The following is a 45,830-nucleotide window of genomic DNA, read 5'->3' as shown; positions in this document are numbered from 1 at the left end:
CAGTATTTAGATGATATAGCATTTAAAATCAATTCAATGCCTCGTAAAATGTTTGACTTTAAAACTCCTTATGAGGTAGAATTTCATAAATTACAATTTGGTGCGGTTGAGATTTGAATAAAGAAAAGAGCTAACAGACATAAAAATCTGTTAGCTCTTTATTTATGAATAATTTTCAGATGTTGTTACGAAGATATTTTTCACTTCAAGAAACCCTGTGTTTATGCGGGTTTCAAGCATTTTGACTACTATTCCCACTCAATCGTTGCCGGCGGTTTACTTGTACAATCGTACACCACTCGATTAATCCCCTTGATCTCATTCACAATTCTTCTTGAAATCCTATCCAACACCTCATATGGAATTCTCGCCCAATCCGCTGTCATCCCATCAATCGAAGTAACAGCACGAATGCCTACCGTATAATCATACGTTCGCTGATCCCCCATAACCCCTACGGAACGCATATCCGGCAATGCCGTAAAATACTGCCAAATTTCCTTATCCAATCCAGCATTGGCAATCTCTTCACGAAGGATTGCATCACTGCGACGCACCAAATCCAATTTTTCCTCCGTAACCTCACCCAGCACCCGAATTGCCAAGCCCGGACCCGGAAATGGCTGCCGATGAACAATCTCATCCGGCAATCCCAGCAATGAACCAAGCTCACGAACTTCATCTTTAAATAAAGTATTCAACGGTTCGATCAACTGGAACTGCATATCTTCTGGAAGTCCGCCGACATTATGATGAGATTTGATCTTCTGCGCCGTTTCCGTACCGGATTCAATCACATCTGTATAAAGCGTGCCTTGCGCTAACCATTTAATGGTGGTCAGCTTCTGCGATTCGGCCTCAAACACCCTGATAAATTCTGTACCGATGATCTTACGCTTTTCTTCCGGATCACTGACTCCCTTCAGTTTTCCTAAAAATAACGCTTTGGCATCAATTTTAATGAGCTTCATGCCAAATCTGCCTTTGAATGTATCCACAACCGATTCCGCTTCATTCATCCGCAGCAATCCATGATCGACAAACATACATGTCAACTTATCACCGATCGCCTTATGCAATAAAGCTGCCACGACCGCTGAATCCACACCACCCGATAAAGCACACAGCACCTCATCATCTTTTACCTGATCCTGAATCAGCTTCATCTGCATTTCAATGAAAGACTGCATGCTCCAATTATTCTTCGCATGACAAACCCCAAATACAAAATTCTTCAGCATATCATTGCCATGTACCGTATGACGTACTTCTGGATGAAATTGAATTGCATAAAATTTACGCTTTTGATCACTCATCATAACAATCGGACAAGTGCTGGTAGCCGCATCAACCTGAAACCCTTGCGGTGCTCTTCCAACCTGATCACCATGAGACATCCATACCTGCTGCCGATGCTCCATGCCCTCCAATAGAGCAGTATCCCCCGTAATCTCAATTTCTGCTTTACCGTATTCCGCATGCTCACAGGAAACGACCTCGCCGCCAAGCTCCTGCGCCATCAGCTGCATGCCATAGCAAATACCTAAAATCGGCAAGCCCAATTGAAAGATCTCATTATCTATTTTAAACGCAGATTCATCATATACCGAATTGGGTCCGCCAGAGAAAATAATTCCTTTAATTTCAGAATCCTTACGAATTTCCGCTGCACTCATTTTATGCGATTTCAGTTCACTGTACACACCCATTTCACGCACCCTGCGCGCAATTAGCTGATTATACTGACTGCCGAAATCTAATACCACAATCTTATCTGCCAAAATGTTGCCCTCCTTTAAAAATAATTATCGATATCATATCACATGCCAGCCTAAGCTGTCATTATTTTTTTATTTTGTCCGCTTACTTTACAATTTCAAGTATTTTCTTTAAATCATCGATCTCATACGTACAAGCCAGCCGTTTTTCATTCTCCTTATGATTGGGATTATACCAACATGTATCAAGTCCGACATTCCATCCGCCCTGCATATCGGACGTTAAAGAATCCCCAATTAACAGTGCTTGCGCCTTTTCAAAATCGGGAATGCGATCAAACACATAGCGGAAATATTCTACCTGCGGCTTCTGATAACCGCTTTCTTCCGAAACAAAAATATCTTTAAAATACGGTTTCAGTTCTGATGCTTCAAACCGTGCATGCTGAACCTTGGCAATGCCGTTTGTCACCAGATAAAGTCGGCAGGTTTTGCTCAACTCACGGCAGATATGCAGTGCATCGGGAAGCAAATCATTCCCTTTTGAAAGATTCTCTATATATACGTTACTGCATGCCCTGCCATCCGCAGCCACCCCCATCTGCTGAAACAACTCCGTAAAGCGTTTCACCTTCAATACCGGCTTGCTCACCTTACCCGCTTCAAAATCAATCCACAGCTGTTTATTGATCTTATGATAAAGTGCTGTCGCCGCATTATTTTTTCCCAATCCATATGCATCCAGTGTTTCTTCTAATGCCTTTTCCTCTGCCTTTTGAAAATCAAACAGGGTATCATCTGCATCAAATAATAATATTGTATATTTCATTACTTTCTCCTATTCATTTAGCGTATACGTACCAACTGCAGTAACTGCCGTTTTGCCGTTTGACTTTATGACGCCCTCACACCGCAGCTGAACCAACCGACGTCCGGCGTGATCGGCCTTTGCCGTAATGATCAACTCATCACCCTCATGAATCGCTCGAATAAAATTCACACTCATTTCGATAGTCGGTGTATGTTTCCCATGTGAATGAGAAAATGCCGCGCACCCCATCGCAATATCAACAGCCGTACATATCATACCGCCGTGCATGGATCCCATTGGATTCAGCTGCCACTTCATCACCGGAAAACAAAGCGTAACTTCAGCCGCTTCCCAATCTACCTTCTCCATTTTAAAATTCATCATGCTGTTAATGGTATCTGATAACCGCATTCGTCGGTTTATAAACGCATCCAGCAGCTGTTCTTTTTCATTTCTGTTTTCTTCTTCCATCTGCATGTACCTCACGGTTTTTATTATACTTTTTTTTGATGAATAAGAAAAGCAGATATACCCCCTTTTCTATTATGCAGCTTCACCTTCAGACAATTAAAAAAAACACATCGTATGATGCCGATACAGTCCTAAAAACACAAGCGATCATTCATGCTATACATGTGATAATTCCCTGATCTTGTGCTAAAATAAAGCAAGCCGCACAATACTAACAGAAGAACAGGAGGCAGTTATATGAAAACCTATATAAAAGATCTTCGGACAATTTTTCAAAGTCTCTTTTTTCAATGGCGAACCCTGCTGCTATTTGAATTTCTATATCGTGTTATCGGCAGTCTGCTGATTTATCCGATCATGAGTTCTCTGATCCAAGACAGCCTTGCCTCTGCCAAGCTTGCTTATCTTGATTTATCAAGTATTTCTATCTGGCTGTCATCTCCCTATACATTACCCATACTACTATTCTGTTTCCTACTGCTAGGCAGCTACATACTCTACGAGATGAGCGTTCTCAGCTATTATTTCCATTGGTCCTTGAAACGTGAATCGTTTACCTTGATCACGCTCATCAAGATAGCCTTTCACAAAATATGGAAAGTCATCAAGCCAAGAAATTGGCTGATGCTTGTTATCATCATGGTATTATTTCCATTGACCTCACTTTCCCTAACCCCGGCTTCGCTCATTCGGTTTCGCATACCGGAATATATTATTGATTTTTTCCAGGAGCAGGGATTCCTCATGTATACATTGTATATTCTGATTATACTCATTCTCAATCTATTGGTTTTTCACATGCTATATGTAGTACCATCCTTTTTATTAAATGATATGAATTTAAAACAGTCATGGCAAAACAGCAGAAAGCTCTTAAAGAAAAATTTTGTTAGGACGCTGCTGTTTTATGCCGCTTGCCTGATTGGTATTTTTGCCTTTTTCCTGCTCCTATACGGTATCATTCTATTACTTTTATTTACTGCTTACTACTTTTTGCCGGACACGGAATCCTCCTTGACAAGTTTTATATTAAACTATATGCAGCTGAAACAAATTGCTTCTTTCGTATTCCATATTGTTATATTCATCATCAGTTTTGCGATCATCACCTATACCTATCATCAAAAAGCAAGTCTTACGATTTGTGAAGAAAAGAAAAAGTGGAAATTTTCCTTTAAAATCATTACGATCAGCTGTCTTGAAATAGCTCTTATAACGTTGGCAATCGGCTTTTATGACGATTATCAAGGCAATGCCTTTGTACAGTATAATATCATGCAGAAGCCAATCGATATCGTTGCCCATCGCGCTGGCTCTATCTTCGCTCCAGAAAATACCATACCGGCTCTTAAATATGCAATTGACAGCCCTGCCAGCTTTGCTGAAATAGATGTTCAGCAATCTAAGGACGGACAGTTATACATTATGCATGATACAAATTTCAAACGAACAGCTGGTGTTGATAAACCTATATGGGAGGTTGATGCCGATGAAATAAACACTTATGACGCCGGCAGTTTCTTTTCTCACGAATTTAAAGGAACAAAGATTCCGACACTTGAAGATATGATCAAGGTATCTGAAGGGAAAATCAAGCTCATGATCGAACTGAAAAAGAACGGTCATGAAAAAGAACTGGAAGAAAAAACGATCCAGTTAATCGAGAAGTATCATTTTGAGAAGCAATGTGTCATCGCTTCCATGGATCTGCCGATATTGAAAAAGGTAAAACAGTTGAATTCTGATCTGCAGACAGTTTATATAGCGCCCATTGCATATGGTAACTATTATGATATTGATTATGTGGATATGTTCAGTGTGGAGGCAACCTTTGTCAACAAGGACATGATCAAAGCTGTTCACGATCTGCATAAAAAAGTTTATGTATGGACTGTAAATCGTGACTATGAGCTTAAACAGCTGCTGGCTATGAATATCGACGGCTTGATAACCGATAATCCTGAACTTGCCTTTTACTATAAACAGCAGGGTAAGCGCGATCTTTTTATCGATGAAATAATCTGTTGGCTGTTCCCTAAAAGCTCTGACAGTCTGACGGATAATAAATCCATCAGATAAAGCAAACAATCATCCCAATGAACAAGAAAGAATTTTGATAAATCGATGTAATGCTCGTATCATTAACAATATGGAAAAGGAGAAAGAGAATATGAAGCTGCTGGAAGAAATGATCCGTAAATACGGAGAAATAAAAAATGATGAGGTTTTACTTGTCGACAGCTTTTTAAATCATCAGATCGATCCCCAACTGATGATGGAGCTCGGAAAGGATTTTGTCCGTCATTTCAAAAACAAAAAGATCACCAAGATTCTGACAATCGAAACAAGCGGCATTGCACCAGCCCTGATGTGCGGATATCTGCTGAACGTTCCGGTTGTCTACTTAAAAAAGAGTAAATCAAAAATCTTAAATGAGGAGCTTTATGAAACGACTGTTCACTCCTTCACAAAAGATATTGATTATCTTATCACCTGTCGTAAATCTTTCTTATCTTCTGATGACTCCATCCTTTTTATTGATGATTTCATGGCAAATGGGGAAGCCTGCCTCGGCGCTATTGATATTATAAAACAGGCACATGCGCAATTAGCAGGCATTGGTATCGTCATTGAAAAAGCATTCCAACAAGGGAATGCCAAAGTTTCACAAGCCGGCTATGAAGTATATAGTCAGGCTCGTATCAGTTCTTTGGAAAAGAACGAAATTCAGTTTATTGATGAATCAGCTGTTCCTCGTACATTTTGCGGCATCGATCGCTAATGCAATCATTACTACATAAATTGCGTTTTCCGGATTATGAATATGCATTTCATAAGTGTCCGTCCAAGATATGACTTCCTTATAAAGGGTTGCTATTTCATTTCCGTCCATATCCCATATGGAATAATCCCATTCCAAAAAATCACCGTCGATCTGCCATCCTTTACAATCCAAATGAAATTGGGGCTTCCAAAAAGTGAGCTCCTTTTTTATTTCTCCTACTTCCTGATCATTCAGTGTAAGTACAAAGCGTGGTAAAAAAGTTAAAATTTCTTCTCTTACCATGCCGATCTCATTACCACGTGCATCAAGAATAACCAGCTTATGCCCCCATGATAACTGACCTTTTACCGTATATACAACATTTTGTTCTTCATCGTATATATCGTAGCAGTCCAGCCATGAAAAAAACCGTTGTTTAAATAGCAGCTTCATGATGCTTTTCCTCTTTTTTCTTCCCCTTTATGATACCGATCACCATCCAAAAAGAACATTGTAAATGTCGCTCGGGTTAAAAGTATATCTTGATCATTAAAAATAAACACCTCATACACTCCGGTCGTTCTTCCGGCAGAGATTTCCTGGGCAATTCCAAACAGCTTCCCTCCCGTACCGGGCTTGATATAATTGATACTGCCTGAAAGGGTGACGCTGTCTCTTCCCGTCGCAAAGCTTGCGGCTCCCGCCGCCGTATCAGCTAATGAATAAAGTGCTCCGCCATGCACATATCCATGAACATTTAATATCTGTTCATCAATCAGCATTTCTACTTTCGCATATCCCTGTTTTACCTCAACTACATGCATATCATTACCTTGCAGATATTGCGAAGATGAATTTAATCGGTTTTTTAATTCTTCCATTGTTTCGTTTTGCATATGAATATCCTTTCCAATTCGACACACCAAAGAATCATGAAATTCTTTTTATGCTTTTTATATATTGATGCTATCTCATTATCAAATATTTTATCATGTTTGAAACAAACTCAACACATGAATTTATCTAAAACCTTATTTAAAACAACGATACGCACAGACAACATGTAAAAGATGAAATCAAACAATTTTGTGATATAATTTCATAGTAGGATTTTATTATGAAAAGAGGTACAGCTATGTTGAAAGAAGCAGCGGTCGCGTATTACAAAAAGGGTTACAACTGTGCGGAAAGCATCATACGAGCGGGAAATGATGTATACGAGCTTGGATTACATGAACACGATATGAAAATGACTGCAGCCTTTGGAGGAGGCTTTCAAATTGGTGACGTATGCGGTGCTTTAAGCGGTGCGGCTTGTGTTATTAGTTCCCGCTATGTTGAATCCAAAGCTCATGATTGTCCTGATCTGCGCGCTCTAACCCAGAAGCTGGTCATTGCATTCCAAAAGCAAATGGGTTCCAGATTATGCAGTCAGATAAAGCCCCGCTTTCATAGTGCAGAACAAGGCTGTGAAAATACCGTTGCGCTCGGCGCGGAAGTTTTAGAACACGTTATACAGGAATGGGACGCCGGTATAAAATAATAAACAATGGTTTATAAAGAATAAATAAAAACCCTAGTTCAGACATTGAATTAGGGTTTTATTCCGCAAAAGACTGTTATACTTATAAACTCTGCTTTCTAAAAGATAACAGGATGTCAAGCATTCATCAATGATAATTATCTGATTCATGAAATATGAAATCATCCTTTTCTTTATTAGATTATTACACTCTAACAAGCTTTACGATACATTCTACATGCTGGGTGTTTGGAAACATGTCAATCGGCACGATCCGCTCCACCTTATAATAATTACACAGTACATCTAAGTTCTTACCTAAGGTTGCCGGATTGCAGGAAACATAAATGATTTCCTTCACCTTACTACGAATCAAACATTCCAGCATCACATCATCCAATCCCGTCCGCGGTGGATCGACAATCACCATATCCAGCTTCCGCTTCTTCGCAATATACGTTAATTTTTCTCCCGCATCCGCACAAATAAACCTTACATTATCCGCTTGATTCATATTTGCATTCTGCGCCGCATTCACCACCGCATCCTTAATGCTTTCAATCCCGATGATTTCCTTCGCCTGATCCTTCAAGTACAGCGATATCGCTCCGATTCCCGAATACGCCTCAACGATCAAATCTTTCGGCCCTTTCACCATTTCCAGAATCGTATGATACAGCTTTTTCGCCTGTTCAGTATTCAACTGAAAAAATGAGCGCGGTGATACCTGCAGCTTCAGTCCATCAAATACAAACGGCAGCCGTGATTCCCCACCCAATAAAATCATTTTCTTCCCAAAGATATCGGGGGTTTTTTTAATTGTATGAATACTCTGCCACAGCGAAACCATACCAGGCAGCGCCATCAATTCCTCGATCATAGATTCCGGCAGTTTATCCTCACCGGTCACCAGCGTCACTTGAAACGCTCCCTCAAATCCACGGATAATCAGGGTTCGAATCCCGCGCTTCTGATGATAATCATAGGTTCTTAATTTATAAGTATTCAGTACCTTCATGATCTGTTTACGCATGTTTTCAATACCCGGCTCATGAATGATACAGTGTTCAATCGGCAAAAAATAATTGGAATTCGGAATATACATACCGCTTTCCAGCACTCCGGTTTCCTTATTTTTCACTATCGGCAGTTTGCACTGATTGCGATATCCGAATGACTGTTCACCGCCAACCATCGGTTCGATTAATCTCGGATTGATCTGCGCATATTTGATCAGCGACTGCTTTAACAAATCCCTTTTATACTCCAGCTGTGCATCAGCATCAGCTATCATCAGTGAACATGCCTGACATCGTCCCTGAACATAACATTTCGGTTTCACTCGATGCTTTGAAAATACTGCAACGCGTTTCATCTTTCCGATCGCATACGTCTTAAACTGCTGTACGACTTCAATATCGACCTCTTCCTCTACCAACGCTCCCGGTACAAATACCGGTTTTTTATTAATGTAACCGATTCCCTCGCCATTGATTCCCATTTTTTCTATTCTGACTCTCATATCTGACCTCTTTCACATTTCTGTGTTCTTTCTACATAACACTTGTAACCATCATACCATACAACATTAAAAAATGGGATGAAATTTCAATCCCATTTAACCGGTAATTTTTTATAAATCCGTTCACATAGCGCATAAAACCGCTTATGCTTCATCGGCAGCATATACTCCTTTTCATAGTAATCATCAAATACAATGTTCAAACAGTAACCCGCATAGAAGACGCTGGATATGATATAAATAACCAAAAGCAGCGCAACCAGTGATGCCAGCGGTCCGTAAATATTCGAATAGGATGTAAAGCGGCGGATCAATAGAAATGATAAGAAGCTGATTACCATGATCGCCGCAGTTGAAAATACCGCTCCGATAAGGCCGAAGCCCAAGGATCGTTTGCGGAAAGATAGTGCTCGATACATTACCACAAAAATTGGTACCATCAGCACGGCTGTAATCAGCGGCAGAATATGTGACAGGATTGATGCCACAACTACCGAACCGACTATCATGACTGCCAGTATAATAAACATGATGATCGATTGTACGCGAATCACCGTTTTGGGAATCTTCACTTCTTCGTGATTGGCACTGATCAAGAGAAAGGAATACACGCTGCGCGATGCCAGCCAGAAGGATAAACACAAAATCACAATCGACGGTATGAAGTCATACTCCTTATTCAAAAACCAGTCAAAAATCGATTCAAACAAAACCACCGGTATATGCAGCATATTCATAACATTAATCAATAACGCCGGTTTCAATAATGCAAAGTTAAACATCATCGCAAATACTACCAATGACGGCGCTATCGCCAATAGTAGCGAAAATGCTAATGAATATCGAAACAGACTGCCCTCAAAGGACGTATATTCCTTATAAAGCTGTTTGATTTTATTCATAGACAGCCTCTAATAGCTTTCCATATAATCTGCAATCGCATCCGCATCCTTCGCAATCACTAAAAAATAATAATTTCCGCACTGGAATGTCTTATGTTTTTTCACCAGCTCATACTGTTTTTTATCAAGCTCTTTCCATTTTGTTTTTAATGACTCAATTCGGTAAGCAACTCCATCCTTTACTTCCTGCATTTTATCATTGGTCACATGAAAAATCGCAATTTCTGTCGCATCGGTTTCCAAAAGTGCCGTTCGTACAGTATATTCCTGCACATCTGTGGAATTGATGTGATACAGATTCTGCAGGCTAGCTGCATCTATGCTGTTATCCTGTAAAATTCCGGCTTTCCAGTCGTTATCGTTTGTTTTTGTATTGATACTGTCCATCAGCTTTGCAATTTCCAGCGAATCATCCTTGCAGGCACCTGCTTTATCTTGGCAGGCCGTCAGTCCCAAAAGCATCAAACAGCAAACTATCAGCATATATTTCTTCATGCAAACCACTCCTTGTATATACTATATGGATATTTTAACCTAAACATACATAAAATGCTATAAACTTAAACAATCAATTTCAATTATCAAATAAAAAGATAAGCGATCGTTTCACGCCTATCTCATTAGTCGTTCTGTCCCCATTCCGGCACTTCATTTCCCCTGCGGATCATGACTGCTTTCTGAAATTCTGTCTGATTCAAAAAGACCAAAATTTCTTCTTCCTCCTCATCAGTACAACCGATCAAAAGCTTTACTTCACAATCCTTTTTCAAAATATCCGCACTGACGATCAACGCCTGCACCAAGGTTGATTTTTTAGAACCGCGGAAGACATCAATCGGAGATTGATCACTGCCCATCGTATCACACAGATATCCGTAATCCACCGGATAGATCAAATTCGAATATTTATAATGGCAGGTATTCTTGGGACGATCGATCACCAATTTACTGGATAAAAATAACGTATCCAGCTTCTGCCAGAAAAAAGCATTATTTTCAAATGATTGCATAAAAACCTCCTCAATCTATAAAACGTACTTTATCACGTGTAATATCCGTGATTTTTTTACAGCCGGTCATCGCCATGGCATCCTTCAATTCTTGGGTAATTTTTTGAAAATAGATTTCCACACCTTCAACATGTCCCCCGATAACCGCCAATGATAACGGTCTGCCGATCAAAACACCGTCAGCACCCAGCGCCAGTGCCTTAAACACATCAGTTCCGCTGCGGAAGGCACCATCCACAAAAATTTTCATACGGCCTTTTACCGCTTCCACAATTTCTTCTAAGACATCCATACCGGAAAGACAGTCATCCAATACTCGTCCCCCGTGATTCGATACCAAAATACCATCAGCGCCGGCAGCCAACGCCTTCATCGCCCCGGCAACACTCAAAACACCTTTCACGATCAATGGCTTTGCCACGAGCTGTTTTATTTCCTGTAAACTATCGACATCTTTAAAGCCGACCGGGGTTGTAGAATTTCTCAGATTAGCCAGTCCCGATGCATCCACGTCAGTCGCTACCGCCAGCACACCGGCTTCCTTAGCAGCTTCTGCGCGCCATGTGAACGCGTCTTTTGACCATGGTTTGATTGTTGGAACTCCCAGACCGCCATGTTTTTTAATGACATCTAACGGATCGGTAAACATCGCATCGATCATGCCGTCACCGGTAAATGCCAGGGTACCGGCTTTCAGGCATCCGTCCACAAGGTATTCCGAATACTCGCCGTCATTCATTTCAGCACCATAATTTTGCTTAATTCCGCTGATCGGCGCCGCGTAAACCGGCAGGGAAACCTTATGACCAAAAAAATCAGCGGATGTGTCCACCTCTTCATTAGAAACGATCGTATCCATGACAAGCAGGATATGACGAAGTGATTCAAAGTTTCTCACAAAAGAAGATCCGCTTCCTTTTCCGCCTACTCCGGGAGTTTCTCCGCGGCAGGCCAATCCATTACAGATCGGGCAGCAGCGACATTTAACGGCCGATGTTTTTGCCTGATTCAGCACTTCGTTCCAGTTTTCCATATCTCATACTCCCTTGTCTGTCTTATCTATTATAATTGTTATGAAACAAATTATCAACTTATTTAAAAAATTTTCATAACAGTTTACATTTGTAACAACTTTATCGTAAAAAAACAGAAACTCTTTGACTAGGTTTCTGTTTTTCCGCTTACTTTTTTTTATCCAGCTGATTGTCAGTTACAAATTCATCAAATTTATCCTTGCTCATAAATCCGCTGAAATGATCCTCGATAACGCCCTTTTTAATATAGTTGATATCCGGCGTTCCGGAGAATTGTAGGAATACCTGCTGTGCTTCCTCAGTGGAAATCTCCTTACCTTCATCATCGATCATCGCTGCATTATAAACGATCACATGATGATTCAATAGATATGTTTCCAGCATTTCTTCCATATCCCGGCAATGTGAACAGGTCGGCATCGTCAGCATTAACAGGAAGGTTTTGTTTTCCTTTTTCATTTTCAGCGCATCGCTGTAATTAATATAGCGCACTTCACCGGCTGAATCATCGCGTTCATAGCTTTTGGAACAGCCGCTCACCAGCATCAACAAGGCAAAACCGCAAATGAGTATTTTTTTCATAATTACCTCCTGGGGAATGTCGTACTTATTATAAACACTTTTTAATGGTTATACAATCTTTTATCAAACCCGCAGGGCGCGCATAGAATTGATGACGGCAATCAGGGTTACGCCAACATCCGCAAAGACACCCATCCACATCGTAGCCATTCCAAAGGCGCTGAGCCCAAGGACCGCGGCTTTGATGCCGAGTGAGAAAATGACATTCTGCCAAAGAATTGCCTTGGTCTTACGGGAGATTACGATCGCTTCACTGATTGCCAACGGGTCGTCCTTCATCAAAACGACGTCCGCTGCTTCGATCGCCGCATCACTGCCGATGCCGCCCATCGCAAATCCAATATCGGCACGGGCGATTACCGGCGCATCGTTGATTCCATCACCAACAAAGGCAAGCTTTCCCGTATCCGGCAAAGATGCAAGCAGCTCCTCTACTTTTTCTACTTTATTCTGCGGTAATAATTCCCCATAGACTTCATCCAGCTTCAGCTGATCCTTGACCGCCTCAACCGCGGCCATGCGATCACCGCTCAGCATAACCGTACGCTTTACTCCGACCTGTCTCAAAGCCGCTATCGCTTCGGCACTGCTTTCTTTCACCTCGTCTGCTATAACAATGCATCCTGCTAGTTTACCATCTATTCCAACGTAGACAGCGGTTCCTGCACTCGGTATTTCCTCAGCCGTGATGTCATGAGCGTTCATCAGCAAAGCATTGCCCAGCAGTACCTCATGCTGATCAATCATCGCACGGATCCCATGTCCGCTCAGCTCTTCACATTCAATAATACGGTTTTTATCAATCGGTTTGCCATATGCTTCCAGAATCGAACGGGCAATCGGATGAGAACTGAAGCTTTCACCATAGGCGGCCAGCTCCAATACCTGCTCCTGATTTTCCGCAATGATTTTCTGTACTCGAAATACCCCTTTTGTCAGTGTTCCGGTCTTATCAAAAACAACGGTATCAATATCTTTTAATGCTTCCAGATAGTTGCCTCCCTTAACCAGAATTCCTTTGCGGCTTGCCCCGCCGATACCGGCAAACAGACCCAACGGAATGGAAACCACCAACGCACACGGACAAGAAACAACTAAGAATGTCAATGCGCGATACAGCCATATCTGGAAAGGATCATTGGTTATAAGCGGCGGGATCACCGCCAACAGTACTGCGGCTGCCACGACCGCCGGTGTATAATAGCGGGCAAATTTCGTAATGAATTTTTCCATCGGCGCCTTGCGGCTGCCGGCATTCTGCACCAGCTCCAGAATCCGCGATACGGTGGATTCATCCAGTTCTCTGGTTACTCGAAGCTCTGCCACCTTGCTTAAATTCACACTTCCGGCCAGCACTTCATCTCCGATTAACAGTTCTCTTGGCAAAGCTTCCCCACTGAGCGCACTGGTATCCAATGATGCGGATTGGGACAGGAGCACCCCATCCAGCGGTACCCGTTCACCGGGCTTCAAGCGAATGATATCATCTACATGAACAAGCTCTGGATCTACCCGTTTTTCTTCTCCGTCAATCAGCAAATTCGCATAATCCACACGAATATCCATCAAATCGGAAATATTTTGACGAGAGCGATTGACAGCGATGGATTGGAACAGCTCACCGACTTCATAGAACAGCATCACCGCAACACCCTCTGCATAATCTCCGATCAGAAAAGCACCGATTGTTGCGACGCTCATCAAGAAATTTTCATCAAACATTTCTCCGCGCAGCACATTGCGTACTGCCTGCCATACAACCTTGCCTCCTGATATCACAAAACTGATCAAAAATAAATAGAAGGCATAGTCCTTTTCCTTAAACATCAGCCCTAAAAGAAAGAAGATCACACCGGCGCACAGTCGCAGCCATGCTTTCGTATGAGGATTTTTAGGTAACGCAGATGTATCGGATACTTCCCGAATAACAACCTCTGGTTCCAGCTGTTTTACTATTTTTTTTACTTCTTTCAAGCTTTCAGCCGAAGCTGTCTGATCCACAAAACGAATTGCCAGCTTCGCCGCAGCGAAGTTGACTGATGCATCTTCTACACACGACAGACCGCGAATGGCTTCCTCCACCTTGGCAGCACAGCTGGCACAATCCAAATTTTGAATTTGATACTGACTGGCTTTGCTGATCTTGTGTCCAGTATGCTCCGCGTGCTCATGTCCGCAGCTGCACGCTTGACTGTCGTGCTCATGGTGATGTCCGCATTCACATTCAGAACCGCTGGCATCGTGTTTATGAGTACAGCATTCATGTTCATGATGCTTTCCGCAACCGCATTCAGCCTCGTGATCGTGATGATGCATATGACCTTCGCCTTCACAATGATCATCAGTTTGATTCCATATATTCTTATCTTCCTTAGTTTTGGCGGCAGTATAACTTCGTTTTCCTTTTAGAATTTCCTCCGCTTGTACTTCCGGCTCCAATTTGTGAATCAAATGAATCATTTCCGCTTCGTCAAAAGAATCAGTAACTTCTAACAGCATCTGTTTATTCACAAAGCTGATCGATGCCTCAGTAACACCGCTTAGCTTCTGAACCTGCCGTTCTATTTTATTTGCACAGTTGGCACAGTCAAGACCGCGTAAATCATATTTTTTTATCATATACTATCCCTCCAATATATGTTCTAATCCAGCGTTAAATATATGCTGAATATGTTCATCATCAAGCGCGTAATAGATATTTTTTCCGCTGCGCCGCGATTTCACCAGCCGATTCGCTTTCAGCACACTCAACTGATGCGAAACCGCTGACTGTGTCATATTCAGCAGCTCACTTAGATCACAGACACAAAGTTCTTCCTGAAATAGTGCACTCAGCAGCTTCAGTCTGGTTGGATCGGCGAACATCTTGAACAGAGCCGAAAGGTCTTCGTATTGCTCTTTCTTGAGCTTATGACTTTTCACCCGTGCTACTTTATCTTCATGGACGTATGTCACGTCACACAATAAACTTTTATCTTCCATGTGCTTACCTCACTTTTACATATGAACATGTATTCATATGTTCATTATATGAAATTTCTGATAAATGTCAATATTGTTTATCCATTTTCGCTCAAAAAAAAACACTTCCTTAGAAATGTTTTATTTTGTCAATCGTATTTATGATCGCAAAGGTTGCGGCTTCCAATTTTGCAGGTGCGTTATCCAGCGCTTGCTGAAAGGTCATCGCCCGATCGGAAATACTGAACAAACCGATAAAGCCAAGCTCATACAAATCCTGATACCCCAGTCCCAGCGCTCCGCTGATACAGATGGTCGGCTTATGGTAACGGTTCGCAACCGTTAAAATACCCACTGGTACTTTACCGAATTTTGTCTGCTTATCCGTTTGACCCTCCCCGGTGATGACCAGATCACAATGAGCTACTTTTTCTTCCAAATTACTGTAACCAAGTAACAGCTTTATGCCCGGAACCATCTTCGCATGAAGCATGCCGATCAAAATCGCCCCGATACCACCGGCCGCACCGCCGCCTTCAAACGTATTGATATCAACCTTTAAATAACGCTGTAGCTGAAAACGATAATTTTCCATCCCCCGTTCAATTTTCTTAATCTGATTGGGATACAGCCCTTTTTGCTTGCCAAATACATGAGTCGCTCCCTGCTCTCCCAGCAGATGATTTGCAACATCACATGCGGCTATCAACTCTACATTCATTTTATGCATTCGATTGAAGTCAATGTAGTGGATCTTTTCCAAGGATAAAGCCTGCGCCGGCAGTGGCTTATGATTTTCATCGAAAAACCGAACCCCCAATGCCATCAGCATGCCCATGCCTCCATCATTGGTGGCAGTTCCGCCCAGACCGATGATAACCTTTTTAACCCCGCGCTTCACCGCGTCCAACAGCACAACTCCTAATCCATAGCTGCAGGCAAACAGCGGCGCCCGTTTTTCACGGGGATACATATTCAGACCGATGATATTGGCCGCTTCCATGACCGCGGTTTGCCCCTGATCGATCAGGGTGTACTGTGCTTTGATTTTTTTCATATAGGCATCAACTGTAGAAACCTCGATCAGCTGACCGCCGCAGGTATCGCAAAATGCTGAAACAGTACCTTCACCGCCATCCGCAATCGTATACTTCCACACCTCATGATGTGGATTCTGTTTTAAAATTCCATTCTCAATATGCTGCGCAACTTCTTTTGAATACATGCATCCCTTATAAGAATCACACGCTACAACAATTTTCATTTTATCACCTCATATCTGAATGAGTACGCTTTTTTCTATTATACCATAGATGAAAGTTGCCGAAACGTACAGATTTAAAGCTATTTACGTAAATAATCATCGGTATAGCGAAGTATGATCCGATACAAAAGGATCAAAGACAAAAGATTCGGTAAGCTCATAAGACCGTTCAAAGTATCCGCAACTTCCCATACCAGATCCAGATGTGCACATGCACCGATTATGATTACCGCTAAAAACAGTATTTTATAAATCAACAGCATGAACGGTGAGGTAAACAGATAGCGAATACACTGCACCGCATAATAATACCATCCCAAAATCGAAGATAAGGCAAACGAAGCAATCGCAAATGCGAATAGTACCCCGCCCCAGTGTCCAAAGCCATCAACAAAACACATAACCGTCATTTGTACTCCATCTAACATACTGCCAAAATACGGTGACGTCATAATGACCATTGCAGAAATTGTACAGATAACAATCGTATCAAAAAACACCTCGAAGATACCCCAGAAGCCTTGCTCGACCGCATTGACATTCGCGACCGAAGCATGCGCAATCGGTGCGCTGCCCATGCCCGCTTCATTGGAAAAAACTCCTCTTGAAATGCCGTAATGCATAGCTTTGGAAATCATATAGCCGCTGGTTCCTCCAACCGCTGATGGCAATGTAAACGCATCTTTGATGATCATTTGAAACGCAGGTCCGATAAATTCCAAACGGGCGGCGATCAAATATAAGGAAGCCCCTATATATAATATGGAAAGAACCGGCACAAAAATTTCATTCACCCGCATGATTCGGCCCGCTTTTCCGATGATAACAATTCCGACTAAGACCGCCGCGCCAATACCGCAGATCATCGGGCTTACGCCAAAGTAGGAATGAAACGTTACCGCAATCGTATTGGACGGAGCCGCATTGCCGATGCCAAAGGATGCAAAAATACATAGCAGGGCAAACAATACCCCTAAAAATTTCATATGACAGCCGTTTTCTAAAGTTGTCATCGGACCGCCAATATAGGTGCCGTCCTTTTCACGGTTACGAAAATGTACCGAAAGGATAACCTCCCCATACTTGATCATCATGCCAAAAAGAGCGCTGATCCACATCCAAAACACCGCGCCCGGACCGCCGGTTGTAATAGCGGTTGCCACGCCGACCACACTGCCGACTCCCAGGGTTCCGGCAAGCGCCGTAGATACGGCCTGAAAAGGTGTGATTCCCTTACTTCGATCTTGCTTGTGAAACAGCGATCCAAGCGTTTTTGAAAAGATCAGTCCGCATTTGCGTAGCGGCAGAAAACCGGTACGGACCGTCAGCCACAGTCCGATCCCCAAAAGCAGCACCAGCATGAACGGTCCCCATACAAAATGATTCACCGCTGTATTGATCATCCAAAGTTTATCCAGCATACGATCCTCCCTCTTTCATATATATTCATACAGAGAAAGAAAAAGTCCCGCTGACAGCAGCAGGACTACGCAATTTTTTCAAGCAGATAAACCAAAAAGCCACCGAACAGAAGTGAGCCGCCGCAAGTGACAATCGTACTGAACGAGTAAGTGACATCAAGCGGTATCAGCACAATCGAACTGGCGATGATTAATCCCAGGATCACACTTAACGTACCGCGGTGATACTTTTTAAGAAAATATCCGGTAAGCTTCGCACTGATGACAATCCCCAACAGGATTCCGATTCCCATGAAGAACAAGGAAATCAGCACATCCAACTGAAATGTTGTAACACTGGCCAAATAAGATTTAAACAGATGATACTGTCCGAAGATCAATAGTACCATCGATCCGCTCACACCTGGTAATAACATCGTTCCTCCGGCAACTGCCCCGCACAGGATCATGATAAGACAGTGCATCAGCGTAATATCAGGAAACGCCGGATTCACATTCCCGCTGCCTGCATCAGGAGCTAGAAATTTAATGACAAAGACAATCGCTGCGCCGATCATCAAAGGAAGCCAAGATATTTTTTCACCCTTGCACTCAGCTTTCATGAACACCGGAATACTGAATGCCACCAGACCGATGAACCAGTAATACGTCTGAGTCGGATAATGATTAAACAAGAACTGAATGATTTTCGCAAAGCCGACCAATCCGATCGCTGCGCCGACCAATACTTGAAACAGAAACAGAATATCCTTCATCCGATCAGGATTATGCCGCTTAAAGATACCGGATATCGCATCCATTACACGGTTAAAGATACCCAGAATAACCATCATGGTGCCGCCGCTTACTCCGGGAATAACATTGGCGATGCCGACTGCGATACCGCCGATGATTGTTTTTACCATATATGTAACCTCCACAACTGTACTCAGTATATCGAAAAATCTTCATGGGGGCAATCAAAATAACAGTTTTGGTAGATTCAACACAGAATTTCCCAAATTTATTTGATGATCTTGTGCTATAATAGCGAACGTTGGAGGTGTGATACGTGAAGAAGCATATTACCTGGAAAAAAGTACTGCTCACTATCTTGATCATATGTATAACGTGGATCACCTCGATCGTATCTATCGGCTTCATACGATACCGTACGCTGATAAGTGAACAGCCGCTGCCGGATAAAATCACTGCGATTCAAAAGAAAAAGACCTATGTGAGAATCAGTGATATCAGTCCGGTGTTTCTCGACGCTATCATTGCGATCGAAGACCCTCCCTTCTATTCCCATCATGGGGTACTATTATCCAATATACTGGAAGCAGGCATTACCAATTTAAAAGAAAAAAAATTAGCCATGGGAGGCAGTACGATCACACAGCAGCTGGCTAAAAATATCTATCTGGATCAGGACAAACACTTTACCCGCAAGACCGCGGAGTTATTCTTTGTCCATGACCTAGAAGGGACACTTACTAAAAATCAGATTCTGGAGCTTTATCTGAACGTAATCTACTTCGGCGACGGGTATTACGGCATTCAGGAAGCCGCACAGGGTTACTTTCATAAATCACCGAGCGAGCTGAATGCGGCTGAAGCGTCGCTGCTAGCCGGACTTCCGCAGGCACCGGCTGTTTATCAGCTGAGCAGCGGCTATAAGGAAGCCAGGATACGACAGAAAGAAGTGCTGAAAGCAATGGTTGAAAATCATATGATCAATGAAGAAGAAAGCGCTGAGATATATAAGAAGAATTTGAATCAGGAGTATTCTTAATAACCCCGTATATTATATAGGAAAGACCATTATGTATAATTCTCGTTAATTATCATAATACTAGGAAAAGAGAATTTTAATGAATAACCATGCAATTTAAAGGAGATGATGCTTGATGGACTTGGAACAGGCCCTGTTGATTTATGCATCCAGTGATGCGCAAACGTATGAACCTGCGCAAATTGATGAGATGTATGCAGAGGCAGATCAAATAGCGATTGTCGACGCGGTGAATCAAAAGCTGGAACATTTTGTGACTGCCACTTTGCTTGGCAGCGGCAAAGTTAATGAAATTCAGGAATATTTACAAACGCATGACGAAATTACGCTGGTGCTGTTTATGAATCCGCTCTCCCCGCTTCAACACCGTAATTTGACAAATTATTGGAAGATACCGATTCTTGACCGCACGCAGCTGATCTTGGAAATTTTCCACGATCGAGCCCGTTCCCGAGAAGCACAGCTGCAAATTGAAGCCGCTCAGCTAAAGAATGAGCTGCCGCGATTAGCCGGAGGCTATCAAGCATTAGGACGGCAGCGCGGCGGGAAAAATAAAGGCCAGGGTGAGAAACAGATCGAAGTAGATCGCAGGCATATCAAAAAGCGGTTGGCTGATGTTAATCGTGCTTTGAAAGCCTTGGAAGCTCAGCGCAGCGTCCGCAAAAAAGCGCGTTCCCGCTCCCAGCTGCCCTTGGTTGCCCTCATCGGTTATACCAATGCCGGTAAGTCAACGATTATGAATGAAGTGCTGAAATACTGCGGAAGCAATGAAGAAAAACAGGTCTACGCCGAGAATATGCTGTTTGCGACCTTGGAAACAAGCGTTCGCCATATTGTTTACTCAGAGTTTCAACAGTTCCTGCTTACCGATACCGTCGGTTTTGTCAGCAATCTTCCCCATGAATTAATCGAAGCATTCCACGCAACCTTAGAAGATATCAAGGATGCCGATCTGTTGGTTCAGGTGGTCGACCGCAGTGATCCTCACTATGAAGAACAATGTGAGGTAACCCGTTCAACCTTACAGCAGCTTGGCGCATCTGCCATTCCCATGATTACCATTTTCAACAAGGCCGACCGATGCGATATTGAATGGCCGCGGAAATCGGTGGATACCTTGACGATCAGCGCAGCTCATGTAAACGGTATTGAAATGCTGCTGGATGTGATTTGTGAACGTCTATACGGTCCTTTGGTAGAAGCTGAATTTGTAATTCCCTATGAGAATAATCAGTTTTTATATGAGCTGAGAAAGCACGGAAGGATCATTCATGTTGATTATTTGGAGAATGTTATGCGCTTACATATTCTCTGCTTATCAAAATTTTTAAACAATAATCCAGAATATTTACAAAAATAACAGAATCCCACAATTTAACATAATCTTTAAAATTTCTTTTGTTATTCTTTCGCCAAACCTAAATAAGCCTTTAGTTTATACGGTTTTCTGATATTGTGAATTTATAAGCAAGTATCAGGATACAAAACACAATCATAAACCTTTTACCCCAAAGGTTTACAAAAAATAAAAATTAAGATAAAATGTGGAGGTCGTGATAAGGAGGTTCTGGAATGAGCGTAAAAAACGAAGCTAAGAACTATAAAGCGCTGCTTGTGGTTCCTGCACTGATGGCATCTGTCTTCGCAGCAGGATTTACCGATAAAGCAGAAAGCAATGTTCCTTCTAAGGGAATCACACCTATTAAAGAAGAGGTGAAGTCCTTTAACAAGGATACAATCAATATCAACGTTGGAGATGACCATGTGATTAACAAGATCGTCAATCACATTTATAAAGATGGTGTATCCATTACTGCAATGCCGGTTAAAGTAGAATCAAACGATCCGAATACGGTTCGCTACTTAATTGGAAACTATGATGTACAGTTGGAGAACTATGATGCAACGATCGCCGGTGATCAGGATGTATTTGTGAACATTCAGAAAACCAGCAGTTCCAATATTTCCGATCAGTACAAGCTGAATGCAGTAGACAGCAATGTCCAGGAAGAAAATGACAACACTGGTGTTATCAGTACATACAAATTCAAATTGCACGTATCTGACGATTCTGCACCAATCATCGAATTAAAGAAAACGAACGATGAGATCACAGTAGGTGACAGCTTCAATGCAAAAGATTATGTAACCCGCGTATATGATATTATCGATGGCGATCTGGATTATACGATTGACAGTAATGTAGATACAGAAAATGCCGGCAACTATGCGGTAACCTTCAAAGCAGTTGATAAAAACGGCAATGAAGCATCTGCCCAGCTGTTTGTGACCGTTAAAGAAGAAGAGGAAGAAGAACCTGAAGAAACAGCGACTGCTTCCGGTCTCAATGGTCAGTACAGCGGCAGTTCCAATGTTGGTTCCAGCGCTTACGGCGGAGGAATCGCAGGTGCAGCACTTGCCCAATTAGGCAGATATCAGGATTGTACTGCATTAGTATCAAACGCATTGGCTTCTCAGGGTATTTATTTCCATGCATATCCTGCAGGCTACCTGTCACTGGGAACTATCGTCAGTGCATCTCAGGCTCAGGCTGGTGACATTATCTACTATGCAGATGGTGGATTAGGTGTTGCACACGTTGCAGTTTATATCGGCAACGGTCAGGCTGTTCACGGCGGATGGCAGGGTAATCAGACAGTCATCGCTTCAGCATATGTTGGCTCTGGTCCAGTATTTATCCGAGTAGGAAAATAGTAAAACGTAAAAAGGAGTGTTCAGCACTCCTTTTTTTATACCTTCCGGCTTGATCATACATAAAACATAGATCATGTAATGAGATATGCTAATCGCTCACAGAAGGCTTTTAAATGATGAATGATTCCGGACAATAACACATTCTTCGTAATAGTATATTTCACAAAGCCAGATGCTTACCGATTGATGAATGCCTTATCCTGTTTCTAACGATGTGAAGGAATATTTCAGATAAGCGCTGATTTCATGAGGCAGGACTGATCGAGCATTACAGTCCTGAATTATCAGGTGAGCTGTATAGGCATGGATGCCGCATCCGAGTATCGCCGCATGAAATGGATCCAGTCCCTGTCCGATAAAGGAAGCAATCAACCCGCACAGCACATCACCGCTTCCACCCTTGGCTAATGCATGATTTCCCCAAGCACATAAATAACGTTCCTGTTTATAGGCAATCAGCGGACGTTCACTCTTCAATACCAAAACCGCGTTTGGATACCGTTCACAAAAACAATCGGCTGCATGCAATGGATCTTCAATTATTTCATCTATGCTTTGATCGATTAAATAAGTCATTTCTTTGACATGCGGGGTTACCACAATTTGATCACGCATCAACAATTCTTCCCGCAAATACTGTAAAGCGTAAATTCCGTCACCATCGATAACACAAGCCATTTTACTATCCAGCACAATACGTACCAAATCGGTGTAGCTGTCACTTCGTCCGCCGCCGCAGCCGCAGAAGATCACATCATAAGCAGCCAGACGAGGCTGTAAGTATTGGGCCGCTGCTTTAGATATTGTCATGCCCTCCTGGGGCAGTCCAATGCTCATAAATTCTGGAAGATACAGCGGTACACTTGGCTGCATATGCTCAGGAACTGCTAAAGTACACATTCCGCAGCCGCTTCTTATTGCGGCTTCCCCCGCCATGAGAATCGCTCCGGTCATTTCCTGACTGCCGCCGATACCCAGCAGCTTGCCATAGCTTCCCTTGTGGGAATGTGAATGACGGATCGGCAGCAGTTTCTTCAGATCTGCCTCATCAATCACATGTAATGCCGGACATACCGCTTCTATCCATGAGCGCGGTATTCCGATTTCCTTTACCAACACTTCTTTGCTGTATAGGTAACCGGGATACAGCCAATGACCGGGTTTTGATGCAACAAACGTCACGGTCAGATCTGCCTTGACAGCACTGCCTTTTACTTTTCCGTCATCACTGTTAATACCGCTAGGCAGATCGATTGCCAATATGGTTTGAGGGCTTCGATTAACGGCCTCAATCACTGACGCATAGGGCTCATCAACATCTCTCGATAAGCCGATGCCGAATAGCCCGTCAATGATGACATCATAATCCTGCTGTAAGTGCCGTACGACATCAGCACCGCCGTGAATCAACAGATTCTGATTCTCACAAAGCTTGTAATAATATCGTGCGGCTTCGCTGATCGGCGCTTGCTTGGCTACATACAGTACCCTCACCTGTTCAAAGGATTCATGATACAGCGCCGCCAGCGCAAGTCCATCCCCGCCGTTATTACCGGCTCCGCAAATGATCATCACCCGCTTCATCAAATGCTTATCCCGCATGACCTCGTAAATGCCCTTGGCGGCATTTCCCATAAGCTCGATTGTGGATATGCCGTGCATCATTGATCGCTGATCCAATTGATGCAGCTGAGCAGCCAGTAAACAGATCATATTTATCACCTTCTGCCCTTATTATAGCACGCTATTCTAAATACAATGGCGGTTTTATACTTGTTCAAAGTTTCACGAGCTTCCTCAAACTGGTAAAAATTTATTGTCTAAGTAACAGAAAAGGTATATAATTATTCAAGTCTACAGGTCGCTTAGAAGCGCCGCTGATCGATCGACAGCGAGCCATTGTATCTAAGCCCGGGCATAGACATCGTTTCAATACGTTGCATCTTATGTAAGAGTGACAGTGGAGGAAAAAATGAAAAAAAAGAATCAGGTTTTTCGAATGGCAGTTTTAGCAATGCTGCTGGCAGTACAGCTCGTGCTGATGTTTACCCCGCTGGGGTTCATCCCGATCGGGCCGGTACGCATGACGACCATGCATATCCCTGTGATCATTGCCGGGATTGTATTGGGTGTCAAGGGTGGTGCTGCGATGGGAGCCGTCTTCGGTATTTGCAGTATCATCATCGGTACGATCTCACCGACCCCGACATCCTTTGTATTCTCTCCGTTCTATTCTGTAGGCGCGTTCAGCGGCAATTTCAACAGTGTAATAATTGCCATGGTACCGCGTATACTGATCGGCGTGTTCGCAGCTTTGGTGTATCAGCAAATGAAAAAGATGATTCGCAATCAGGATGCTGCCGTGGCTGCTTCAGCGTTTGTCGGATCACTGACCAATACGGTACTGGTGATGCTGGGTATCTATCTCTTCTTCGGAAAAAGCTATGCGGCCGCAACCAATATCAGCTATGATGTTTTAATAACTGCTATCATGGGAATTATTACAACCAACGGAATTGTGGAAGCCATCGGCGGCGTACTCATCGTAATGGTTGTTATCCGGGCGATTCACCCGATCATAAAGAAATGCTCTGTGTGAGGTAATCTATGGCAAAACAAACAGTAGTATTAGGAGTATCCAGCAGCGTTGCGGCTTTCAAAAGCGTGCAGCTGACCAGTGATTTAATTAAGCTTGGCTATGATGTGGAAGTCATTATGACTAAGAATGCCACCGCCTTCATTGCCCCGCTCAGTTTTGAAGCTTTAACCAATCATAACGTGAGCGTCGACACATTTGCCCCGGCGATGCGGGAGGTTCATCATATCGCACTGGCACGAAAGGCCGATGTATTTGTGCTTGTGCCGGCCACTGCCAATCTGATTGCGAAAGTAGCACACGGACTTGCCGATGATATGCTGACTACTACCTTTTTGGCGGCAGACTGTCCGAAAATCATCTGCCCGGCAATGAATACGCACATGTATGAAAATCCGATCACCCAAAAGAATCTTGAAATCTGCCGCAGCTATGGCATGAAACTGGTCGAACCAAATGAAGGAAGACTTGCCTGCGGTGATGTAGGCAAAGGCAAGCTGGCTGATCTGAACCAAATTATAGAAGCTATTGAAGATGCTTTATATTCTGATCATTACCTAAAAGGCAAAAAAGTGCTGATAACGGCCGGACCTACTGAGGAAGCAATCGATCCGGTACGTTTTATCACCAATCACTCCAGTGGGAAAATGGGCTACGCGCTCGCCAAAATGGCAAAGCGGGCCGGCGCTGAGGTTACTCTGATCAGCGGTCCGGTCTCCCTCACTCCACCGTTTGATGTTCATAAAATATTCATTCACAGCGCAAAAGAATTACTGAAAGAAGTGCAGACATGCTATCAAGACCAGGATATGATCCTCATGGCCGCAGCGGTCGCGGATTACGCCAGCGTCAAGATAGCCGATCAAAAAATCAAAAAACGGGATCAGAAGATGCAGCTGGAGCTGATTAAGAATCCGGATATTCTGGCATGGCTCGGTGAACATAAAGAAAATCATCAGATACTTTGCGGATTCGCAATGGAAACCGAACACCTGCTGGAAAATGCCGCCGCGAAATGCGAGAAAAAACATTGCGACATGCTGGCTGCCAATCATCTGCTGACACCGGGAGCGGGATTTCAGTCCGACACGAATATTATGACCCTGATAACTCCTGAGGGGTATGAGGAATTGCCACTGATGTCAAAGGATGCGGTGGCTGAAGAAATTTTAAAGCGTCTATATCGCATATCACAGAAATCAACGAGGTAACCTATATGTTATTAGTAATCGACATCGGCAACACCAATATCACCATGGGTATCTACGACAAAGAAAACCTGATTGGTAATTACCGCCTGAATACCAAGGCTAAACGCACCAGCGATGAATACGGCATGGCTCTGTTAACCTTCATGACCGTGCATAATGTGATCAAGGAATTCATCGAGGATGTAATCATATCCAGTGTCGTACCTAAGGTCATGCACTCTTTCAATAACGGTATCCGCAAATATTTGGATAAGGAACCAATCATCATCGGGCCCGGTATTCGTACTGGTATTTCGATACAGACTGATTCACCGCGTTCACTGGGAGCAGACCGTATCGTAGATGCGGCAGGAGCTTACTACACGTATGGCGGGCCGGTTCTGATTATTGACTTTGGTACCGCAACCACCTATGACTTTATCGCTGCGGATACAACGTTCCAGTATGGTGTTATCGCCCCTGGAATTGAAATCAGTGCCCAAGCATTATGGACGCAGGCAGCTAAACTGCAGGAAATTGAAATTAAAAAGCCGACATCTATTCTGGCAAAGAATACCGTAACTTCCATGCAGGCAGGCCTTGTCTATGGTTATGTCGGTCAAAGTGAATACATTATCCGTAAATTCAAGGAAGCACTGAAGGTGGATATGAAGGTTATCGCAACCGGGGGACTGGGAAGGATCATCTGTAACGAAACAAGCATGATCGATATTTATGATCCGGATTTAACCTTTAAGGGATTAAAGATCATTTACGAAAAATATAAAGGTTTGGAACATTAAAGGCAGGATATGATGAATCCTGCCTTTTTATAATCGCTTTTGAAAGTTTCCGCTGACACTCAAGCCTTCGTTGAAGATAATAAATGCCTGCGGATCAAGTCCATGCATCAGCCGTTTCAATTTTGCTTCTTCATATTTGGATACTACGGTAACGATGATAAAGGTATCCTCATCGGTATAGGATCCGCTGCCCTGCCAGTAGGTGACGCCGCGGTTCAATTCCCGCATCAGCTCCTTATCCACGTTTGGTTTCTTGGTAAAGATCATAGCAGTCATATTGATATTCTGATAATGGATCTTATCTACGACCAGCGACATGCATGCCGTATAGATAATGGAATAAATTGCAACCGGAAGCTCAAACATCATCGCACACACCAGATAGACAAAGGCATTCACAATGATACCGAGCTTGCCGACACTGAAGGATGAATAGCGCAAGGTGAACAGAACGCCGAGAATATCCACCCCTCCGCTGCTTCCGCCGGCCCGCAGTGTCAATCCGATACCAACTCCGGCAATGATGCCGCCGATCAAGCAGGCAGCCAGCAGATCTGTAAGGATCGGTGTGACAGGTATGGGGATCAGCGTCAAAAATACGGTCTGACAAATTACACATAGAATTGTTTTGACAAAGAACTTACGAGAGATGCTGCGATAAGCGATAATTAACAGCGGCACATTCAAGGCTAAGTTCAGCAGTCCGGTAATATCCATTCCGCCGAAGGCATTGGTACCTACACCGCTCATGATCATGGTACGCAAAAGCTGGGCAATACCCATCGCCCCGCCGTTATACAGGTCTAAAGGAATGATAAACGCATTACAGGCCAGTGCAAATAAAAATGCACCGAAGATGATCATTGCATATTCACTTAACTCATCAATTTTTTTAAGCGGCATAACATCGCCTCCTTTTCGTACGCGAGTAATTATAGCATAAACCTTTTGTTTGAAAAGGTCATTTTTGATCATTTTAATTGTATTCTCTGTTTTTAAAAAAATAAGGGTTTCCCCTTATTTCAGTCATTGATGATCGTACAGTCCCCGTTGATTTTACCAATGCGGCAAGACGCATCATAGCGCAGTGTTCCATCGCAGTACACTTCTTCAACATCGCACTTGCGCGACAGCTTGATATTTTGAGCTTCGATCCGTTTGCAGCAGATATGCTCCGCCTGAAAGGATGTACATTCGATATTATCTGCACAGCTTTGATTTGGTATCGGGCTTGAGAATAAATTGAACCCCAAAATACTGATACCGCGTAAATTATGGATTTTGATAACATCACCGACAATGCTTTCCGCAGAGATACGGCCATCAACCTCGATGTAATCAGCACTGATTTCTCCCTCGGTTTTCATCCATCCGGAAACACTGATGCGATCTGCGTATACTTTATTCTTCAAGGATGTATAGATGCCGTTAACTTCCAATTTCCCTATTTTAATATCGTTTTCAACTTTCAGACTGCCATTCACTTCAAGGATGCGCCCATTCATTTTTCCTAAACATTTACAGGTGCCGTTGATTTCTCCGTAATCAAATTTCACATCGCCCTTGATTTTACCGGAACCGTTAATTTCGATCCGATCATACTCTCCGCCGGTTACACTGCCGGCTCCGTTGATTTCCATTTTTCTGTAATCCATCATAACATCCTCCTAGTCCAGCACAAAGTGGAATTGACTTTGATATTTTGTACGTATTGTATCAGACAGCTCAGTCAATCTGATTCGCTTCAACACCTTCATGCGTCCGTCCAGATACAAAACCGTCCCCTCCTTCACCATAAGGATACAGTGAGCGCCCTGAATCTCATACATGTATACATCGTAATCACTGGTATGAATCTCCTGCAGCGCCGGCAAAATATTTTCAACCATTTCATGCACCTGATCATCCGCTAACGAGAATTCCTGACGGATCATCGACAGTGCGATCATCAGCAGAATTTCCACAAAGGTAAACTCATCTTTTGAAAAGGCGTCCATTAGGGTTGCCGTCAATTCAACATCGATCTCATTGAAGACCTCCAGATCTTCTTCATGAAACAGCCGTTCACTTGCTTCCGGCGACAGCATCCTGGCCATTTCTTCCAATGAGTATTGATCCTTCAGCTGCTGAATACGTTCGATCCTGCTGAGTATTTTTTCTTTAGGAAAAAACGTTTCCTGTCCGGTATAGGAAGACTGTTTATGAAACCATTCTTCCGGAATCAATTTCTCACGCTTCCAGCGATACAGCTGTCCATAAGAGATTCCTGTCATCTGTAATAGCTCTTTTTTTGATATTTCCATATGCCACCTCATGTAACATTGTTCTGTTTACAAATATATACTAGCATAACATTGTTTTATTGTAAAGTGTTGACGATAAAAAAAGCAGAAAATTATTTCTGCTTCAGTATTTCATAAGCTCGCTGCGGATCGGTTTCATGCAATACCAGACTTTCCATCGGACACATGCCGTCATGGCGCCGGTTAATGATATAGGGAACCCGTTTACCATAACAAACTGTGATATTGCTGTTCTTTAGAGCCTGAAGCGCATGTTCACTGATAACTTCGGCATAGAGTGAACGAATCCCGGCATAGCGGAACAGCATCGCTGCCGCCTTACCAACGACCCGGTCAGCCACATCACCGTTTGATAACGGGCAGGATTCTTCCTTCAGCCAATCCATTAAGGGCTGAATGCCCGAGGTATGTGCCTGATACAGCCGGTCGTTTTGAATGAGCGCGCATGTTACCCCCTGCGTCAGATAATCTTTTGCGTTCATAAACAGCGCTCCCGCTTAATGGCTGAGATTACAAGCGGCACCAGCACCCACTGCAGCACAATACCTGGCAGCCCTGTTATAAAAGCTGTCCATACCGTAATTGCCGATACATTTTGCCAGTTGAATAGCAGTGCCGTACCAAACAGCAGCAATGCATAAACCGCTCGCCCGATGAGCTGCGCCGCCAATAATGAAAGTAACAATTTATTTGTTTTCTTATACAACAGGGCAATGATGATGCCATAACAAATGAGTTCCGCCATCATATACGGCAGCTTTGCAAGCATCGGCATACCGGTTGTCATAAAGCTGACAAGCGGGGTGATGATCGCACATAACAGACCATATTCCCAACCCAGCAACGCTCCCGCGATCAAGATCGGTAAATGCATCGGCAGTAATAATGTGCCGACAGCCATGCCGCCAACTGAATGAAATACGATCGGCAATAGCACGCCTACTGCCATTAACAGCGCTGCGCTAACCAGTTTCTGAATATTATTCATACATTATCCTTTCACTGCCAATGCTTCAAGACAGGCTGCGGCTGCGGCTAATTGATTACGGATATCAATATGCTGCGGACACATTGCTTCACAAGCACCGCAGCGGATACATGCTGATGCGAACGCATGTTCTTTTTTCAGCGCTTCCACAGAATGTACCGCGGCTTCGGCATTCTCATACATCGAATAGGTGTTCCAAACCTTAAAATTCTTCGGTATGTTGATACCTTGCGGGCAAGGCATACAGTAGCCGCATGCCGTACAGCCTACTTTGGTGCGTTCTTCGATTGCCTGCTTCACCTTCGCTACCGTTTCCAACTCATAATCAGATAAAGCGTGAAACGGTGAAAAAGTCTTCAGATTATCCGCTACCTGCTGCTCATCGCTCATCCCGCTTAAAACTACTTTAATATTCGGCAGTGATGCAATCCATCGCATTGACCAGCTGGCCATGCTCGCATTTGGATCAACCGCTTTCAATATGGAAGCGATATCCTGCGGCAGCCGTGCCAGCATGCCGCCTTTATTAGGTTCCATGATTACAACCGGAATATTCAGCTTCTCTGCAAGCCGATAACCGCGCATTCCCTGCTGATGATCCACATCCATGTAATTCAGCTGCATCTGACAGAAATCCCAGTTTCGATCCGTGAGAATTTCCTCAAATACTTCGTACGTATCGTGAAATGAAAAACCGATATAGCGAAGCTTTCCAGCTTCACGCATACTTTCTAAATACTCCAGAATGCCAAGCTCCTTGACCTTCTTCCATTTTCCTTTATCCAATGAGTGCAGCAGATAAAAATCCACATAATCTACCTGAAGCCGATCCAGCTGTGCGTGAAACAGTGTTTCTGCTTCTTCCCTTGTCTTGATATCCCAAAGCGGCAGCTTGGTCGCCAGCGTGAATGAATGACGATCGTATTTCTTTAATACCTTCCCCAAAAACGGTTCACTTTCTCCATCGTGATACGGATAGGCAGTATCAATGTACGTTACACCGCTTGTGATTGCCTGATCAATCAGCGCTTCAGAACGTACCTCATCAATCTTTCCTTCATCATTTGTCGGAAACCGCATGCATCCAAAGCCCAGCAAGGACGTTTCTATTCCTAATTTCTCCCAAGTTCGTCTTTCCATCTTTTCCCTTCTTTCCGTTATCTTTATTATAGCATCATCCGCTGTCAAAAATTTTGAAAATGTGATTTCATCGTTTCCGCAATATCATCCAATACCTTTTCAGCCTGCGGATAAGTTCCCAGCCGATCCATAAACGCATGCTCCATACCGTCATAGCGGATGCACCGCACCGGCCTTCCCTGTTCACACAAATTTTGGGCAAAGCGTTCACCCTGCAGCCGCAGATAATCATATTCTGCCGTCACGACCAGCGATGGAGGGAATACTCGATAATCCTTTGTGTAGATGGGAGATACTAACGGATCATCCGCTTTTCCCTGTTGTTTCAGATATAAGGCTTCAATCACCAGCATAGCTGCTCTCAGCGACAACAGACTTTCTACAATTTCCTTGTGGTCCTGTTTTATCTTATACGCTTTGCCATCCCATGGATATGCCGTGGATTCCCGCAGCTGCACACATGGATAAATCAGCCCCATAAAGCCTATGCTTGATTCTTTATTCATCCTTTCAAACAAGGTCAAGGAAGCCGCCAAGCCACCTCCGGCACTGTCTCCGCATACGGCGATCTGCCCATTCACCGGTAATCCGGCAGGATTCTCGCGGCACCAGCAAAGCGCGCGATAACAGTCTAACAATGCACATGGAAAAGGGAATTCCGGAGCGAGCCGATATGCCACGTTAACGATAACCGCTTCGGCTTTTTCACTCAGTGCCTTGCATACCTCATGCACATAGGTAGCACTGCCGCCGATGAATGAACCGCCATGAATATATAAAATACATGGAAGCTTGTTGGACGCATGCAGCGGCACATATGTAAACACATGTACATCCTCGGTAACGGCATGCCTGTTCATAACGACCGCATGCTTGGTTATATCCTTTTCACTTGTCACCATGCGGCTGCGAATCAGCTCCATCACAAAATCCTTTTTATTGAACTTGAAGCCCCGAAACGAATTGGATGTCTGAAGCTTGGTACGAGGATCGAGCCTATACAAACAATTCTCTTCCGGAACCGGACAATTCTCAATGACAAAATCTCCCTCATCCAGGTAGGCATGATTTTCCGTCAACCTGCGATATGCTTTTTCATAATCGTACAAACAGATCCCCTCTTTCCCGTTCCAGTATATCATAAATTGCTTTTATCAGCTTTTCAACTTTAAACTTAAAGCCATAGCAGATTTTATAATTCCAAACCAAGATAGACCTAGTGGAACATATGATTTCAATAAAAATATAAAGTGTGAATCCTTCTTTGCATCCTCAGACATCCTTTTATATCATCTTTTTACATTTAAAATTGATGAACGCTTACATGTTGGTTTTTACTGCTTTTTCATTGACCGTCGGTCATTTTAGGATTAAACTAGTAGCAGAATAAGAACATAACAGGAGGTGCACATGGGTAAGAAAACACGGATTGATGAAGCGGCCCGCACACTTTTTCTGGAATACGGTTTTGAAGATACCAGCGTGAATGCCATTGTCGCTAAGGCTGATGTAGCCAAGGGTACCTTTTATACATATTATAAAGATAAAGAAGAGATCATTACAAAAACGATCATGAGAGAGCACAGCTCAGTGATCGAAACCAACCTCAAACTGTCTAAGCAGTATTGTGAGGAAACCGGTATTCCCTGGTGTCAGGCGTTCATTGAACAGACGATTTCCTATTTCGGAGAACATCCTGATCTTTGCAAGCTGCTGGATCACGGAGCCAGAGCCCGGCTGATGATGAAAGATGTCGTCGTGGATACCATGTGTGAGAGCATTCCGCTGCTGAATGAGTTTTACGATCATCTCCGGCAAAAGCATGAGGAGGACCGCGATGTACGCAATCGGTTTCTGTTATTGTCGCAAATGCTGGGATTCACCTGCTATCAGTCTTATGTACTGCATAAGCCGGATGATATCGAACACGTTAAACCATTGTTGATGGAAGCCGCAATGGGTCTTTGCAGGGGAGGATGCATACATGTATAAGTTAGGATTGGATGTCGGATCGACCACATTGAAGTCTGTGCTGCTCAGTGATCATGATGAAATTCTGTATCAGAGCTATGAACGGCACCGTTCCTTGGTCAGAGAGATGTCCTTATCGAAAATAAAAGAATTGGAGCCTTATCTAAAGGGACACGAAGTCCAGCTCGCAATCAGCGGCAGTGCCGGACTAGGAATGGCAGAAATTGGTGCTTTCCCGTTTGTTCAGGAAGTATTTGCGACTGCCGGTGCGGTACGCCGCTATGATCCCGACAGTGACGTCGTCATCGAATTGGGCGGTGAAGATGCGAAGATCTTATTTCTCAAAGGTTCTTTGGAAGAGCGAATGAACAGTACCTGTGCTGGAGGCACCGGTGCCTTTATCGATCAGATGGCTGCCCTGTTAAATCTGGATTTGAACGAAATGGATGCGCTGAGTTTGAAATATACCCAGCTGTATCCGATCGCTTCCCGCTGCGGTGTATTTGCGAAAAGCGATATTCAGCCGCTTGTCAATCAGGGTGCAGATAAAGCAAACATCGCTGCCAGTATTTTTCAAGCGGTCGTTGATCAGACGATTATCGGATTGGCTCAGGGACGCAGGATCGAGGGTAAGATTCTTTTTCTGGGCGGCCCTCTGTCTTTTTTGAAAGGTCTTCAGCAGCGATTTGTCGAAACCCTAAAATTGGATGCTGAACATGCTGTATTCCCAAGTACCGCTCCTTATTATGTGGCGCTGGGAGCAGCGGTCTATGCCAAGGATAGTACCGACATCTATACATATGAACAGCTGATTGAAAAATTTGAAAAGATCGCTTCTACCCGCATCAAGAACCATGGCTTAAAGCCGTTATTCAAGGACAACGGTGAATACAGTGAATTTAAGCATCGGCACCAGCAGAGTGATATTCCAACCCAGGATATCCATACCTATCAGGGTGATGCCTATATCGGTATCGATGCCGGCTCGACTACTACCAAGCTGATCATGATCGATGAAAAAGATCGGCTGCTTTACAGCAGCTATACCAATAATTTGGGAAATCCGATTGATGTGGTAAAAGCAGAATTAACTGACATTTATAAGCAAATCGATAATCGGATCCAAATCCGTGGATGTGCGGTAACCGGATACGGCGAGGATCTCATCAAAAGCGCTTTCCACGGTGACTGCGGCGTAGTCGAAACTGTTGCCCATTATACCGCGGCGCGTCACTTCAATCCGGATGTAGATTTTATTATCGACATCGGCGGACAGGATATGAAATGCTTCCGCATCAAAGATCACACGATTGATGATATGGTTTTAAACGAAGCCTGTTCTTCCGGATGCGGTTCTTTTATCGAAACCTTTGCACGTTCATTGGGATATGATATTGAAGAGTTTGCACGGCTTGGCTTAACCTCCAAGGAGCCGGTCGATCTTGGTTCCCGATGTACCGTATTTATGAATTCCAGCGTCAAGGAAGCGCAAAAAAACGGCGCCAGTGTCGCGGATATTTCTGCCGGGCTGGCGATGAGCATCGTCAAAAATGCTTTGTATAAGGTGATTCGGGCCCGCAGTGTCGACGATATCGGAAAACAGATCGTTGTCCAGGGTGGTACCTTTCTCAATGATACCATTCTAAGAAGCTTTGAAATCGAGCTGGGCAGAAATGTCATCCGTCCCAGTATCGCCGGTTTGATGGGTGCGTACGGAGCCGCATTATATGTGAAAACCAAGCAGCTGAAACACAGTACCCTCATTTCTGAGGAAGAATTAGCTGTTTTCAGTCATACCTCAAGGGCAATCAGCTGCGGCGGGTGTACCAACCACTGTAATTTGACTATCAATACATTCCAAGATGGCAGTCGCCACATCGCCGGCAATAAGTGCGAGAAACCGCTGGGTATCAAGCAGACAAGTGAAAATCCTGATCTTTACGCTTATAAATATCAGAAGTTGATGAATTATAAAAGCAAACCGGGAAAACGCGGTAAAATCGGTATCCCGATGGTTCTCAATATGTATGAAAATCTGCCGTTTTGGCATCCTTTCTTTACTGAACTTGGATTTGAGGTCATATTAAGCGGGCGCAGCTCAAAACAGATGTACGCACAGGGTTCGCAAAGTATATCCAGCGATACCGTCTGTTTTCCGGCTAAGCTTGTTCACGGCCATATTCAACAGTTGATCGATGAGCAGGTACCGATCATTTTCTACCCATGCATGACCTACAATTTCGATGAAGGCATCTCAGATAATCAGTTTAATTGTCCGGTTGTCGCCTATTATCCGGAAGTAATCGCAGCCAACATGGAGCTGGATGAGCAGCTGTTTCTCTATCCTTACCTGTCCTTGCATCAGCCAAACCGCTTCTATGACAAAATGCAGGCATTCTTAAAACGCTTCGGCTGCGACATTTCGATAAAGGAGATCAGACGCTGCGGTGAGCTTGCTTTCCGCGCTTACCACGCTTATAAAAACGATGTGCTGAAAGCAGGTCAGGAAGCGATTCAGTTCGCGCACGATCACCATAAGAAAATGATCCTATTGGCGGGACGGCCATACCACATTGATCCGTTGATCAACCATGGCATTCATAAGCTTCTTACAGGCTTGGACTTCGTTGTGCTCAGCGAGGACAGCGTACCGTTTATCACGCCATATGAAAAAGTAAATGTGCTGAATCAGTGGACCTATCACGCCCGTATGTACAATGCTGCTCGCTATGTGTGCAAACAGCCGAACATGGAATTGATCCAGCTGGTATCCTTCGGCTGCGGCATTGATGCCATCACCTCTGATGAAGTAAAAGATATTCTTCGTGAGCACGGAAAATTATATACACAGATCAAGATTGATGAGGTAGACAATCTGGGGGCAATTCGTATTCGTGTACGTTCCCTATTGGCTGCCATGGAAGAAAGGAAGTGATTTAGATGGAACGCGTAGAATTTACCAAAGCGATGCGTAAGACGCACACCATTCTGATTCCGGACATGCTTCCAATCCATTTTAAGATGATTGAACGAGTTCTTCGCGATGAAGGCTATCAAGTAGAGCTTTTACAAACAACCGGTTCTAAAATAGCCCAGGAAGGATTAAATCACGTTCATAACGATACCTGTTATCCGGCTTTGTTGGTCATCGGACAAATGATCGATGCCTTGAAGAGCGGAAAATACGATTTGGATCACGTCGCCCTTGCGATCACCCAGACCGGAGGAGGATGTCGAGCCAGCAATTATTTGTATTTGTTGCGTAAAGCGTTGGTGCAGGCCGGATTTGAAAACATACCCGTGATCTCTCTTAACTTTTCTAAGATGGAAAAAAACAGCGGCTTTAAATTGACGCTGCGGCTGCTGATCAAGCTTATCTATGCTTTGATCTATGGTGATATGCTGATGTGGATCGCCAATCAGTGTCTGCCTTATGAGGCGGCAAAGGGAACGACAATGGGAGTTGTCGATCACTGGGTAGCTAAGCTAAACACCCAGTTTCACAGTCTGCGGTTTCTTTATATATCCCGTAATTATAAACAGATGCTGACGGAATTCTCAATGATAAAACGTTCTTGTGTCAATAAGATCAAGGTTGGAATCGTCGGTGAAATTTATATGAAATACGCACCGCTGGGAAACAACAATCTCGTCGATTTTCTATTGAAGGAGAATGCTGAACCGGTGGTATCGGGAGTCATCGACTTTGGACTTTACTGTTTAAAAAATAATCAGGTTGATTTCTCACTCTACGGAATCAAAAAACATGTCCAGCCGATTGCCAAGCTTGCCATTTCCTTCATTACGCACTGTCAAAGCCGCATGATAAAAGCGATTCAAAAGGAAGGAACCTTTCGCGCTCCAGGAACCTTTGATTCGCTTTTGGATGCGGGAGAGGGTTTTATTAACAAAGGAGCGAAGATGGGGGAAGGCTGGCTGCTCACCAGCGAAATGGTCGAGCTGATTCACAGCGGAGTTCAAAATATCGTATGCTGTCAGCCGTTTGGCTGTCTGCCCAATCATATTGTCGCCAAGGGCATGATGCGAAAAATCAAGAATGTATATCCAACCGCCAACATCGTAGCAGTCGACTATGATCCCGGAGCGAGCATCATCAATCAGGAAAACCGTCTGAAGCTCATGCTGGCTAATGCCCGCCTGAATGAACGCATGGCTCATGGAGGAACTGCGGAATACGCAGATAAAAAGGCTCACGTCTATGCCTATGAGCCTCACTAGAGAAGATAAAATCTTCTCTTTTTTATTTATCCTTGGCCATGAGCAGGTAAACGATGCCGCACAGGATACCGCCAACCGGATAGACTAACCAGGCGATGCGCCAGCCGTCAAGCAAAAATCCCCAAAGCAGGAAAATAATTGTCGCAATCAACATGATCACACCGCTGTACTTTCCAACCATCTCATCTTCTTTGGATACCGGATTTTTTTCATCCTTCCGTGTATCCTCATACTTGGTTTTCTGAAGTCCGAAATACACGAAGATAGATACTACGATTGATACAATTGCCATAAACACACCGTTTGCTATATATTCCGGTGCGAACTGAGCGATGATCTCATGAATTACCAAACTGATAATGATCATGCCAACCCCAACAACGATCGCAATCTGAAATTTCTTATTAAAGGCATCTATTTCTTCTTCGGTGTAGATATGCTGCGGTATATTTGGATATTTCTTATGGAATGACTCACTTTGCATTCCATAATACACAAATATCATCACACCGATCGTCACCAAAATAAAGAATATCATGATTAAGATGATTTCATACTTTCCAGTGAAGATAGTTTCCATAAAAGCACCGGCGGTTACTGCACTGATGCACATAAAGACACCAAGGGTCATCGCCCAGCTCATTTGGTTGCAGTACTGCTCATATCGTTCGATTCCTACGACATCGCGTTCCTTCACATCCCCTTTCAGTAAATCATCCATCGTACAGTGGAATAACTCACACAGTACCATCAGCTTATCCAATTCGGGATAACCACTGCCAGTTTCCCTTAGTTAAAGATATGCCCCCTCATTATCAGTCTACTTTTCCAATAAATCGGTAGTATATCTCTATTTCCTGTATTCTTTCGTTATCCTCATTCGTTGTTGCTTCGTGAATAAGGATTTTTTCTATCATTGCATTTAACAACGGTGCTGTCAGTTCCTTTGGTACGGAATACTCCTTAATTAACTCAATCCACTTTTCAGCACCTACCATATCCTGTTCCATTTTACTTAATTCTTCTCTTAGGCTTGTTATCTGCTGTTCCAGTTCTATCTGTTCCTTTTGATATTTCCCCGACAGCATAATGAAGTTTCGTTCTGTTATCTTCTCACAGGCTCTATCTTCATACATTTTCGCAAATAAACGGTCAATCTCATTTTGTCGGTTCTCGGCTTTCTTCAAAGTATTTGCCTTTTTCTTCTTTTCCCGCATTCGCTCTGCATTGCCGACTTTCTGTATTTTGTTCAATACCTTTTCTTCGTCCTGCTGTACTGCCTTAGCCCAATACTGCAATCGTTCCAATACAGCTTGATATAGCACATCATAGCGGATATAGTGCATAGAACAATAACCTTTGCCAAACTGTCCGTAGAAACTGCAAGCATAATAACTATACGGTGTTTTATTTGCCTTATTTGTTGCAAATCTCATAGACCAGCCACAATCCGCACACTTAACAAGCCCTGCAAATATCGGCGTTGCTTTTTCCTTTGTCTGTCTACGCCTTGATTTTATCTGTTCCTGCACACGATAGAACACTTCTTTGTCAATAATCGGTTCGTGGGTATTTTCTACTCGAAACCATTCGCTTTCAGGCTTTCGTACTTTCTTCTTGCTTTTGAAAGAAACGGTTGATTGTCGATTATGAACGCTGTTTCCGATATAGACTTCACTTTTCAATATCGCCTTTACATGAGCAATCGTCCACTCATAACGCTTGCTTTCGGGTTTGCCCTCAAAGATATGTGCAAAAGTACCATACCTTGTAAAATTCAACCAAGACGCTGTCGGGACTTTTTCTTCTCGCAGTATCTTTGTAATTTTTGCACTACCGTAACCTTGATAGGCTAGAGAGAAGATTTTTTCAACAATCCATTTTGTTTCCTCATCAACCAACAGTTTTCCTTTGATGTCGGGGTGTTTCTTATATCCTAACGGAGCATAAGCCCCATAATACGCACCCTCTGCAAATTTTGTCTTAAACGCTGATTTCACTTTACGGCTCGTATCTCTTGCTACCCATTCATTGATGATGTTCTTAAATGGTGCAATCTCACTTTCGCCTTTTTCGCTGTCTACACCGTCGTCAATCGCTATGTAACGGACATTATGGCTGGGAAAATACAATTCAGTATATTGCCCTGTCATAATATAATTTCTGCCAAGTCGTGATAAGTCTTTTGTTACAACACAGTTGATTTTTCCTGCCTCTATATCCTCAATCATTCTTTGAAAGCTCGGTCTTTCAAAATTTGTTCCCGACCAGCCGTCATCAATATATTCATCAATCACATTCAAATGATGTTCTTTTGCATATAGACGCAACATACTTCTTTGTGTGGTAATGCTGGAACTTTCGCCCTGTAATTCATCATCTCGGCTTAACCTAAGATAAAGTGCAGTATTGTAAATCTGTTGTTTCATTGTCAGTTATCCTCCTTTATAACTAACCCGTGTTTACAATACCTGCTTGCAAGTAAAGTATAACACGGGTACTTTTTGTCATTCAATCTATTTCTTACAACTGCACCGATTTTATGCGATTGTCTGCTTTGCTTTTTCCAACATGACATCCGTTAGAAGTTCTTCCATTGTCTTTCCCTTTTCGGAAAAATGCTCTTTTACAACAATCTTTGTCTTTCCTCTGTTGCCAATGCCACACTTGCCATTTTTCTTTTGAATTGTTTTTACAGCATTATCAATAACACATACCCCCTTTCTGTAAAATCTTTCTAAGCAATTCAACGGCTTTTGTCATAGCCCACAGGAGTTCCACCTCTGCATAGTTCTTATGTAGCCGTACCCATTGCGTGCGACGCTCTGAACGCTCAAGCTGTGGCTGTACGGGAGTATCATTATCTGACAGCACAGGTCATAGCGATAAAAGAGGACAAGTCTTTTACAAGAACACAGATAGGTTATCGCTCGCTTTTGCAGGGGAAAGGTCATGGCGTATCTGTTTCAACGGCTCGCTGTCTGTCAAACGTATTGAATTGCTTTATTCAGTTGTCAAAGAACGATTGAAAGAAGAAAATCATCTTTCCTATATACCGCGTTGGAAAAGAGGAGAAATGTAACTAAAATTCAAAACTTTTTCCCTTTTTCACTACTATCTGTACAGCAAACGTCCATTTGCTAAGTTGAAATAGAAAAATTTTAACTTCTTTTCATGCACCATATAGGGATAGCAAGTATCGGTTTGCTAAGTTGATGATGAAAAAAGATTGTTTTTCTTTCCACGCCCTAACTCCCCATACACTACCGTTCCTGCCAAAAATGGAATGAAAGATTTTCTTTGCTCCATATAGGGAACGGAAACTACGGATTGTTAAGTTAAAAATGAAAATAGTTTCTTCTTTCACACCATATAAGGACAGCAACCACCGATTTGATGACCTGTTTTCAAAAAAAGTTTCGATTTTCTTTCCTCGCACCATATAAGGAATAGAAGTCTTATTTTGTTGCAGGTTTTTCAAAAAAATTTCAATTTCTTCTTACATTCCGTATCTGTACACCAAAGGAAGATTTTATGACCTTATTTAAAAAGTTAGATTTCCTTTCCTCGCACCATATCTGTACACAAGTAGCCGTTTTGTTGCAGATTTTTTGAAGAAATTAAAAAATACCGTCATTCCTTTGTGGAACAGCGGTATCTTTCTCAATCATATCTGCTATATCTGTTGTCATTTGTTTGATTTTTAATTCCTGCTTTTCTGTTAGTCTTGTATGCCTGTCGATTTCTTCCAGATACTTTGCTCCTGTTTTCTTTTCAATCTCTTTTATCATCAATAAAGAGGGCATGACCTGTCTTTCTAACCAGCGTTTTGTTTTATCCATATTGACAGCAACAGGTGTCATAATAAATGGAAGTGAAGTCGTTACATTATCTAAAAATATATCCCATAAAATATAATCGGGAAAATCTATTTGTGTGAGGATAAGATTTGCTATGGTCTGTTCGGGATTTCTTGAAAAAACAAGTTGTTCTATCGTTTGTTCTGCTTTTCCATTTTTTAAACGAATTTCAAAGCGGTTCTTAATGTTTGTTTTTATACCTTTGCTTTTTTGTTCCTTTTCTTTTTCATACAGGCAAAAGTAGATGGAACTATTCTTTGAACCGATATAAAAGGTTTTTGCAGTATCTCCATGTGTACCCGATAATTTCCCGCTGTCTACTGCTTCATGGGTTCTTGAACGTTTCCATACCTTGTTGGCATAATAGCGTTCCCTTAGAATTTCTATATCCAGCAATCCGCCCATATCATTGATTGCTAAATCTATACGTTTAAAAACGCCTTGATAATCTATACAACAGCTTAAAAAGGAATACCAGTCTATCCCTCTTGCCTGTAAAACATATTCCAAGTTCCGACACCCCATACCTCTTAATTCTAATAAAACACCCATAGAACTATCTTTAGAAGCATTTACACTAATATCCCCATAGATATACTGTTCTTCATAACCAAACATTCCATAATCTTCATGTATAAAATATTCGCTTTTCATTGCCAGTACATTTTTTATAATCTCCAATGCGTCTGTGGTAGGAAAACGAACACGCAGATAGTCAATCGTTAAAGTGAAAGGCTGTGTACAATTACAATAATCAAGATAATGTAGAAGTATATGTTTCATTTCTTTACTGGCTTTTGTTTTTCCGTTTTCAATTTCATTTAAGTTCTGCCTGCTGATTTGTAGTTCCAGTGCCAGTCGTGATTGCGAATAATCACAGGCATTTCTCTTTTGTTTTAATGTTTCAATAAATTTTATATCATTCATGCTTTATTCCTCCAATCAAAAAAGGCATATACTCATAGGAGCATACACCTTGTATCTTATATTTATTTTCTATTGATATGCTGTTTTAGACCTGTCGGGTAAAAAGAATAGGGTGTGAAGTGAAATAAGTTCTTATAACTTTATAAATCGTTGCATATCAGCAGTTTTGTATTTGTTTTTGCTCTTGTCTTTTGTAATAGTACCCCCCTGTTAGATAACGGGGGCTTGATGTTCGCTCGCAAGCTCGCTCAACTGCCGAAGTGAACCAGCCACTAAAAACGGCGAAAAAATCTAAGAGATTTTCCCACCGCCGTGTCTGGATCACTCCGTCTATGCTCTTTTACCGGCTTTGAATATGCAAGTAATATTTCTTGCTTTAAAGTATAGTTCTATTTCTTTTTTTATGTCCTCAATCTCTGCTTGTGGAAAATTAAAATCATCTAGCCAAATCATCATGCTATCATTTTCATCAGGTACTGCTTCAATGATGGCTTTGTAGATATGCGTTTCATCTTTTATTGCAAGAAGATAATCGTACATATGAACATTTTTCATAGCTATCGTATATTTTTTATTATTGTTTTCATCTATCTCATTTAAGTTTTTTTCTTCAAACTTCATTTTGTTATAGGTATACCAAAGCTGCCATATTAAAATTACAACCATAATTATATCGTATATAATCCAAGAACTTCCTAAGCATAGTGGCAGTAAAATGCATAAGATAATGACAAAAGGTATCATCCATAATGTTCTTCTAAATTTACCTTTATAATTCATATTCCAGTAAATAATAGATTTATCTTTTTTATTTGATGTATTTGTTTTTTGCTCTGCTTTTTCAATAACTACTGGGCATATTTTATGTAGCAAATTTGATATTTCTGTTTGACGAAGTTCATCAGCAGTTTGTTTGTCACTAGGAGATAGATATTCTTCACCATTAAAATATATAAACCTAATTTGTTCATAATTCCAAACAGGGCTTTCGTGTAAATAATATATTTTTTCAACTCCGTGTCTTGGAAAAAGACGACCGTTCATAACTACCCAGTTTTCACTAATAAGGACAGGGAAATATTTTCGTAATATATTGTGCTCAAACAATACTTTTTCAAAACATTCACCTTGTAGAGATTCCTTTAATTCCTCTTTTGTTTTGATATGATTTAATACAGGTACGCAGTGATAAGATAATTTAATATATCGCCATATCTTGCGTGCTGTAAAAATAGTGATGAGCCAAAATAAAACTGTGAGGAATATAAATATACCACGAGGATCGTTAATAGTCATAAAGACTCCTCTTACAGCATAAAATAGGCAAAAAAGCCAAATTACTCCTAGTAAAATTTTTTTCAATGGAAAGAATCTAAGCCATTCTATCTTTGTTAAAAAATTTAATTGTGAAGTTTGTAAATTTTCTTTAGCTTTACTGCTTTCATCAGCGATTTTTTCTGTTAGCTGTTTTCTAATATATTGAGGTAAATTAGCAAGTATAAATATCAGTGCAACAGCGATAATACCATGCATCATTTCTCATCCATCCTTTTTAAATTAATTTTAACTTCTTTTGATTTTGCTATTTTAACAATTACATTTCCCTTTATATGAAGATATAAATTATCTTTACCTCTGAAACTTCAAATTCTTGTATTACTAACATCAAACAAATTCACATTTTTAGTTCTACAAGCTGGAATTTGTTACTCTTTTGTATCGTAAATAATTTTGCCCGTAAAGTAAATTGAAATGTCCATTTGAACTAAATCTTCTGTTTCTAAGATAGATAAATAACCAGAATACAATACTTGATTATACCCATATAATTCATTTACAATTTCAAAGCTATAGTTTTTGTATCTCTTTATAAAGTGTTCCAGTTCTAATTTCTCACCGTTGAATTTTCCATAGTTTCCCCATTTGCTCTGCAACATCACGCAGGTACAATCAAAATCCACACCTTCGATTGTGATGTTTCCCTCGACCTGTTCAAAAGGTTCTGTAAGTTTTTCATATCCGTCCTCAAATTCAAGTGCTATTGTTTGATCTTGAATTATAATCTTTTTGACTCGCATATCATGCAGACTATATGGAATGGGCGGATTGTGTTTATATTCTGTCCTCATGAGACCTCCCCGTCAAATTCTAATTTGTCGCTTTCTTCATATCCATATTATAACAGTTCCATATATCCGCCACAATAAAAATCAGCATATCCCCTTGATATTTTTCTATCTTGGAAAATGCACACTTTTTCTTTCTTCCTCTTGATTACCCACCACAGAAAAGAAAAAGCCCTGTCAAGAGCCTTGCCACCATTGGTGGTGCTTTGCACTCTTTACTGGGCTTTTTGTTTGCTGTATCTTCGCATAAGAAGAAAGAACTACTCGTCCTCATCATCAAAATGGTTATTCCTCAATACTTCCCGTAGCAGTTCCATATCCTCTTTTGAATTGGGGTTTATCATTTTTACGACTTGATAAGGTGTCCTATATTTATGTCCCTCTGTGCTTTCCCCAAACATATCCATGCTGTATAAATCATCATAGCGGTTTAGCAGTTTTTGGAATTTCAAATGCTGGATAAATTCTTTGATTGGGTAAAGGTCGGACGCTACAATGCTTTTCCCGTTGATGTAGTCAGTAATATATTCCCGTAACTTTTCCAACTCATATTCCAGCCATTCTTCCTCGCTGTCAAAGAAGTTGTCATAATGCCCATGTTTCAGTTCTGCATTTAATCGTTCTTCAATTTTTAAAAACTGGCATACTTCCTTTTCGGCTTGATTAACATACTTCCATTCTCCCGATAATAATTCATTGGGTGTTACTCCCAGCACGTCCATTATCTTTTCCAGCGTATCAAAGGTGGGGTAATTCACACCTCGTTCAATCTTGGAAAGGCTCTGCATATTGATACCGATTTTGTCCGCCAGTTCCTGTTGTTTCATTCCTCTGTGTTTTCTTATGGTCTGTATGTTTTCTCCTAAGAAACTGATTTTCTTTTCGTAATGCTCCATGACTTAGTATAAACACTCCTTTCATTGCTTTTCTTGGTATTTATAAGCATATCATACTTAATATATGTCCAAAAGTCAATAAAAACTTCTTGACAAGTAATTCTAATGACGTTATTATCGTATCAGATAGAGTGATTAAGCACAATAGGGTCAATCACACGCTTGAGTAAGCATAGAAAAGATGTGTTTTCATTTTGATAGCATGAATAAACATGGACTATCAGACCGAAAATAAGGTTTCTGACTGGGGCTGTTCCGTTTAGCCACGAGCCTTACAAGGCTCGTGAGCGTTAAGAACGGAGCAGACACAGGAAGAAAGG

At 42.3% G+C, this 45,830-nt stretch carries 42 protein-coding genes and 1 pseudogene; 13 read left to right on the top strand and 30 right to left on the bottom strand.

Going from position 1 to position 45,830, the window contains the following annotated elements; genetic code table 11:
• A pseudogene (locus GSF08_RS11330) lies at positions 1–117 on the top strand (IS30 family transposase); the annotation flags it as partial.
• A 131-nt stretch (positions 118–248) separates the two neighbouring features.
• On the opposite strand, the gene guaA reads toward GSF08_RS11330, so the two are convergent.
• From guaA to GSF08_RS11315, 3 genes are all read right to left on the bottom strand, one after another.
• Positions 249–1,781 (bottom strand): glutamine-hydrolyzing GMP synthase, encoded by a 1,533-nt coding sequence (gene guaA / locus GSF08_RS11325; RefSeq protein ID WP_249806128.1) that lies wholly within the window; start codon positions 1,779–1,781, stop codon positions 249–251.
• Positions 1,782–1,863: 82 nt separating this feature from the next.
• Positions 1,864–2,547 carry a YjjG family noncanonical pyrimidine nucleotidase gene (locus GSF08_RS11320; protein WP_160625905.1) on the bottom strand — a complete coding sequence of 228 codons (684 nt, stop codon included), beginning with the start codon at positions 2,545–2,547 and terminating at the stop codon, positions 1,864–1,866.
• 9 nt (positions 2,548–2,556) lie between these two features.
• Positions 2,557–3,000 (bottom strand): PaaI family thioesterase, encoded by a 444-nt coding sequence (locus GSF08_RS11315; protein WP_160625904.1) that lies wholly within the window; start codon positions 2,998–3,000, stop codon positions 2,557–2,559.
• 237 nt (positions 3,001–3,237) lie between these two features.
• Between GSF08_RS11315 and GSF08_RS11310 the strand changes: the two genes are divergently transcribed.
• Positions 3,238–5,079: a glycerophosphodiester phosphodiesterase gene (locus GSF08_RS11310; protein WP_160625903.1), complete on the top strand. Its 1,842-nt coding sequence runs from the start codon at positions 3,238–3,240 to the stop codon at positions 5,077–5,079.
• Between the two features lie 91 nt (positions 5,080–5,170).
• Positions 5,171–5,782, top strand: a complete 612-nt coding sequence (locus tag GSF08_RS11305; protein WP_160625902.1) for a xanthine phosphoribosyltransferase — start codon at positions 5,171–5,173, stop codon at positions 5,780–5,782.
• Here GSF08_RS11305 and GSF08_RS11300 read toward each other — a convergent pair.
• Complete coding sequence (locus tag GSF08_RS11300; RefSeq protein WP_160625901.1) at positions 5,744–6,217, bottom strand: LURP-one-related/scramblase family protein; 474 nt, start codon at positions 6,215–6,217, stop codon at positions 5,744–5,746. The two genes, GSF08_RS11305 and GSF08_RS11300, sit on opposite strands and share 39 nt — an antisense overlap.
• Positions 6,214–6,660: a PaaI family thioesterase gene (locus tag GSF08_RS11295; protein WP_160625900.1), complete on the bottom strand. Its 447-nt coding sequence runs from the start codon at positions 6,658–6,660 to the stop codon at positions 6,214–6,216. Before GSF08_RS11295 ends, GSF08_RS11300 begins: the two co-directional genes overlap by 4 nt.
• A 239-nt stretch (positions 6,661–6,899) precedes the next feature.
• Between GSF08_RS11295 and GSF08_RS11290 the strand changes: the two genes are divergently transcribed.
• Positions 6,900–7,307, top strand: coding sequence for a C-GCAxxG-C-C family (seleno)protein (locus tag GSF08_RS11290; protein ID WP_160625899.1), 408 nt, complete (start codon positions 6,900–6,902; stop codon positions 7,305–7,307).
• A gap of 184 nt (positions 7,308–7,491) precedes the next feature.
• Here GSF08_RS11290 and rlmD read toward each other — a convergent pair whose 3' ends face one another.
• The 11 genes from rlmD to GSF08_RS11235 all read right to left on the bottom strand — a co-directional run bounded on the left by rlmD (position 7,492) and on the right by GSF08_RS11235 (position 18,887).
• Entirely contained in the window at positions 7,492–8,808 is a 1,317-nt protein-coding gene (gene rlmD / locus GSF08_RS11285) for a 23S rRNA (uracil(1939)-C(5))-methyltransferase RlmD (RefSeq protein WP_160625898.1), read from the bottom strand.
• 86 nt (positions 8,809–8,894) lie between these two features.
• Entirely contained in the window at positions 8,895–9,710 is an 816-nt protein-coding gene (locus GSF08_RS11280) for a YhjD/YihY/BrkB family envelope integrity protein (RefSeq protein WP_160625897.1), read from the bottom strand.
• A 9-nt stretch (positions 9,711–9,719) separates the two neighbouring features.
• Positions 9,720–10,205 (bottom strand): DUF4358 domain-containing protein, encoded by a 486-nt coding sequence (locus tag GSF08_RS11275; protein ID WP_160625896.1) that lies wholly within the window; start codon positions 10,203–10,205, stop codon positions 9,720–9,722.
• Positions 10,206–10,330: 125 nt separating this feature from the next.
• Positions 10,331–10,720, bottom strand: coding sequence for an Inorganic pyrophosphatase (locus GSF08_RS11270; RefSeq protein WP_160625895.1), 390 nt, complete (start codon positions 10,718–10,720; stop codon positions 10,331–10,333).
• 10 nt (positions 10,721–10,730) lie between these two features.
• The gene (locus tag GSF08_RS11265) at positions 10,731–11,753 is read right to left on the bottom strand and encodes an alpha-hydroxy-acid oxidizing protein (protein ID WP_160625894.1); all 1,023 of its coding nucleotides are present in this window, start codon (positions 11,751–11,753) and stop codon (positions 10,731–10,733) included.
• Positions 11,754–11,901: 148 nt separating this feature from the next.
• Entirely contained in the window at positions 11,902–12,336 is a 435-nt protein-coding gene (locus GSF08_RS11260; protein ID WP_160625893.1) for a thioredoxin family protein, read from the bottom strand.
• A 63-nt stretch (positions 12,337–12,399) separates the two neighbouring features.
• Positions 12,400–14,955, bottom strand: a complete 2,556-nt coding sequence (locus GSF08_RS11255; protein ID WP_160625892.1) for a heavy metal translocating P-type ATPase — start codon at positions 14,953–14,955, stop codon at positions 12,400–12,402.
• 3 nt (positions 14,956–14,958) lie between these two features.
• Complete coding sequence (locus GSF08_RS11250; RefSeq protein ID WP_160625891.1) at positions 14,959–15,318, bottom strand: ArsR/SmtB family transcription factor; 360 nt, start codon at positions 15,316–15,318, stop codon at positions 14,959–14,961.
• 109 nt (positions 15,319–15,427) lie between these two features.
• Positions 15,428–16,561 (bottom strand): glycerate kinase family protein, encoded by a 1,134-nt coding sequence (locus GSF08_RS11245; protein ID WP_160625890.1) that lies wholly within the window; start codon positions 16,559–16,561, stop codon positions 15,428–15,430.
• Between the two features lie 80 nt (positions 16,562–16,641).
• On the bottom strand, positions 16,642–17,982 hold the full coding sequence (locus tag GSF08_RS11240; RefSeq protein WP_249806126.1) for an alanine/glycine:cation symporter family protein: 1,341 nt from the start codon (positions 17,980–17,982) through the stop codon (positions 16,642–16,644).
• 65 nt (positions 17,983–18,047) lie between these two features.
• Entirely contained in the window at positions 18,048–18,887 is an 840-nt protein-coding gene (locus GSF08_RS11235) for a DUF368 domain-containing protein (protein ID WP_160625889.1), read from the bottom strand.
• 146 nt (positions 18,888–19,033) lie between these two features.
• On the opposite strand from GSF08_RS11235, the gene GSF08_RS11230 reads away from it, so the two are divergent.
• The 3 genes from GSF08_RS11230 to GSF08_RS11220 all read left to right on the top strand — a co-directional run bounded on the left by GSF08_RS11230 (position 19,034) and on the right by GSF08_RS11220 (position 22,471).
• Entirely contained in the window at positions 19,034–19,756 is a 723-nt protein-coding gene (locus GSF08_RS11230; RefSeq protein WP_160625888.1) for a transglycosylase domain-containing protein, read from the top strand.
• A 115-nt stretch (positions 19,757–19,871) separates the two neighbouring features.
• Complete coding sequence (gene hflX, locus GSF08_RS11225; RefSeq protein ID WP_160625887.1) at positions 19,872–21,116, top strand: GTPase HflX; 1,245 nt, start codon at positions 19,872–19,874, stop codon at positions 21,114–21,116.
• 212 nt (positions 21,117–21,328) lie between these two features.
• Positions 21,329–22,471: an NlpC/P60 family protein gene (locus GSF08_RS11220; protein ID WP_249806124.1), complete on the top strand. Its 1,143-nt coding sequence runs from the start codon at positions 21,329–21,331 to the stop codon at positions 22,469–22,471.
• A 195-nt stretch (positions 22,472–22,666) separates the two neighbouring features.
• Here the strand turns inward: GSF08_RS11220 and GSF08_RS11215 are convergent, their stop codons facing one another.
• Positions 22,667–24,184 (bottom strand): NAD(P)H-hydrate dehydratase, encoded by a 1,518-nt coding sequence (locus GSF08_RS11215; RefSeq protein ID WP_160625886.1) that lies wholly within the window; start codon positions 24,182–24,184, stop codon positions 22,667–22,669.
• Positions 24,185–24,443: 259 nt separating this feature from the next.
• Between GSF08_RS11215 and GSF08_RS11210 the strand changes: the two genes are divergently transcribed.
• The 3 genes from GSF08_RS11210 to GSF08_RS11200 are packed head-to-tail and all read left to right on the top strand — an operon-like array spanning position 24,444 to position 27,060.
• Entirely contained in the window at positions 24,444–25,070 is a 627-nt protein-coding gene (locus GSF08_RS11210; RefSeq protein WP_160625885.1) for an ECF transporter S component, read from the top strand.
• A gap of 8 nt (positions 25,071–25,078) precedes the next feature.
• Entirely contained in the window at positions 25,079–26,278 is a 1,200-nt protein-coding gene (coaBC, locus tag GSF08_RS11205) for a bifunctional phosphopantothenoylcysteine decarboxylase/phosphopantothenate--cysteine ligase CoaBC (protein WP_160625884.1), read from the top strand.
• Positions 26,279–26,283: 5 nt separating this feature from the next.
• Positions 26,284–27,060, top strand: coding sequence for a type III pantothenate kinase (locus GSF08_RS11200; RefSeq protein ID WP_160625883.1), 777 nt, complete (start codon positions 26,284–26,286; stop codon positions 27,058–27,060).
• A gap of 27 nt (positions 27,061–27,087) precedes the next feature.
• Here GSF08_RS11200 and GSF08_RS11195 read toward each other — a convergent pair whose 3' ends face one another.
• The 7 genes from GSF08_RS11195 to GSF08_RS11165 all read right to left on the bottom strand — a co-directional run bounded on the left by GSF08_RS11195 (position 27,088) and on the right by GSF08_RS11165 (position 32,600).
• Complete coding sequence (locus tag GSF08_RS11195; RefSeq protein WP_160625882.1) at positions 27,088–27,963, bottom strand: YitT family protein; 876 nt, start codon at positions 27,961–27,963, stop codon at positions 27,088–27,090.
• Positions 27,964–28,082: 119 nt separating this feature from the next.
• Positions 28,083–28,718, bottom strand: a complete 636-nt coding sequence (locus tag GSF08_RS11190; RefSeq protein WP_160625881.1) for a hypothetical protein — start codon at positions 28,716–28,718, stop codon at positions 28,083–28,085.
• A 9-nt stretch (positions 28,719–28,727) separates the two neighbouring features.
• Positions 28,728–29,363 carry a DUF4004 family protein gene (locus GSF08_RS11185; protein ID WP_160625880.1) on the bottom strand — a complete coding sequence of 212 codons (636 nt, stop codon included), beginning with the start codon at positions 29,361–29,363 and terminating at the stop codon, positions 28,728–28,730.
• A gap of 92 nt (positions 29,364–29,455) precedes the next feature.
• Positions 29,456–29,845 (bottom strand): DUF1893 domain-containing protein, encoded by a 390-nt coding sequence (locus GSF08_RS11180; protein ID WP_160625879.1) that lies wholly within the window; start codon positions 29,843–29,845, stop codon positions 29,456–29,458.
• On the bottom strand, positions 29,842–30,351 hold the full coding sequence (locus GSF08_RS11175) for an ECF transporter S component (protein WP_160625878.1): 510 nt from the start codon (positions 30,349–30,351) through the stop codon (positions 29,842–29,844). Before GSF08_RS11175 ends, GSF08_RS11180 begins: the two co-directional genes overlap by 4 nt.
• 3 nt (positions 30,352–30,354) lie before the next feature.
• Positions 30,355–31,491: an aldo/keto reductase gene (locus GSF08_RS11170; protein ID WP_160625877.1), complete on the bottom strand. Its 1,137-nt coding sequence runs from the start codon at positions 31,489–31,491 to the stop codon at positions 30,355–30,357.
• 44 nt (positions 31,492–31,535) lie between these two features.
• Entirely contained in the window at positions 31,536–32,600 is a 1,065-nt protein-coding gene (locus tag GSF08_RS11165; RefSeq protein WP_160625876.1) for an alpha/beta hydrolase, read from the bottom strand.
• Positions 32,601–32,901: 301 nt separating this feature from the next.
• Here GSF08_RS11165 and GSF08_RS11160 point away from each other — a divergent pair, with 301 nt between their 5' ends.
• From GSF08_RS11160 to GSF08_RS11685, 3 genes are read left to right on the top strand one after another with little or no spacing between them, the layout of a single operon-like run.
• Entirely contained in the window at positions 32,902–33,483 is a 582-nt protein-coding gene (locus GSF08_RS11160) for a TetR/AcrR family transcriptional regulator (RefSeq protein WP_160625875.1), read from the top strand.
• Complete coding sequence (locus GSF08_RS11155) at positions 33,476–36,397, top strand: acyl-CoA dehydratase activase (protein WP_160625874.1); 2,922 nt, start codon at positions 33,476–33,478, stop codon at positions 36,395–36,397. The genes GSF08_RS11160 and GSF08_RS11155 overlap by 8 nt, the downstream gene beginning before the upstream one ends.
• A gap of 5 nt (positions 36,398–36,402) precedes the next feature.
• Positions 36,403–37,701 (top strand): 2-hydroxyacyl-CoA dehydratase, encoded by a 1,299-nt coding sequence (locus GSF08_RS11685; RefSeq protein ID WP_160625873.1) that lies wholly within the window; start codon positions 36,403–36,405, stop codon positions 37,699–37,701.
• A gap of 22 nt (positions 37,702–37,723) precedes the next feature.
• On the opposite strand, the gene GSF08_RS11145 is transcribed toward GSF08_RS11685, so the two are convergent.
• The 6 genes from GSF08_RS11145 to GSF08_RS11105 all read right to left on the bottom strand — a co-directional run bounded on the left by GSF08_RS11145 (position 37,724) and on the right by GSF08_RS11105 (position 45,510).
• Positions 37,724–38,464, bottom strand: coding sequence for a hypothetical protein (locus GSF08_RS11145; RefSeq protein WP_160625872.1), 741 nt, complete (start codon positions 38,462–38,464; stop codon positions 37,724–37,726).
• A gap of 52 nt (positions 38,465–38,516) precedes the next feature.
• Positions 38,517–40,130, bottom strand: a complete 1,614-nt coding sequence (locus GSF08_RS11140) for a recombinase family protein (protein WP_160625871.1) — start codon at positions 40,128–40,130, stop codon at positions 38,517–38,519.
• Between the two features lie 1,191 nt (positions 40,131–41,321).
• Positions 41,322–42,488, bottom strand: coding sequence for an XRE family transcriptional regulator (locus GSF08_RS11125; RefSeq protein ID WP_160625870.1), 1,167 nt, complete (start codon positions 42,486–42,488; stop codon positions 41,322–41,324).
• Positions 42,489–42,818: 330 nt separating this feature from the next.
• Complete coding sequence (locus tag GSF08_RS11120) at positions 42,819–44,024, bottom strand: hypothetical protein (RefSeq protein WP_160625869.1); 1,206 nt, start codon at positions 44,022–44,024, stop codon at positions 42,819–42,821.
• 170 nt (positions 44,025–44,194) lie between these two features.
• Positions 44,195–44,617 (bottom strand): hypothetical protein, encoded by a 423-nt coding sequence (locus GSF08_RS11115; protein WP_003019499.1) that lies wholly within the window; start codon positions 44,615–44,617, stop codon positions 44,195–44,197.
• A 257-nt stretch (positions 44,618–44,874) separates the two neighbouring features.
• Positions 44,875–45,510: a helix-turn-helix domain-containing protein gene (locus tag GSF08_RS11105; protein WP_160625868.1), complete on the bottom strand. Its 636-nt coding sequence runs from the start codon at positions 45,508–45,510 to the stop codon at positions 44,875–44,877.
• Positions 45,511–45,830: the final 320 nt, after the last annotated feature.

Origin of the sequence: Copranaerobaculum intestinale, from assembly GCF_009831105.1 — a bacterium.
Lineage (GTDB): Bacteria > Bacillota_I > Bacilli_A > Erysipelotrichales > Erysipelotrichaceae > Copranaerobaculum > Copranaerobaculum intestinale.
Note: the sequence above shows the minus strand (reverse complement) of the source record. Positions and strands in the feature narration are given on the sequence as shown.

Coding starts and splice junctions, on each gene's coding strand:
- GSF08_RS11320 (WP_160625905.1), bottom strand. CDS start 2,547: ATGAAATATACAATATTATTATTTGATGCAGATGATACCCTGTTTGAT.
- GSF08_RS11315 (WP_160625904.1), bottom strand. CDS start 3,000: ATGGAAGAAGAAAACAGAAATGAAAAAGAACAGCTGCTGGATGCGTTT.
- GSF08_RS11310 (WP_160625903.1), top strand. CDS start 3,238: ATGAAAACCTATATAAAAGATCTTCGGACAATTTTTCAAAGTCTCTTT.
- GSF08_RS11305 (WP_160625902.1), top strand. CDS start 5,171: ATGAAGCTGCTGGAAGAAATGATCCGTAAATACGGAGAAATAAAAAAT.
- GSF08_RS11300 (WP_160625901.1), bottom strand. CDS start 6,217: ATGAAGCTGCTATTTAAACAACGGTTTTTTTCATGGCTGGACTGCTAC.
- GSF08_RS11295 (WP_160625900.1), bottom strand. CDS start 6,660: ATGCAAAACGAAACAATGGAAGAATTAAAAAACCGATTAAATTCATCT.
- GSF08_RS11290 (WP_160625899.1), top strand. CDS start 6,900: ATGTTGAAAGAAGCAGCGGTCGCGTATTACAAAAAGGGTTACAACTGT.
- rlmD (WP_160625898.1), bottom strand. CDS start 8,808: ATGAGAGTCAGAATAGAAAAAATGGGAATCAATGGCGAGGGAATCGGT.
- GSF08_RS11280 (WP_160625897.1), bottom strand. CDS start 9,710: ATGAATAAAATCAAACAGCTTTATAAGGAATATACGTCCTTTGAGGGC.
- GSF08_RS11275 (WP_160625896.1), bottom strand. CDS start 10,205: ATGAAGAAATATATGCTGATAGTTTGCTGTTTGATGCTTTTGGGACTG.
- GSF08_RS11270 (WP_160625895.1), bottom strand. CDS start 10,720: ATGCAATCATTTGAAAATAATGCTTTTTTCTGGCAGAAGCTGGATACG.
- GSF08_RS11265 (WP_160625894.1), bottom strand. CDS start 11,753: ATGGAAAACTGGAACGAAGTGCTGAATCAGGCAAAAACATCGGCCGTT.
- GSF08_RS11260 (WP_160625893.1), bottom strand. CDS start 12,336: ATGAAAAAAATACTCATTTGCGGTTTTGCCTTGTTGATGCTGGTGAGC.
- GSF08_RS11255 (WP_160625892.1), bottom strand. CDS start 14,955: ATGATAAAAAAATATGATTTACGCGGTCTTGACTGTGCCAACTGTGCA.
- GSF08_RS11250 (WP_160625891.1), bottom strand. CDS start 15,318: ATGGAAGATAAAAGTTTATTGTGTGACGTGACATACGTCCATGAAGAT.
- GSF08_RS11245 (WP_160625890.1), bottom strand. CDS start 16,561: ATGAAAATTGTTGTAGCGTGTGATTCTTATAAGGGATGCATGTATTCA.
- GSF08_RS11240 (WP_249806126.1), bottom strand. CDS start 17,982: ATGCTGGATAAACTTTGGATGATCAATACAGCGGTGAATCATTTTGTA.
- GSF08_RS11235 (WP_160625889.1), bottom strand. CDS start 18,887: ATGGTAAAAACAATCATCGGCGGTATCGCAGTCGGCATCGCCAATGTT.
- hflX (WP_160625887.1), top strand. CDS start 19,872: ATGGACTTGGAACAGGCCCTGTTGATTTATGCATCCAGTGATGCGCAA.
- GSF08_RS11220 (WP_249806124.1), top strand. CDS start 21,329: ATGAGCGTAAAAAACGAAGCTAAGAACTATAAAGCGCTGCTTGTGGTT.
- GSF08_RS11215 (WP_160625886.1), bottom strand. CDS start 24,184: ATGATCTGTTTACTGGCTGCTCAGCTGCATCAATTGGATCAGCGATCA.
- GSF08_RS11210 (WP_160625885.1), top strand. CDS start 24,444: ATGAAAAAAAAGAATCAGGTTTTTCGAATGGCAGTTTTAGCAATGCTG.
- coaBC (WP_160625884.1), top strand. CDS start 25,079: ATGGCAAAACAAACAGTAGTATTAGGAGTATCCAGCAGCGTTGCGGCT.
- GSF08_RS11200 (WP_160625883.1), top strand. CDS start 26,284: ATGTTATTAGTAATCGACATCGGCAACACCAATATCACCATGGGTATC.
- GSF08_RS11195 (WP_160625882.1), bottom strand. CDS start 27,963: ATGCCGCTTAAAAAAATTGATGAGTTAAGTGAATATGCAATGATCATC.
- GSF08_RS11190 (WP_160625881.1), bottom strand. CDS start 28,718: ATGATGGATTACAGAAAAATGGAAATCAACGGAGCCGGCAGTGTAACC.
- GSF08_RS11185 (WP_160625880.1), bottom strand. CDS start 29,363: ATGGAAATATCAAAAAAAGAGCTATTACAGATGACAGGAATCTCTTAT.
- GSF08_RS11180 (WP_160625879.1), bottom strand. CDS start 29,845: ATGAACGCAAAAGATTATCTGACGCAGGGGGTAACATGCGCGCTCATT.
- GSF08_RS11175 (WP_160625878.1), bottom strand. CDS start 30,351: ATGAATAATATTCAGAAACTGGTTAGCGCAGCGCTGTTAATGGCAGTA.
- GSF08_RS11170 (WP_160625877.1), bottom strand. CDS start 31,491: ATGGAAAGACGAACTTGGGAGAAATTAGGAATAGAAACGTCCTTGCTG.
- GSF08_RS11160 (WP_160625875.1), top strand. CDS start 32,902: ATGGGTAAGAAAACACGGATTGATGAAGCGGCCCGCACACTTTTTCTG.
- GSF08_RS11155 (WP_160625874.1), top strand. CDS start 33,476: ATGTATAAGTTAGGATTGGATGTCGGATCGACCACATTGAAGTCTGTG.
- GSF08_RS11685 (WP_160625873.1), top strand. CDS start 36,403: ATGGAACGCGTAGAATTTACCAAAGCGATGCGTAAGACGCACACCATT.
- GSF08_RS11140 (WP_160625871.1), bottom strand. CDS start 40,130: ATGAAACAACAGATTTACAATACTGCACTTTATCTTAGGTTAAGCCGA.
- GSF08_RS11125 (WP_160625870.1), bottom strand. CDS start 42,488: ATGAATGATATAAAATTTATTGAAACATTAAAACAAAAGAGAAATGCC.
- GSF08_RS11120 (WP_160625869.1), bottom strand. CDS start 44,024: ATGATGCATGGTATTATCGCTGTTGCACTGATATTTATACTTGCTAAT.
- GSF08_RS11115 (WP_003019499.1), bottom strand. CDS start 44,617: ATGAGGACAGAATATAAACACAATCCGCCCATTCCATATAGTCTGCAT.
- GSF08_RS11105 (WP_160625868.1), bottom strand. CDS start 45,510: ATGGAGCATTACGAAAAGAAAATCAGTTTCTTAGGAGAAAACATACAG.